Source organism: Pseudoalteromonas sp. ESRF-bin5, from assembly GCF_002632075.1.
Classification (GTDB): domain Bacteria; phylum Pseudomonadota; class Gammaproteobacteria; order Enterobacterales; family Alteromonadaceae; genus Pseudoalteromonas; species Pseudoalteromonas marina.
Window position 1 is genome coordinate 1 of the sequence record NZ_NTLW01000079.1, and the last position, 40,855, is coordinate 40,855.

General features: G+C 40.3%; 38 protein-coding genes and 1 tRNA gene. 26 read left to right on the forward strand and 13 right to left on the reverse strand.

From position 1 onward, the window contains the following. The coding region (locus BCG07_RS03585; RefSeq protein ID WP_286888705.1) for a transposase at window positions 1-182 on the reverse strand (182 nt) is incomplete at its 3' end. 151 nt (window positions 183-333) lie between these two features. On the opposite strand from BCG07_RS03585, the gene BCG07_RS03590 reads away from it, so the two are divergent. The 3 genes from BCG07_RS03590 (at window position 334) to BCG07_RS03600 (ending at window position 2,723) form a co-directional block, all read left to right on the forward strand. Then, window positions 334-1,047, forward strand: a complete 714-nt coding sequence (locus BCG07_RS03590) for a GGDEF domain-containing protein (protein ID WP_286888707.1) — start codon at window positions 334-336, stop codon at window positions 1,045-1,047. A gap of 141 nt (window positions 1,048-1,188) precedes the next feature. Further along, window positions 1,189-2,007 (forward strand): serine O-acetyltransferase, encoded by an 819-nt coding sequence (cysE, locus tag BCG07_RS03595; protein ID WP_006791922.1) that lies wholly within the window; start codon window positions 1,189-1,191, stop codon window positions 2,005-2,007. 35 nt (window positions 2,008-2,042) lie between these two features. After that, window positions 2,043-2,723, forward strand: a complete 681-nt coding sequence (locus tag BCG07_RS03600; protein ID WP_138741224.1) for a hypothetical protein — start codon at window positions 2,043-2,045, stop codon at window positions 2,721-2,723. Here the strand turns inward: BCG07_RS03600 and xseA are convergent. Beyond that, window positions 2,720-4,051 (reverse strand): exodeoxyribonuclease VII large subunit, encoded by a 1,332-nt coding sequence (xseA, locus tag BCG07_RS03605; RefSeq protein ID WP_286888710.1) that lies wholly within the window; start codon window positions 4,049-4,051, stop codon window positions 2,720-2,722. The two genes, BCG07_RS03600 and xseA, sit on opposite strands and share 4 nt — an antisense overlap. 147 nt (window positions 4,052-4,198) lie before the next feature. On the opposite strand from xseA, the gene guaB reads away from it, so the two are divergent. The 5 genes from guaB to rimI all read left to right on the forward strand — a co-directional run bounded on the left by guaB (window position 4,199) and on the right by rimI (window position 8,410). Next, complete coding sequence (gene guaB / locus BCG07_RS03610; protein ID WP_008130378.1) at window positions 4,199-5,668, forward strand: IMP dehydrogenase; 1,470 nt, start codon at window positions 4,199-4,201, stop codon at window positions 5,666-5,668. Window positions 5,669-5,764: 96 nt separating this feature from the next. Beyond that, the gene (gene guaA / locus BCG07_RS03615; protein WP_138741226.1) at window positions 5,765-7,342 is read left to right on the forward strand and encodes a glutamine-hydrolyzing GMP synthase; all 1,578 of its coding nucleotides are present in this window, start codon (window positions 5,765-5,767) and stop codon (window positions 7,340-7,342) included. A 154-nt stretch (window positions 7,343-7,496) separates the two neighbouring features. Beyond that, window positions 7,497-7,573, forward strand: a tRNA-Trp gene (locus BCG07_RS03620). Window positions 7,574-7,638: 65 nt separating this feature from the next. Then, a complete protein-coding gene (locus BCG07_RS03625; RefSeq protein ID WP_203984556.1) occupies window positions 7,639-7,956 on the forward strand; it encodes a hypothetical protein in 318 nt (105 codons plus the stop codon). Next, complete coding sequence (gene rimI / locus BCG07_RS03630; protein WP_203987320.1) at window positions 7,943-8,410, forward strand: ribosomal protein S18-alanine N-acetyltransferase; 468 nt, start codon at window positions 7,943-7,945, stop codon at window positions 8,408-8,410. Before BCG07_RS03625 ends, rimI begins: the two co-directional genes overlap by 14 nt. A 29-nt stretch (window positions 8,411-8,439) precedes the next feature. On the opposite strand, the gene BCG07_RS03635 is transcribed toward rimI, so the two are convergent. After that, the gene (locus BCG07_RS03635) at window positions 8,440-11,100 is read right to left on the reverse strand and encodes a hybrid sensor histidine kinase/response regulator (RefSeq protein WP_138741297.1); all 2,661 of its coding nucleotides are present in this window, start codon (window positions 11,098-11,100) and stop codon (window positions 8,440-8,442) included. A 424-nt stretch (window positions 11,101-11,524) separates the two neighbouring features. Here BCG07_RS03635 and prfC point away from each other — a divergent pair, with 424 nt between their 5' ends. The 4 genes from prfC (at window position 11,525) to BCG07_RS03655 (ending at window position 16,754) form a co-directional block, all read left to right on the forward strand. Then, window positions 11,525-13,114: a peptide chain release factor 3 gene (gene prfC / locus BCG07_RS03640; protein WP_248518530.1), complete on the forward strand. Its 1,590-nt coding sequence runs from the start codon at window positions 11,525-11,527 to the stop codon at window positions 13,112-13,114. A gap of 62 nt (window positions 13,115-13,176) precedes the next feature. Next, on the forward strand, window positions 13,177-14,919 hold the full coding sequence (gene argS / locus BCG07_RS03645; protein ID WP_243532831.1) for an arginine--tRNA ligase: 1,743 nt from the start codon (window positions 13,177-13,179) through the stop codon (window positions 14,917-14,919). A 407-nt stretch (window positions 14,920-15,326) separates the two neighbouring features. After that, a complete protein-coding gene (pdxH, locus tag BCG07_RS03650) occupies window positions 15,327-15,965 on the forward strand; it encodes a pyridoxamine 5'-phosphate oxidase (RefSeq protein WP_008130371.1) in 639 nt (212 codons plus the stop codon). 21 nt (window positions 15,966-15,986) lie between these two features. Next, complete coding sequence (locus BCG07_RS03655) at window positions 15,987-16,754, forward strand: TatD family hydrolase (protein ID WP_243532833.1); 768 nt, start codon at window positions 15,987-15,989, stop codon at window positions 16,752-16,754. On the opposite strand, the gene BCG07_RS03660 is transcribed toward BCG07_RS03655, so the two are convergent. Next, a complete protein-coding gene (locus BCG07_RS03660; RefSeq protein ID WP_039036500.1) occupies window positions 16,721-17,341 on the reverse strand; it encodes an AhpA/YtjB family protein in 621 nt (206 codons plus the stop codon). The two genes, BCG07_RS03655 and BCG07_RS03660, sit on opposite strands and share 34 nt — an antisense overlap. Before the next feature lie 148 nt (window positions 17,342-17,489). On the opposite strand from BCG07_RS03660, the gene serB reads away from it, so the two are divergent. Then, window positions 17,490-18,509, forward strand: a complete 1,020-nt coding sequence (serB, locus tag BCG07_RS03665; RefSeq protein WP_243532835.1) for a phosphoserine phosphatase SerB — start codon at window positions 17,490-17,492, stop codon at window positions 18,507-18,509. Window positions 18,510-18,534: 25 nt separating this feature from the next. Here the strand turns inward: serB and BCG07_RS03670 are convergent, their stop codons facing one another. Then, a complete protein-coding gene (locus BCG07_RS03670) occupies window positions 18,535-21,012 on the reverse strand; it encodes a PilZ domain-containing protein (RefSeq protein WP_286888724.1) in 2,478 nt (825 codons plus the stop codon). Between the two features lie 358 nt (window positions 21,013-21,370). On the opposite strand from BCG07_RS03670, the gene radA reads away from it, so the two are divergent. Both radA and BCG07_RS03680 read left to right on the forward strand, forming a co-directional pair. Next, the gene (gene radA / locus BCG07_RS03675) at window positions 21,371-22,756 is read left to right on the forward strand and encodes a DNA repair protein RadA (protein ID WP_286888726.1); all 1,386 of its coding nucleotides are present in this window, start codon (window positions 21,371-21,373) and stop codon (window positions 22,754-22,756) included. A gap of 75 nt (window positions 22,757-22,831) precedes the next feature. Next, window positions 22,832-23,764 carry an aq_1923 C-terminal domain gene (locus BCG07_RS03680; RefSeq protein ID WP_286888729.1) on the forward strand — a complete coding sequence of 311 codons (933 nt, stop codon included), beginning with the start codon at window positions 22,832-22,834 and terminating at the stop codon, window positions 23,762-23,764. Between the two features lie 76 nt (window positions 23,765-23,840). On the opposite strand, the gene serA is transcribed toward BCG07_RS03680, so the two are convergent. The 5 genes from serA to metK all read right to left on the reverse strand — a co-directional run bounded on the left by serA (window position 23,841) and on the right by metK (window position 28,267). Continuing rightward, window positions 23,841-25,070 (reverse strand): phosphoglycerate dehydrogenase, encoded by a 1,230-nt coding sequence (gene serA / locus BCG07_RS03685; RefSeq protein ID WP_286888731.1) that lies wholly within the window; start codon window positions 25,068-25,070, stop codon window positions 23,841-23,843. Window positions 25,071-25,079: 9 nt separating this feature from the next. Beyond that, window positions 25,080-25,733, reverse strand: a complete 654-nt coding sequence (gene rpiA, locus BCG07_RS03690; RefSeq protein ID WP_058428471.1) for a ribose-5-phosphate isomerase RpiA — start codon at window positions 25,731-25,733, stop codon at window positions 25,080-25,082. 53 nt (window positions 25,734-25,786) lie between these two features. Then, window positions 25,787-26,383, reverse strand: a complete 597-nt coding sequence (locus tag BCG07_RS03695) for a 5-formyltetrahydrofolate cyclo-ligase (RefSeq protein ID WP_243532841.1) — start codon at window positions 26,381-26,383, stop codon at window positions 25,787-25,789. A 20-nt stretch (window positions 26,384-26,403) separates the two neighbouring features. After that, window positions 26,404-26,952 carry a hypothetical protein gene (locus BCG07_RS03700; protein ID WP_243532843.1) on the reverse strand — a complete coding sequence of 183 codons (549 nt, stop codon included), beginning with the start codon at window positions 26,950-26,952 and terminating at the stop codon, window positions 26,404-26,406. 163 nt (window positions 26,953-27,115) lie between these two features. Then, the gene (gene metK, locus BCG07_RS03705) at window positions 27,116-28,267 is read right to left on the reverse strand and encodes a methionine adenosyltransferase (RefSeq protein WP_006791943.1); all 1,152 of its coding nucleotides are present in this window, start codon (window positions 28,265-28,267) and stop codon (window positions 27,116-27,118) included. A 305-nt stretch (window positions 28,268-28,572) separates the two neighbouring features. Between metK and tkt the strand changes: the two genes are divergently transcribed. The 8 genes from tkt (at window position 28,573) to BCG07_RS03745 (ending at window position 37,034) form a co-directional block, all read left to right on the forward strand. After that, window positions 28,573-30,564, forward strand: coding sequence for a transketolase (gene tkt / locus BCG07_RS03710; RefSeq protein WP_286888733.1), 1,992 nt, complete (start codon window positions 28,573-28,575; stop codon window positions 30,562-30,564). Between the two features lie 347 nt (window positions 30,565-30,911). After that, window positions 30,912-31,226 carry a pyrimidine/purine nucleoside phosphorylase gene (gene ppnP / locus BCG07_RS03715; RefSeq protein ID WP_010555829.1) on the forward strand — a complete coding sequence of 105 codons (315 nt, stop codon included), beginning with the start codon at window positions 30,912-30,914 and terminating at the stop codon, window positions 31,224-31,226. 180 nt (window positions 31,227-31,406) lie between these two features. Then, window positions 31,407-31,763, forward strand: coding sequence for a ribosome hibernation-promoting factor, HPF/YfiA family (hpf, locus tag BCG07_RS03720; RefSeq protein WP_006791946.1), 357 nt, complete (start codon window positions 31,407-31,409; stop codon window positions 31,761-31,763). A gap of 142 nt (window positions 31,764-31,905) precedes the next feature. After that, window positions 31,906-33,141 carry an NRAMP family divalent metal transporter gene (locus tag BCG07_RS03725; RefSeq protein WP_286888738.1) on the forward strand — a complete coding sequence of 412 codons (1,236 nt, stop codon included), beginning with the start codon at window positions 31,906-31,908 and terminating at the stop codon, window positions 33,139-33,141. Between the two features lie 71 nt (window positions 33,142-33,212). Then, window positions 33,213-33,668, forward strand: coding sequence for a GNAT family N-acetyltransferase (locus BCG07_RS03730; RefSeq protein ID WP_286888740.1), 456 nt, complete (start codon window positions 33,213-33,215; stop codon window positions 33,666-33,668). A gap of 18 nt (window positions 33,669-33,686) precedes the next feature. Then, complete coding sequence (locus tag BCG07_RS03735) at window positions 33,687-34,097, forward strand: GNAT family N-acetyltransferase (RefSeq protein WP_286888742.1); 411 nt, start codon at window positions 33,687-33,689, stop codon at window positions 34,095-34,097. A gap of 178 nt (window positions 34,098-34,275) precedes the next feature. Further along, window positions 34,276-36,465 (forward strand): putative Ig domain-containing protein, encoded by a 2,190-nt coding sequence (locus BCG07_RS03740; protein WP_286888744.1) that lies wholly within the window; start codon window positions 34,276-34,278, stop codon window positions 36,463-36,465. A gap of 377 nt (window positions 36,466-36,842) precedes the next feature. Beyond that, window positions 36,843-37,034 (forward strand): DUF3185 family protein, encoded by a 192-nt coding sequence (locus BCG07_RS03745; protein ID WP_286888745.1) that lies wholly within the window; start codon window positions 36,843-36,845, stop codon window positions 37,032-37,034. 92 nt (window positions 37,035-37,126) lie between these two features. Here the strand turns inward: BCG07_RS03745 and BCG07_RS03750 are convergent, their stop codons facing one another. Genes BCG07_RS03750 through BCG07_RS03760 form a run of 3 tightly spaced genes read right to left on the reverse strand, consistent with a single transcriptional unit; the run spans window position 37,127 to window position 39,440 of the window. Further along, complete coding sequence (locus BCG07_RS03750) at window positions 37,127-38,314, reverse strand: vWA domain-containing protein (protein WP_286888748.1); 1,188 nt, start codon at window positions 38,312-38,314, stop codon at window positions 37,127-37,129. 1 nt (window position 38,315) lies between these two features. Further along, window positions 38,316-39,164 carry an AAA family ATPase gene (locus tag BCG07_RS03755; protein ID WP_286888750.1) on the reverse strand — a complete coding sequence of 283 codons (849 nt, stop codon included), beginning with the start codon at window positions 39,162-39,164 and terminating at the stop codon, window positions 38,316-38,318. Window positions 39,165-39,215: 51 nt separating this feature from the next. Next, on the reverse strand, window positions 39,216-39,440 hold the full coding sequence (locus tag BCG07_RS03760; protein WP_006791952.1) for a DUF1653 domain-containing protein: 225 nt from the start codon (window positions 39,438-39,440) through the stop codon (window positions 39,216-39,218). Between the two features lie 60 nt (window positions 39,441-39,500). Between BCG07_RS03760 and BCG07_RS03765 the strand changes: the two genes are divergently transcribed. The 3 genes from BCG07_RS03765 to BCG07_RS03775 form a co-directional block, all read left to right on the forward strand. Next, window positions 39,501-39,980 (forward strand): DUF2947 domain-containing protein, encoded by a 480-nt coding sequence (locus BCG07_RS03765; protein ID WP_006791953.1) that lies wholly within the window; start codon window positions 39,501-39,503, stop codon window positions 39,978-39,980. 74 nt (window positions 39,981-40,054) lie between these two features. Beyond that, window positions 40,055-40,687 carry a hypothetical protein gene (locus BCG07_RS03770; protein ID WP_006791954.1) on the forward strand — a complete coding sequence of 211 codons (633 nt, stop codon included), beginning with the start codon at window positions 40,055-40,057 and terminating at the stop codon, window positions 40,685-40,687. A 40-nt stretch (window positions 40,688-40,727) separates the two neighbouring features. Continuing rightward, on the forward strand, window positions 40,728-40,855 hold a 128-nt coding region (locus BCG07_RS03775), incomplete at its 3' end, for an FtsB/FtsL family cell division protein (RefSeq protein ID WP_502694041.1).

Here is a 40,855-nt window from a genome sequence, read left to right on the forward strand (position 1 = left end):
GGTTTAGACGGTTGAGCTTGAGATTTCTTGACCCATGCTCTAAGTGTTTCTGGGGTACATCCCAGTTTATCTGAAATCGATACTAGCGCAGCCCAAAGAGAAGGGTATTCATGCTGTTGTGTGGTAACAAGCCTAATTGCACGTTCACGAAATTCTGATGTATAGCGATTTGATTTTTTCATAGTTCCAGTTTCTCAAGTTATTGAGTCTCTGGCAAACACGGGGCGATTCAGTGAAGAAAATGACTGCTCATGCGGTGCTTGGGAAAAAGAAAATTATTTATTTACCTGTAAAAAAGCCGCAGACAACGGTGACGAAATAGGCGAAAGGGCATTGAAGGGAATTAATGCTGTTATTAATGCAGAGCAAGAAGCGTTTTACTTAGAATACCCATGCCATAGTGATGATGAAAAACGCTGGTTTATGATGCGTGTAGTACCATTTAAGTACAGTACTGATTTTTATTATGTAATTACGCATCAAAATATTACAGAGCGAAAGCTCGCTGAAGAAGAAGTCCAGAAACTGGCCAATATTGATGGGCTAACTGATATATTTAATCGTGGTTATTTTGATAGCTTTTTAGAGCAAGAATGGAATAGGTGCAAGCGTTTAAACATGCCTCTTTCATTGGCATTAATTGATTTAGATGACTTTAAGCTACTTAACGACACTTATGGCCATCAACAAGGTGATGAGTGTTTAAAACAAGTTGCGGCAGTCCTTAAGCAATATACAAAAAGACCCAGTGATATTTGCGCACGTTTTGGCGGAGAGGAGTTTGTACTTGTTTATGGCAACACAAACTCAGAGCAAGCTACAATAATTATTAATGCTATTGTGGAGCAGCTAAAGCAGCTTAATATTTGTAATGAGCTGTCATTACCAAGTAAAACACTTACTGTTAGTGTTGGGCTGGCAAGTGTTATTCCTTGTAACAGTTATAAAATACAAAATATGGTTAAAGAAGCCGATGACTTATTATACAAAGCAAAAACTGCGGGTAAAAATTTAGTATGTGCAGCCGATTTAACCGTGGTTGACTAAATTTTAAATACTTAGTTGTTAAATGTGCTTTGTTATACCTAATAACCAGAACAAATAACTAAGGCGTTAACACCTTGAGCTTTAAATCCGTTAGACTTAGCAAAAGGCTCTTTTTATATCAATTTAAGGCAGTTCAGTATTATGCGTCATGAAATTTGGCAACAGCTTCGAAGTGAAGCAAATGAAGTCGTCACTCGCGAACCACTTTTAGCAAGTCATGTTTATTCATGTATTTTGAACCATGAGTGTTTAGGTTCGGCGTTAAGCTTTATTGTTGCTAACAAGTTGGCCGATGCTGTTGTATCTGCATTTACTATTCGTGAATTATTCGATCAATCATTTGTAAAATGCGATCGCATGCTGTCTTTTGTCGCAGAAGACATTAAAGCTGTAAAAGATAGAGACCCTGCCGCAGAAACCTACCTGACTGTTATTTTAAATTTAAAGGGGTTTCATGCTATTCAGGCTCACCGTTTAGCTAATTGCCTATGGCAACAAAACCGTAAAGAACTGGCGCGTTTTATTCAAAGCCGTACCTCAGAGGTGTTTGGCGTAGATATTCACCCTGCGTGTCAGGTTGGTAAAGGCATAATGTTTGACCACGCAACGGGTATTGTTATTGGTGAAACGGCAGTCATTGAAGATAACGTATCAATACTGCAATCGGTTACGCTTGGCGGTACAGGTAATGAGCAGGGCGATCGTCATCCTAAAATCAGAGCGGGTGTGTTAATTGGCGCAGGTGCAAAAGTGCTGGGTAATATTGAAGTGGGTGAGGGCGCACGTATTGGTGCAGGGTCGGTGGTATTAACTGCTGTGCCACCTCATACAACGGCCGTTGGCGTACCGGCCAAAATTATTGGCAGGCCTGAATGCCCGTGTCCTGCGCAAAGTATGAACCAAAACTTTTTAGCTACACCAGAGCCAGAAAACGAATCGCATACCAGCGCTATGCTGTGACATAGAATAAAGAGTAAAACTTAAAAGGAATTAATATGAACAAAAATAACGTTTTAATCCTTGGAATTGGGTTTATTGCTGGTGTGGGTTTAACTTGGGGATATTTTAGTTTGGCTTCAAGTGACTCAACTCCCGCAAAGGTACAGCATGCTGATACAAAGCAGCAGACCCCTCTTGTTCAGCCAGCTAAAATAAGTGAAGCAACAGCAGAGCTTGTTGTACCAGCTGCTCCTGAGCAAAGTGCTCGCTTAGAGCAAAAAGATATTTCCCCTAAACCAGATCCACAACTCCTTGATGAGCTTCCCCTAGAAGAGCAAGTTACACAGCTTAAGCTGCAATTAGCTCAGCAAAAGTCGGTAATGGAAAGTTTGGTCAAGCAGTTGCGAGCTCCAAATGATGTGCAAGCCGCTTTACAGGCACAGTTTGATGAACAACAACGTGATGAAGAGTGGGCTTATCAAACTGAAACCGCATTACAGGATTTTTTACTTACCGCAGATTTAGCATCGATACCTGATATTGTCAGCGCAGAATGTAAAACATCGGTTTGTAAATTTAAACTTGCAGCGCCAACGGATAACGATTCATTCGATCATACCCAATGGCGAGAGCTAAACGATAAGTTAATGAAGCAAAAGCTTTGGTTGCAATTTAAAAGAACAACCTCTACTTCAAGCGACACCGAACTAACGTTACTAATGGCAACAGAGCTTTAAAGCGCTGTTGACTTTACAGAGCCATCGACCAGCTCTGTAACTAAAACATCACCGGTTTTAATTTGACCCACAGATTTAACCACCTTCCCTTGTTGTGTTTTAGTGATGCTATAACCGCGTGCTAAAACATTAAGCGGGCTTACCGAATCTAGCTTACTTGCTTGTAATGCCAGGCTATTATTGGCTTGTTGTAATTGTTGTTGTATAGCTTGGTTTAATCTTGCTTGTAACTGCGACAGCTGATGAGAAGCTTGCGCTAGCTTTTTGTCGGGAGATTGACGCATTAAACGTGGCGTTAAATTATTAAGCGTGCGCTCTTGTTGGTACAACCGGCTTTGCATAGCTTGTTGTAAGGCAATACTTAACTCATCTAATCGCTGCGCTTTTTGATTTAGCTGATTGCGCGGGTGGCATAGATTTAAACGATGTTGCAATTGGGTTGCGAGTGCACGCTTATCTGCAATACTATGTTTAAATGCATTATTTAAGCGGTTAATAAGCTGGGTTACTTTGCTATGCAACTCTTGCGTGTTAGGACTGACAAGCTCAGCCGCCGCAGAGGGGGTAGGGGCCCGTATATCGGCAACATAATCACTGATTGTGGTGTCTATTTCATGGCCTACGGCACTTATAATAGGTAAATCACTGTTATGAATAGCGCGGGCGAGTTGTTCGTGGTTAAAACACCACATATCTTCAAGTGAACCACCGCCGCGCCCTAAAATAAGTATGTCTACTTCGTTGCGTGCATTGGCTAACTCTATTTGGTTAATCAAATGTATGTGGGCTTCTTTACCTTGCACCATAGCTGGGTAAATAATGACTTCTAATTGCGGTGCCCGGCGTTTAAGTACGGTTAATATATCTTTTATAGCTGCGCCCGTTGCAGAGGTTATTACACCAATACGGTTTATATTTTGCGGCAGTGGTTTTTTGTATGCAGAGCTAAACAGTCCTTCAGCAGCAAGACGCATTTTTAGCGCATCAAACTCTTGCTTGAGTTGGCCTTCGCCTGCCGGTTCCATATGTTCAACAATTAGCTGGTAATCGCCGCGGGGCTCATAAAGTGATACGCGTGCTTTTACTGTTACTTGTGCGCCGTTTTCTGGGCGGTAACTTTGGCTTCGGTTATTACCTCGCCACATAGCCGCTTTAATTTGTGCTTTGTCATCTTTTAACGAAAAATACCAATGCCCAGAAGCTGGCGCAATAAAATTAGAAATTTCACCGGTAAGCACTAATGAAGCAAAGCCTTGCTCTAGTACTGTTCTGATCTCTCTATTAAGGCGCGAGACGGTATAAACCGTTTGCGAAGGCTTTGAAAGCATAAAAAACAACCTAAAACTATTTATGAGGCAAGTTATAAGGGAAGTTTATCATAAATATTTGCGAAATATTATTTACGAATGCCTATAACGCTGTTAAAATTTGGCCGCAATTCCTTATCTTAGATCCACATGTGAGAAGTTGCCAAAATGCTTAGAATTGCTAAAGAAGCTCTTACCTTTGATGACGTACTTTTAGTACCAGGTCATTCTACTGTTTTGCCACACACGGCAAATATTTCAACTCGCTTAACGCGTGGTATCAAACTTAACTTGCCGCTTATTTCAGCATCTATGGATACTGTTACAGAAGCTCGTTTAGCTATTGCCCTTGCGCAAGAAGGTGGTCTTGGTTTTATTCATAAAAACATGACTATTGAAGAACAAGCGAAAAACGTACGTAAAGTTAAAACCTACGAAGCGGGTATTGTGTCTTACCCGGTAACAGTGACTGCTGATTTAACAATTGCAGATGCTATGGACCTTGCTGAAGAAAAAGGGTTCTCAGGCTTTCCAGTTACCGACCCAGAAAACACTTTAGTAGGTATTGTTACAAGCCGCGATATGCGTTTTGAGACAAAACTTGAACAGCCAATTTCGACTGTTATGACTAAAAAAGAAAAGCTAGTTACCGTTAAGGAAGGCGCAGCTCGCGAAGAAATTTTAGGTTTAATGCACGAACACCGCATTGAGAAGATTTTAGTTGTTGATGATGCGTTTAAACTTAAAGGCATGATCACCGTAAAAGATTATCAAAAAGCGCAAGATAAACCACATGCATGTAAAGACGAGTTAGGTCGTTTACGTGTAGGTGCTGCGGTAGGCGTTGGTGCGGGTACTGATGAGCGTATTGCTGCATTAGTTGAAGCGGGTGTTGATGTATTACTTATCGATACTTCTCATGGCCACTCTCAAGGTGTAATTGACCGCGTATCTGCAACTCGTCAGGCTTATCCAGATCTTCAAATTGTAGCGGGTAACGTTGCAACTGCTGAGGGAGCAATAGCGCTAGCTGATGCCGGTGTTGATGCAGTAAAAGTAGGGATCGGCCCTGGTTCTATTTGTACAACCCGTATTGTTACCGGTTGTGGTGTTCCACAAATCACGGCTATTTCAGATGCAGTTGATGGCTTAAAAGGCCGCGACATTCCAGTGATTGCCGATGGTGGTATTCGTTTTTCAGGCGACATTGTGAAAGCGCTTGTTGCGGGTGCATCGTGTGTAATGGTGGGCTCAATGCTCGCAGGCACCGAAGAAGCGCCTGGCGAAGTAGAACTATACCAAGGGCGTTACTACAAATCATACCGTGGTATGGGCAGCTTAGGCGCGATGGACCAAAAAGAAGGTTCATCAGATCGCTACTTCCAAAAATCAAACGAAGCTGACAAGTTAGTACCTGAAGGTATTGAAGGTCGCGTAGCGTATAAAGGGCCAATAGCGACTATTATTCACCAGCAGGTAGGTGGCCTTCGCAGCGCAATGGGCTTAACGGGTTGTGCAACAATTGAAGAGCTAAACACTAAGCCTCAGTTTGTGCGTGTTACATCTGCAGGTATGGGTGAGTCGCATGTTCATGATGTGCAAATTACCAAAGAAGCACCAAATTACCGCTTAGGTTAAACAACGACTTGAAATTACGGGGCTGGCTTTACCAGCCCTCTTTAATAGCCACTAAGCAAATTAGTGGAATTTAGCATCTACTTTACGAGATACTCCATGAGCAAAGATATTCACGATTCACGAATTCTCATTTTAGACTTTGGTTCACAATACACTCAGCTAATTGCTCGCCGTATACGCGAAATTGGTGTTTACTGTGAGCTGTGGGCATGGGATGTGACTGAAGAGCAAATTCGCGAATTTAACCCACAAGGTATTATTCTTTCTGGTGGCCCAGAGTCAACCACACTTGAAAACAGCCCGCGCGCTCCTGAGTATGTGTTTAATGCAGGCGTTCCTGTATTAGGCATTTGTTATGGCATGCAAACAATGGCTACTCAGCTTGGTGGTAGTGTTCACAGCTCTGATAAAAAAGAGTTTGGTTATGCGCAAGTTGAAAAGGTAGGCAACTGTGCATTGTTTGATGCAATTGAAGATCATATTACCGATGGCGGCAATGGCGTTTTAGACGTATGGATGAGCCACGGCGATAAAGTAATGGAAGTACCAGGAAGCTTTAGCACTACAGCTAAAACACCAACGTGTCCGCATGCTGCTATGTCTAACGAAGAAAAACGTTTTTACGGCGTACAGTTTCACCCAGAAGTAACGCACACTCATCAAGGGCAACGTTTATTAGAGCGCTTTGCTATTGATATTTGTGGTTGTGAAAAACTGTGGACTCCAGCAAAAATTATTGATGATGCCATTGAGCGCATTAAAGAAACCGTTGGCGACGACGAAGTTATCTTAGGCTTATCAGGCGGTGTTGATTCATCGGTTGTAGCTATGCTTATTCATCGTGCCATTGGTGATAGATTAACATGTGTATTTGTTGATAACGGTTTACTTCGTTTAAACGAAGGTCAGCAAGTAATGGACATGTTTGGCAACAAGTTTGGTTTAAACATTGTTAAGGTTGATGCTGAAGATCAATTTTTAGCTGACCTTGCCGGTAAGTCAGATCCAGAAGATAAGCGTAAAGCTATTGGCCATACTTTCATTAATGTATTTGATGAGCAAGCTAAAAAACTTAAGAATGCTAAATGGTTAGGTCAAGGTACCATTTACCCAGACGTTATTGAGTCAGCAGCATCTGCTACAGGTAAAGCACACGTTATCAAATCTCACCACAATGTGGGCGGATTACCAGATGACATGAAAATGGGTCTAGTTGAGCCACTTCGTGAGTTATTTAAAGATGAAGTACGTAAAATTGGTTTAGAGCTAGGTTTACCGTACGACATGCTTTACCGCCACCCATTCCCTGGTCCTGGTTTAGGTGTACGTGTACTTGGTGAAATTAAAAAAGAGTATTGTGATTTACTTCGCCGTGCAGATGCTATTTTCATTGAAGAGCTACACAAAGCCGAGCTTTATCATAAAGTAAGCCAAGCGTTTACTGTGTTCTTACCGGTTAAATCGGTAGGAGTTATGGGTGATGCACGTAAATACGATTGGGTTGTGTCACTGCGCTGTGTTGAAACTATCGACTTTATGACTGCGCGTTGGTCACATTTACCGTATGAGTTTTTGGGTGTGGTTTCTAACCGTATTATTAACGAAATTGATGGTATTTCACGCGTTGTTTACGATATTTCTGGTAAGCCACCGGCAACTATTGAGTGGGAATAATTTACCCTGCATTTAGTTATGTAAATTAAAGTGATAAAAAACGGCGAATTAGCATGCTAATTCGCCGTTTTGTTTATTTAAAAAGCAGTTAAACTAAATGTGTGATTTTTCTCTTTACCTTTAGCGAAACTTCTCTATAATTCGTCGTCATTGCAGGGGCGTAGTTCCAATTGGTAGAACAGCGGTCTCCAAAACCGACGGTTGGGAGTTCGAATCTCTCCGCCCCTGCCATTTCTTCTTTACATCGTATTTATTAATTCTTATATTATCTTACTTCCTCATTTCATCGAGTCGTTATGCATTCACGGTACGCAGCTGTTTTTGATATTGAAAATCTCGAATTAAATACTCACTTTCGACCAGTAAATACTGAACCCCTTAGAAATAATGTTGAAAAAGAATTAACGCCTGCTTCATTTGAATCCCTTGAGCTTTCTAGCCAATTACTTGCAGATATTAATCGTGCAGCAGTGCCTGTAGCTATAAATAGCGTGGTGAAAAGCAAGCACATGCAATTAACGGGTGATCAGCTTGAATTGCCATCCCCACAACTAAATGCAACCGATAAACGTGCTTTGTGGGCTTTAATAAGTGAACACCTTGATAAACTTTAAACCTGTAAATAATGATGCCGTAGAAGCGCTTATAGCTATTGAAAACGCGTGTCATAGTCATCCTTGGACTTTAAAAACGATGAGTTCATGTATTGGTGGGCGTTATTTTAATTTAGCGGCTTTTGATAGTGGCATACTCGTTGGTTTTTACATTGGTGAAAAAGCAGGGCCCGATTTTACGCTTATGGATATATGCGTGAAGCCTGAGCACCAAGGTAAGGGGATTGCTAAGCAGCTATTGAGTAAATTTATAGAGCACGGTGAACAGCAAAATGCCGAAAATTTATTTTTAGAAGTTCGAGAGTCAAATACGCGTGCAATTAAACTTTATGAGCAAGCTGGGTTTATAGAGATGTCGGTACGAAAGAATTATTACCCAAGTGATGATGCAACTAAAAACGGTTTTGAAGATGCTATTTTAATGGGTATGGCATTAAGCTTAGGGTTTATGTAATTCTTTTTAGTTGCAGGCAGCCAACTGTTTTATTTTGAGTTAATAGCCTGCTGTATTGCCACTATTACTGAGTTTATAATTTCATCTCTTTGTGATTTATCGTTACTTTTTAGGTTTTCTTCAAGGTTGCCAGCGCTTTTGTAAATGGCATCAAAGTTAAAACATCCTGCGCTGCCTTTAACACTATGCGCAACTGCTTTTAGGCTTTCCCAATCTTGTGCATGGTGAAATGTTTTTATTTGTTCCAAATAACTGGGTAAGTTTGCTAAGTAATTATCAGATATCTGTTGAAACTTTTCACTTTTTAACAAGTCATCCCACTTATTTTGATTATCCTTTTCAAGGTGCAAGTAGCTAACAAGTACGTTTTCGAGGGCATCTTTATCTATTGGTTTTCCAAGCGCTTTGTCGCAGCCAGCTTCTATATAGGTACCAATATCGTGATTCATTACGTTTGCGGTAAGTGCAATAATGGGACCGTCGTAAGCAGCATGTCGTAGCATTTTGGTGGCTTCAAGCCCACCCATGACGGGCATTTGCATATCCATAATAATGAGTTGATAGTCGTTTACTAGCGCCATTTCTACGGCTTGTGCACCATTATTAGCTATGTCAGGCTCAAGCCCCCAAGTTTGCAACAGCAACTTAATTAGTAGCTGATTATCTGGGTTATCTTCAGCAACCAAAATATTTGCGTCAAAGCTGTTAGTCGCAAATGATAATAGAGGGTCTTTTTCAGGGGTTAATTGTGCATGATCGACAAGCAGCTCAAGCTCGGGTGTTTTGCCTTTTAAGTGGCAAGCAGCACTAATTGAAAATTCACTTCCTTCGCCCACTTCGCTTTCTAGTTTTATGTCGCCACCCAATAAATTTGCCAGATTTTTGGATATACATAATCCTAACCCAGTACCACCAAAGCGACGTGTAGTTGTCGCATCTGCTTGTTCAAACGGTTTAAATACACGAGAAATTTGATGCTCAGACATACCAATACCGGTGTCGGTTATTACAAACTCAATGAGGTTGCTTTTAGCATGATAATGCACACAAATAGAGACATGCCCTTGCTCTGTAAATTTAACGGCGTTGTTGGCCACATTAATTAAAATTTGTTTTAAGCGTGTTACATCAGTGTATATAGTTTGCGGTATTGGTAAGTCAAAAATAATATTAAGTTCTAAACGCTTTTCTTGCGCCAGTGGCGTTATGATTGACTCAATATCATGGATTAACTGCACAACGTTCACAGAGGCTTGCTCTACAGCTAATTTTTCAGCTTCAATTTTAGATAAATCCAAAATATTGTTAATGAGTTCAAGTAAGTGCTTTGAGTTTCGTAAAATAGTACTTAAATGTTGTTTGTCGTTTACTATTTTATCGTTATGTAGCAACTGCTCTGTAAAGCCCATAATAGCGGTGAGAGGGGTTCGTATTTCATGACTCATGTTTGCTAAAAAACGACTTTTAAGTTGGTTAGCTTGCTCTGCTTGAGTAATAGCGAGTTCAAGTTGGCTATTCATAGACTCAAGCGCTTGAGTTCGGCTTTCCACCTTGTCTTCTAGGTGATGTTTGTATTCTTCGAGTTGTTGTTGATAGTGCCTAATTTGATTAACCATGTGGTTAAAGTCGTTAAACAGTATGCCTACTTCGTCATCGGTATGAGCGGGTAAGCTTACTGCTAAGTCACCGTCACCTACTCGGTGACTGGCTGCACCTAATAGCTCTATTGGATTTAACAATAGGTTACGTACAACAACAAATATCAAGATAGGTAACGAGATCACTGAAATAATAACAATCAGACCCGTAATTAAGCTAATGGCTTTGCCCGACTGATGAAGTACCGCTTTGGGAATTGTTGATACGTAATAATAGCCGCCGCTCATTTGTACGGCAAAAATCATACGTTCGATTTTATCAATGCTCGATAACTCAATGGTAGAAAGTGAGCCTATGTCGGCCAAATCGCGAACCTTATTAAGTTCATATTCGCTAATGTACTGGCCTCGTAAATTATAATTAGAGCTAAATAGTATTTTACCGTCTTTGGTCAACAATAAATTGAGCGTATTGTTATAAGGCGCTTCTAAAATACTGGTATTTAAAATTGAAGGCTCAACATTTACAACAATAAACCCCAGTTGTTGTGGACGTTTTAGGTAATAACCCACGCTGTCTATTCGTTGCACAAAATACAGGCTGGTTGTGCCGTCGGGTTTTTGAACCATAAACTGCTGTTGGCTCAAATTGCTTTGTATAACCTGATTAAAAAAGGGGTAGTTTTTAGGCGCTATGGTTAAATTATTTGAATGATAGGCGTCACTTTTACCACTAGCCGACACTAGATTTATACTAATAATGTCAGGGTAGGCTTCGCTGTAACTGGCAAATACATCCATTAGAGCGCCAAGCCTGCGCGTATAATTTCCGTCTAAAAGTGCGTCATTGGCCAAAAAGTCGTTAAGTACCGGAGAGCGAGAAAGTAGCTTAGTGGTAGAGTGGAATGAGTCTATGTAGTTAAACGCTTTTTGTTGTTGCTGCTCAACAAAGCGGCTCATGATTAGATCGGCTTGTTTTTGCGTAGAGTTAGTTACATTAGTTAACGTAAACCCACCTAAAAATAGCAGGGGCAATATAACAAGCGGGGTTATATACCATAATAATCTAATGCTTAACTTACTGGTTTTCATTAACTAACTAATATCCTTGACGCAATCTTTTTATAGTATGCGTTACAAGTTTATTAAACAAGCCTGCGCTTAACTCATCGCTAAAATATAAACTTTAGTTAGAGGTAACTTCCCCTTTATGCGTAGGTTTTAATTACTTAATTAAGTAAAAGTTTTTATTTTGCTTGAGTCAAATTACAAACTAAACGGCCTGAGTTTAAATATTGATAAAAAAGATCAGTTAATAACTAACCATTGATTGTTTAAAGGGTCAAGATCAGCGAAAATAGTCTTTAATTACGATTAACATAACGGATCGCAAACTAGGAGCTAATTTACTCTTGGTTTTGGTGTGTTGAGGTTTCGGGGTTTAGCAGTTTTAGCCTTTAAACGTCTGCACACTTTATGGTGATATTATCCGTATTCAAACTATAAGAACTTTTTAATGGCAGACCAAAATCTCCTTAGCGAAATAAATAAACGACGTACTTTTGCAATTATATCTCACCCGGATGCAGGTAAAACCACCATCACCGAAAAAGTACTTTTGTTCGGACAAGCGATTCAAAAAGCCGGAACGGTAAAAGGCCGTGGCTCTAATCAGCATGCAAAGTCTGACTGGATGGAAATGGAAAAAGAGCGTGGTATATCGGTTACTACCTCTGTAATGCAGTTTCCGTATAACAATGCGCTGGTTAATTTACTTGATACCCCTGGACACGAAGACTTCTCAGAAGATACGTACCGTACTCTTACCGCAGTAGATTCGTGTTTAATGGTTATTGATGCCGCAAAAGGTGTAGAAGAACGTACCCGTAAGCTAATGGAAGTTACGCGCCTACGTACCACGCCTATTGTGACCTTCATGAATAAGTGTGACCGTGATATTCGTGACCCAATGGAGCTGCTTGATGAAGTAGAAACAGAGCTAAATATTGCCTGTGCGCCTATTACTTGGCCAATTGGTTGTGGTAAAGAGTTTAAAGGTGTTTATCACATTCATAATGACGAAGCGGTTTTATACAAAACAGGCCAAGGTCATACAATTCAGGAAGTTCGCACTGTTAAAGGCCTTGATAACCCAGAGCTAGATACCGCCATTGGTGAAGAACTCGCTGAGCAACTACGTGAAGAGCTAGAGCTTGTTATAGGTGCTTCAAACGAGTTTGACCTTGAACTATTTTTAGCGGGTGAGCTTTCGCCAGTGTACTTTGGTACCGCCCTTGGTAACTTTGGTGTAGACCATGTACTTGATGGTTTAACACAGTGGGCGCCAACGCCGCTACCGCGTGAAACAGAAGACCGCCAAGTAATCGCAACGGAAGAGAACTTTACTGGTTTTGTATTTAAAATACAGGCTAACATGGATCCAAAACACCGTGACCGTATTGCCTTTATGCGTATTGTGTCGGGTAAATACAGTCAAGGCATGAAGATGAATCATGTACGCCTTGGTAAACAGGTGAGTATTTCAGATGCAGTAACCTTTATGGCGGGCGATCGCGAGCGTGCAGCAGATGCATTCGCGGGCGATATTATTGGTTTACATAACCACGGTACTATTCAAATTGGTGATACCTTTACACAAGGCGAAAAGCTTAAATTTAGCGGTATTCCAAACTTTGCGCCTGAGCTATTTCGTCGTATTCGTTTGCGCGATCCGCTTAAACAAAAGCAGCTATTAAAAGGTTTAGTACAGCTTTCTGAAGAAGGTGCAGTACAAGTATTTAGACCGCTCATTAATAACGACTTAATTGTAGGCGCGGTAGGTGTACTTCAGTTTGACGTAGTTGTAGCGCGCTTAAAAGCTGAGTACAACGTAGATGCAATTTACGAAGGCGTAAACGTAAATACAGCACGTTGGGTAAGCTCAACTGACGTTAAAAAGTTTGAAGAGTTTAAACGTAAGTGCGAAAGCAACTTAGCACTTGATGGTGGCGATAACCTAACTTACATAGCACCGAGCCGTGTAAACCTTAATTTATCGACAGAGCGTTACCCAGAAGTAACCTTTAACCATACTCGCGAAAACTAGAATCGACTGACTAAAGTAAACTGAAAGCCTGCTATGGCGGGCTTACAAAGGTAAATAATATAATGAACATTCGTACCATTTTAGTGGAAAAAGCCATTGCCGCCATGACCGCAGCAGGCCTACCAGAAGACACAAACCCAGCGGTTACACAAAGCACACGCCCACAATTTGGTGACTACCAAATTAATGGTGCAATGGGCGCCGCTAAAAAAATGAAAAGCAACCCACGTGAGCTTGCGCAAAAAATTATTGATAACCTAGATGTAACCGACATTGCTGAAAAAACAGAAATTGCCGGCCCAGGTTTTATTAATATTCATTTAAAGCCTGAGTTTTTAGCCAACAGTGTAAAAGCAGCAAACAGCGATACAAAACTGGCTGTAAACGAGCACGCAAATCCGCAAACTGTTGTTGTAGATTACTCATCACCTAACCTTGCAAAAGAAATGCACGTAGGCCATTTACGTTCAACCATTATTGGTGATGCCATTGTACGTGCGCTTGAATTTAGAGGCGATAAAGTCATTCGTCAAAACCACATGGGCGATTGGGGCACACAATTTGGTATGCTAATTGCGCATTTAGAAGATCAAATTAGCCAAGGCGTAGACTTAGAGTCGGTAGCGCTTGCTGATTTAGAAACGTTTTACCGCGATGCTAAAAAACGTTTTGACGATGAAGAAGGCTTTGCCGATAAAGCCCGTGATTACGTTGTTAAACTACAAGGCGGCGACGCGCACTGTGAAAAGCTATGGAAGCTATTTATAGCGACCTCTGTTAAACACTCTGAAGAAGTTTACAAACGTCTAAACGTAACGCTTACTCAAGCTGATATTATGGCTGAAAGTGCTTATAATAGTGAGCTTAACGACATTATTAGCCTATTAAAAGATAAAAACATAGCTGTAGAGTCGCAAGGTGCACAAGTAGTATTTTTAGATGAGCTTGCAAATAAAGACGGTGAGCCATCGGCGTTTATTGTGCAAAAATCTGGCGGCGGCTTTTTGTATGCAACCACCGATTTAGCCGCGTGTGATTACCGCTCAAATAAATTGGGTGCTGAGCGTATTTTAATATTTGTTGATGCGCGCCAAAGCCTGCACTTCAATCAAGTAGAGCTTACAGCACGAAAAGCTGGCCTTTTACGCGATGAAACAAGCTACGAGTTTTGCCCGTTTGGCACCATGATGGGCGCCGATGGTAAACCATTTAAAACCCGTACTGGTGGTACTGTTAAGCTTGCCGACTTGCTTGAAGAGTCAATTAGCCGTGCAGCAACAAAACTAGCTGAGCGTGAATCTGATTTATCGGATCATGAACGTAGCGAAATTGCCCGTAAAGTAGGTATTGGCGCCGTTAAATATGCTGATCTTTCTAAACATCGTACCAGCGATTACATATTCAACTGGGACAGCATGTTAAGCTTTGAAGGCGCGACAGCACCTTACTTACAATATGCTTATACCCGTGTACGCAGTATTTTCCGTAAATCAGGTGTCGATGCCGCTACGCTAAATGCTGATGTAGCCATAGCCGAGCCGCAAGAAAAAGCACTCGCGCTTAAACTACTGCAGCTTGAAGAAGTGCTTGATTTAATGATCTCAGAGGCTACTCCACACGTATTATGTGGGTACTTGTACGAGCTTGCTAGCCTATACATGACGTTCTACGAAGCCTGCCCAGTACTCAAAGAAGGCGTAGAGCCAAGCGTACGTGACAGCCGTTTAGTGTTGTGTAATTTAGTGGCAGATACGCTAAAAACAGGATTGGATTTGTTAGGCATTGAAGTCATGGAGCAAATGTAATCACCGTCGTATTTTAACCTAATACTGCGTTATCCACCCCGACTTACCCTAATCACATACAAATCGTATGCTCATAGGGATAAGTAGGGGTGAATGCCTTGTCTTAGGCTAAACTACTTAGGTGAACCTTCTGCTGCGTGTAGTTCGCTTTAGCTGCGTTGGTAAAACTATTTATCCTAAGTCACATACAAACCGTATGCTCCTTGGCATAAATAGTTTTACCGCCTTGCTAGCACTTCTACACTTGCAGATGGTAGGTTTGACCGTAGGTTGGGTTGAGTGAAACGAAACCCAACATTAACCAAGCACTAACCCAAAATATAAAATTGTTCTTATTACTGATTACTATTGATTGCCTGACCTTAACTTACCCACATACGCTTTAATAAACAGAGAAGGATTTGTTTATGAAACTCGAAGACATCCGCCGTGAATACCTGCAAGACGCGCTAAGCGAAGATAACTTGCAAGATGATCCATTCAAACAATTTGAAACGTGGCTTGAGCATGCTGTGGGCAGTAATATCCCAGACCCAACGGCCATGGTGGTCGCTACGGTTGATGAAACCGGGCAACCTTCACAGCGTATTGTATTGTTAAAACATTTAGATGATAACGGGTTTGTATTTTTTACTAATACCGGCTCACGCAAAGCGCAAGAGCTAAAAGGCAATAACAAAATATCGCTGCACTTTCCGTGGCACCATATGGAGCGCCAAGTGATTGTATACGGCGAGGCAAAACCATTACCTACATCAGCCGTGGCAAAATACTTTTTATCGCGTCCTAAAGAAAGCCAATTAGCAGCATGGGCGTCGCAACAAAGTAGGCCAGTGTCGTCGCGAAAAGTACTTATGGAAACCTTTGCTAATATGAAAAGCAAGTTTGCTAAAGGTGAAATTCCACTGCCTGATTTTTGGGGCGGTTACTGTGTTGTGCCTGCTAAAATTGAGTTTTGGCAGGGTGGTGCACACCGCTTACATGACCGTTTTATGTACCAGCGCCAAGCAGATAACAGCTGGCAAGTTACACGCTTAAACCCTTAATAAATTGATGATTGAGTAACCGTGCAATTTATTGACTCTCATTGCCATCTCGACTTTAGCGAGTTTGATTCAATTCGTGAATCGCTCATAAACGAGTGTATAGCAAAGGGAGTCAATCAGTTTGTTGTACCGGGTATTACGCTCGCCCAATCGCATACTCTTATCAAACTCAAAGCTACTTTTCCAAGTATAAAAATAGCTGCAGGGTTACATCCATATTTTTTAGATCAACATAAAGAATCGCACATAGAAGCACTTTTTGAGTTCGGGGTTGCAAATAAGCATCATTTAATAGCTATAGGTGAGTGTGGGCTTGATAGAAGTATCGAAGACCTTGCAAAACAAACGAGTTTGTTTGAGCAGCAAATAACGATTGCTAATGAGCTAAATTTGCCGCTTATTGTCCATCATCGGCAAAGTCATGATTTAATTTCGCAATCTTTTAAACGCTGTAAGCCAAAATATGGTGGAGTGATACATGCGTTTTCTGGCTCACTACAGCAAGCACAGTATTATATTAAACAGGGTTTTAAATTAGGCGTGGGTGGGGTTATAACTTACGAGCGCGCAGCTAAAACTCGTAATGTAATTACTCAAATTGAACCTCAGCACTTAGTGCTCGAAACCGATTCGCCCTCAATGCCACTAAATGGTCATCAAGGTGAGATTAATACGCCGCTTCATATCCCTAATGTGTTCAACGCTCTGTGTAGTTTAAAACAAAGTAGCGATAAAGAGGTGCTAGCTAAAATGCTCTACGACTCTTGCTCTGAGGTTTTTCGTATATAGCGGTTTACTTGCCAACGCTTTAAGCCACGGCCCAATTGCCATGTAAAAATACATGCAATAACTAGCATTAATAAAACCTGACGACCCAAATCATGAAAATGGCTGTGGCTATCTGAAATAGCAGCTCGTGTTAAATAGGTTACCGAAACAAACCCTAGAGGGCGATCATCATCGCTTACAACGGGTTCAACAAATGGTGTTTTAAGTTTACTTATTCCTGGAGTCGATTCTGGAAGTTGACCTAAAATATGGTGTGACTGCCAATTATCACTGCTGGCGACTAAAATCCCCTGATGATCATAAATGGTAGCCGACAGTACAAATTCGTCTTTAGCTATGTCGTTACAAATAGTGTTTAACTGAGGTTTGTTTTTTTCTATCAGTGGTGTTTTAACGTTTAAAGCCATAAATTGAGTTAAGCTTTGTGCTGTGTTGTCGGCGCTATCATATAATAACTGATGGCTTTGAAAGCTACTATTTACACCTACCCAACTAAGCAATACAAAACAGCCAGCAGCTAATAATAACCGTAAAAGTCGTTTCTTTTGTGATGCCGATATTGGATTTTTAAGATGGTTATTTTTCATAGTCACCGTATATGCTACTGACAGAATTTTGATTTGATGTTACAACTACTACTATAACCTTAAATTAACCCCGATGGCGAATTTAGCATTCATATTACCGCTTCAATTCGTTTTATATCAGTGGAATAAAAATAAACACGGAGATCCCATGTCGCAAATCAGCATGGCACAGCTTACTTCTCAGCAATCATTGTCAATGTTAACGCTCAACCAATGGTTTGCTCATAACAACGGGATTTTTACACTATTTGATGGTGTTCCAAATACACAAGAAGGGTTGTTTAGTATTGCATTTGCAGGTGACTTTAATGCGACAAGTATAGATACTTTTATTCAGTTTTTAGCTCATCATGGGCAAACGGTCACAGCATTATGCCAATACCAGCCTGATTTGGGCTTATCTCCAGCACTTTGTTTTTATACTCAAAATACAACGCAATCTATTAATCCATTAACGCTTAAAGCGTTTTCAGAAACACTAGAGTGCCAACTAGTACAAATTAATACACCGCCTAACCTTTACGAGTCGGGCTTGTTAGTAATGGATATGGATTCAACAGCGATTACTATTGAATGTATTGATGAAATAGCACGCTTAGCAAATGTGTACGATGATGTGGCATCTGTAACAGCCCTCGCAATGGCAGGTAAACTCGATTTTAGTGAAAGCTTAAATCAGCGCGTAGGTAAGCTTAAAGGCATTGAAAAAAACCTTATTGAAGAGTTAAAAAATACCCTGCCACTTATGCCGGGCATAAAAGCCTTGTGCCAAGTACTAAAGCATCACAATTGGTATTTAGCAATTGCATCGGGCGGTTTTGTACCTTTTGCAGAGCGTGTTAAGGAGCTAATAAATTTAGATGAAGTACATGCAAATGTGCTTGAATTTAAAGATGATAAATTAACTGGTAAGGTACTTGGTACGATTGTGGATGCACAGCAAAAAGCGGTTATTTTAGAGTCTTTGCAAGCTAAGCTCGGACTTGAAAAAATACAAACAGTGGCGATTGGCGATGGTGCAAATGATCTCGTTATGATGGCAAAGGCTGGGCTTGGGGTTGCTGTTCATGGTAAACCAAAAGTAGTTGAGCAAGCGCAAGCAGCTATTTGTAAAGGCTCGTTATTACAGTTACTTTATATGCTCGCTATTCCGTTAAACAAAAAATAACGATGGCATATTAGCGTTAAACCGCTTAGCGAGAGCGGTTTAACCAAAGCAGTTTACGACGGCCCATTTGGTCAACCTTTTGTTGATCTAACTCAAAATGACTTAAAGCTTCTTCTGTAATATCAACCACATCACCCACACCTGTTACCGACCATAAAGCTTCTTCCAACTCTTTAGCTTTATGTAATGCGTATTGACTCACATAGCTAAGCTCGCTGGATAGGTAATCTGTATCTGGGCGACCAGTACGTGAAATATATAGTCGCATAACAAATATAATTTGAGACTTAATCCCCTTGCTAATTTGTTCATTAAAGCTGCTGTAATCTTCACCTAATATACACTGGCTTTGAATAGCTTCGGTGACTTTATCTTGTCGGGGGTCAAAATTGATTGCCAGTGTAAACGCAAGTGGCGGATCTTGTCTGCTGAGATCTTTTATATTTGGAGTGATCACATTTAAAATTTGCTCGTTAGTTATTATACTCGACACGTCCGTTTTATTGCTCAGTAAACCAAAGTTTTGTAAAAGTACATGCAGCGGGCTTGAATATAAACCATAACCAATTGCACCCACTTTAAAATGTGCCGCTTCTTTGTGTAAATACAGCGGAAACTGGCAAACGCTTTTTGTTACCATGTTTCTAAGTGCTGTAGAAAGCCCTTCAATTTTAGGAGCCTCTTCACTTACCTTTAATTTGTCTTTGTTATTTTCAATCAATTGTGTGAAAAAACTAACGCCAGCATGGGGTAAGTCAGCCACTCTATTGGCTTTTAAGTTAACAGTGGTCAGTGACTTACTGATAGCCATAACCTCGTACTTGAGTTCGTTTAATGCATGCTTTTTAGTTATTTTTTGTAAATCAGGGAATGTTAAAAAGACAATGTCGCCTTTTTTAAAGCTAACAGGCTGATCGCACTCTAGTTGTAGTCCCATGGCTGAAAAATCGCGTGTATGTCCACTCAATACCGTATCATTTATATGTAATTTAACGTCGGTTTTATATAAATAGCGTTTATGCGAGCGTAAATTTACATACTCAAGCGCAACAATGTCTAAATAGGGAGCCGTTTTATGTTTGGCATGCCCAAAAAGTTTAAGCTGATTGACCAAAGCTTTATCGTAAGTTATTTGTTTATAACGCGATTGCTCAACGCTATTACCTATACTAGTTAGTACAACAATATATTTTACGTCTTTAACTAATCCTTCAACGCGAGGCGAAGGAGGTTTGTTAAGTTTTTCAATCTTACTACCAGCAGAATTTGGCAGTGAAAGTGGTATGTAAGCATCATCAGGATGACTCGGCATTATTTGAATTTTAAAGCATTGCCAGCTTTCTTTTTGACTACCAAACCCTAAAAATAAATCACGTAGTTTGGCATTATTGTTTAATTCAGTGCGGGTTGCTGAATAGTAATAAATCTTTCCAGAGGACACATGTGTAAAGGTGTACAGGTAATCTTCTTTAACTGCTGTTGGTTGTGTTAATAACCCACTGACCCGTTTATGGTTAAGCACGTTGTATAAGCAAGGTACACTTCTTTCATCGGTAAAGTAGCGCTGAATAAAAATATTATTTTCGGTTGTTAGGCTTAAACTAGGATAATACTGATCGTCTTTTTTACTTAAAAACACATACAATGAAGTAACACGAGGTATGTAATATTGCTCATAACCTTTTGATACAACCGCATCGAGTGTGTTATCTAAATTAACTTTGTAGCGGCGTTTATTTCCGTGAATAAAGCTTTCTAAAAAGTTATCAAAGGCTTCATTATTTTCAACGTAAGTTCGCTTTAAACGAATATGATTAAATTCACGTGAGATATTCTCAACGGCAACTACTTCATATTGAATGCCATTTTTTAAACCCAGTTCAAAGTCTTGCTCTAGACCCACCAAACGCATTGCTATTAGTTGGCCTTTTCTGATTATGTTTCGCTTTGCCAGCTTTATTTTACAGCCGCTCAAGGAAATATCAGAGGTACTTGCTTTAATATTTTTCTTATCGTTATATTCAATAGAAACTTTTATTGAATAATTCATTCTTTCTTCTGCACGGCTTTCGTAAGATGCAAATTTAATAACATTGGTATTTAGTAAATCTTCTTGCTCTTGCTTATTCCCTTTTTCGGCGGCTTCTTTTTGCATTACGCGGTGATTATTTTCCGTATTCATAACCGCTTCGTAAACAGCAAGTGTGTATTTACCATGCTGTTTTAATGCGCTTTCAAACACTTCAATGGCCGTTTCATCCATAAAGTGCTGTTTACCATTATGTTCGTAAGGTTTTACTTGTCCTGTAACTAAACCGCGTAGATCAATAAAGCGCTCGACAGGCTGAGAAAGGCGCGACATTTCCATTTTAATTAAAAACTGTTCAGGCTTCGTAAGCTCTGCTGTTTTTGATTTAAAAATTAGGTCAAACTTGGCGTTGCCTAAATATTGTTTTAGCTCATTAACGAGGGACTCGTGTTTGAGCATGATGTCATCAGCCATTTATAAAACCATCACCGTCTCTTTGAAAAAGTAGGTATACTATTAAATCCATTTATTAGAAATTCAATAAACGTGAACCGTGCTATGTTATTAATATAGGTACGGTTTTGGAGCAACTACCATTTAGTTTTTGTTATTATGTGTTATGTGCCATTTTATTGGCAAGTTACTTTTATTCAATTTTAAAGCAAAAACTGTGCCCTAAGATATATAAAGGTAAAACAGTTAATTAGGTAATGATTGTGGCTTAAGAAATTTGCACAGGCAAGCTATGTTGCTATGTAAATAGATGAAATGGCAAAATAACAACAAAACAGTACGCATTTTTAAATTCAATGATTAATAAATAAGGTTATTAATGGCTAAAGCGGCAAAAGTAGAGTTTGTTTGTACAGAGTGTGGCATGAACTATCAACGTTGGCAGGGGCAATGTCGTTGCGGTGCGTGGAATACATTAGCTGAATTTAAACCTTCAGCAGGGCAAAGTAAAAAAGCAACTGCACGCTCAAGTGTTGGCGGTTATGCCGGAGGTATTGGTGGTGGTTCTAAAAAAATTAATGACATAGCGACCGTTGAAGCCGAAAAACGACTCACAGAAATAGGCGAGCTTGACCGTGTTTTAAGTGGTGGTGTTACTACGGGTTCTGTAAATATTATTTCGGGCGATCCTGGTGCGGGTAAAACAACGCTTTTATCTGACTTGGTGGCAAGAATGTCAAAGCGTATGCCGTCTCTTTACTGTACCGCTGAGGAATCTTTGTCGCAGTTTAAAAATCGTGTTAACCGCTTAAAGTTAGACTATAACGCCGATGAGCTTTATTTGCTTTCAGAAACCAGCGTTGAGACCATTATTGAAGAGCTTGATAAAAATAAAATAAAATTTGCAGTCATCGACTCCATTCAAGCCGTTGTTACAGACACTGCAAATGGCAGTCCAGGCTCTCCTTCGCAAGTTAAAAGTGCAGCTCAAGCATTAACTCAATATTGTAAGCAGAATGACGTGACCATGTTTATTATTGCTCACGTGAATAAAAATAACGAAATTGCAGGCCCGCAAACCTTGGTGCACATTGTTGATGCGCTATTACACATAGACACCAATGATGGACAAATTCGTACCTTACGTGCCAATAAAAACCGCTTTGGTGACATTGATACTGTGGGTATTTTTAAAATGTGTGAGCGTGGAATGTTAAGCGTAGACAACCCGAGTGAGATATTTTTATCGGGCTCGACGACTGAATCCCCGGGGTCGTCTATTACCTGTATCCGTAAAGGTAATCGGAATCTATTGCTTGAAATACAATGTTTAACAACAGAAACCGAGGCTGAATTTCCACAGCGTGTTTGTGTCGGTTTAAATATGAACCGCATAAAAATGCTTACAGGTATTTTACGTAAACATACAAAAACAAAAATATTTCACGATACCTTTTTTAATATTGTGGGTGGTTTAAAAATTGATGAATCAGAAACCTGTATAGATTTAGCCCTTGTTACTGCGTTACTAAGTAGCTTGAACGAGTTTGTTGTGCCTCGAACCACTTGTATTATGGGGGAGTTGAGTTTAAACGGTGATGTGCGACCAATAGACAGCGGCGTACCACGAGTTAAAGAAGCTGCACAGCATGGTTTTACAGAAATATTTATCCCGTTTCGTAACTACCATAAATCAATGGAAGGCCTAGGCGCTAAAATAACTCCAGTAAAAACGGTACATGAGTTATTGAGCCTGATTAATTAACGCTTACAGCGACTGGTATGCAATGTTACTCTTGGGTTAATACAATTTTTATAAAAAATAGAATAAGGAAATAATATGAAAAAATTAATTATAGCCGCAGCGATTATTGCCGCAGGTGTTGGCGGCGTTAGCTACGCTAACTATGTTGCAACCCAAGAGGTTCGTGCTGAAGTAGACAAGCAGCTGGCCATGGTGAGTGAGCAAACGGGTGCAACATTTAAATATGCTGGCTTATCTGCAAGTGTTATTTCAAAAAGTGTTGAAATTACAAGTATGGAAGTAATAAGCCCTGAGGGCGAGAGTGTGGCCAACGTTCAAAGTATTGAAGTTAAAGGTTACGAAACCGATAAAATTTCGCCGCATACATCGCTTGATGTAAAAAATCTGACGCTCAGTAAAGACTTTATTGCCACACTGCCTGCTGACACAAATGCCATATTAGCGTCAGCAAGTTACAACCTGCATTCATCTTTAGATTATAATGAAGAGTCGGGTGAAAGCGATATGGTTGTAAAGCTCGATGCTCAAGATGTGATCAGTTTTAATATGGACATAGGGCTAGCTAATTCTAAACCGCTTATGGATACGTCGCTTGCGATGAGCAAAGAACAAAAGCAAGCGGGTGATACCCCTCTAACTTATGAGCAGCAACTGCAACAGCAAACACGTATGATGCAAGCAATGAGCAAGCTTGAACCCCGTAACGCAAGCTTTGTTATAAATAACCAAGGTAAACTTAAAGAGTTATTAGAAAGTGAGCTTTCAAAGCAAGGTATGACTATTGAGCAAATGCAAGCAATGTTAGCCCAGCAGTTAGAGCAAGCGCCTGTAACTGAAGAAATAGCGAATGCGTTAACCAGCTTTGCCAGCGGTTTAAATTCGTTAACTGTTTCAGCAAAATTGCCTGAAGGCCAAACTATGATGGAAGTTAACCAGCAATTAATGATGCTAGCTGGTAAGCCAGAAGAACTGGTTAAGTTTATAAATTTAGAAGTTAAAGGCGAGTAATCACGATAAGTCGTTAAATCATAATTTAAAAAGCCGCACTTGTTTAATCAAATGCGGCTTTTATTATAGATAATGTTTAGTGAAGAATACGCGCTCTAATTGTTCCTTCAACTGCACTTAGCTCTTTAAGCGCTACTTCAGAGTGGTCGGTATCAACGTCAATAACCACATAACCAATTGCTTCATCAGTTTGTAAGTACTGAGCCGCTATATTGATACCGTGCTGCGCAAACGCTTGGTTAATTTGCGTTAACACACCTGGGCGGTTGTGGTGAACATGCAATAAGCGACTACGGTTAGCAAGCTCTGGCAGTGATACCTCAGGGAAGTTAACGGCGGTAATTGTAGAGCCGTTATCTGAGTATTTAGCCAATTTACCTGTCACTTCAATACCAATATTTTCTTGAGCTTCTTGAGTTGAACCACCAATATGCGGCGTTAAAATAACGTTATCGAAGTCGCGTAGTGGCGATACAAACTCTTCATCGTTAGATTTAGGTTCAACAGGGAACACGTCAATTGCTGCACCACTTAGCTTTTTCTCGCTAAGTGATTCTGCAAGGGCATCAATATCAACAACGGTGCCGCGAGAGGCGTTAATTAAAATAGCGCCTTGTTTCATTACCGCAAGCTCTGCCGAACCGATTAAGTTTTTGGTTTGTGGTGTTTCTGGCACATGCAAACTAATTACATCAGATCGCTGAAGTAGTTGAGTCAAGTTATGCACTTGTTTTGCATTACCCAGTGTTAGCTTATCCTCAATATCGTAAAACTCGACGTTCATACCAATATTTTCAGCCATAATACCTAGCTGAGTACCAATGTGGCCGTAGCCAATAATACCCAACGTTTTACCACGTGCTTCAAATGAACCCGTTGCTGTTTTTAGCCACTCACCACGGTGAGCCGCAGCATTTCGCTCAGGTATACCGCGAAGTAAAAGCAGTATTTCACCAAGTACTAGCTCTGCAACAGAGCGTGTATTTGAAAATGGCGCATTAAATACAGCAATACCACGCTGGCGAGCGTTACTTAAGTCAACTTGGTTTGTGCCAATACAAAAACAACCAATGGCAATCAGCTTCTCTGCAGCATCTAAAACAGCTTCGTTAATATGAGTACGAGAACGCAGACCTACAAAGTGAGCGTCTTTAATACGTTCTTTAAGCTCGTCTTCAGGTAGCGATGTTTTAACGTAGTCTATATTGCTGTAACCATTTCGTTTTAGCGTTTCAACTGCGCTTTGGTGCACACCTTCAAGCAAGAGAATTTTAATTTTGTCTTTTGCTAACGATACCTTACTCATAACCTCATCCTATTTAATTTGAGGCCCATTTTTAGTGCCGATAATTACTTTATCAGCACCACGCATCGCAAATAGGCCATTGGTAACTACGCCAACAATTTGATTTATATCTGTCTCAAGTTGCTTAGCATTGGTAATATTTAAATTATATACGTCTAAAATAACGTTACCGTTATCGGTAACCACACCTTGGCGGTAGACTGGGTCGCCGCCTAACTTTAATAACTCACGTGCTACGTAGCTGCGCGCCATTGGAATAACTTCAACGGGAAGCGGAAATTCCCCCAATGTGTCCACTAGTTTGGTGTCATCAACAATACACACAAACTGCTTAGCAACTGCAGCCACAATTTTTTCACGGGTAAGTGCAGCACCACCGCCTTTAATCATTTCGTTTTGAGCGTTAATTTCATCCGCGCCGTCGATGTAAACATCGAGTGCATCGATATCGTTTAGCTCAAACACTTCAATACCGAGCTCTTTTAAACGCGCTGTAGAAGCTTCAGAGCTTGATACTGCACCTACTAAAGTGTCTTTAACTGTACCAAGGGCATCAATAAAGTGATTAACGGTTGAGCCTGTGCCTACACCTACTATCGTGTTTTCTTTTACAAACTCGAGTGCAGCCCATGCTGCTGCTTTTTTTAATTCGTCTTGTGTCATTATTTTGTGCTCATGTATGTCAAACGTGTGCTGCAAGTATGCGAATAATCACATCACCAGCAGTAATTTTTGTTGGGTGTTATTATGGTTTTAAGCGGTACGTCCCAAGACTCTATTGGCAATACATCAACTTTTTGGCACTCATGTGCAAGGCCTATAAGTCGTGTTTTTTGCCAGTTTTCATCGTGTAAACGAGCCAGTGTTCTATCGTAAAACCCACCTCCCATTCCTAAGCGATTACCTTGATTATCGAATGCAACTAATGGCATAAGTAAGTAGTCCAGCTCGGGTAAAGGGCATATTTGACTGCAATTTAGCTTAGGTTCAAAGATACCATAGCGATTTGCCTTCATGGGTGAGTTTTTCTCATAGCGCTGAAACAGCAAAGTGGCGCCATTAAATGGGTGTATTACTGGTAGGTAAATAACGTGATTTAAGTTCCATAATTCTTTAATTAACAAGGAGGTATCAAGCTCTCCGTCGTTACTTAAATAAATGGCGATATGTTGATTTTTAGCTGTTTTTTTTGTTTTTAAGTATTGAATAAAATTCATACTTAAAGATTGAGATGCTAAATTTTGCTGTTCATTAGACAAATTATTACGTAATTCGCGAATAGATTTTCTTATTTGGGCGCGTGAATCGCTCATTTTTCAAACTTACCAACTAATTAAAAAGCAAATAAAGCAGGAAACGCCAAGTACACCGCAAGTATAATAAGCAACGTAACAACCGTAGCTATTAACGAATAAAGCAATGCATTACTGCGTTTTTTAGGCTGAGTTATTAGTTCCTCGTCCAGTAATAGCTCTTCGTCTTGCCATTCGTCTTCATCTACTTCAGGGGTTTTTGTTTGGTTTTCAGGTAAGCGCTGCTCAAGGTCTTCGAGTTTTTCTTCTAGCCTGATTAAACTGCTGGTTATGTAGTCTAATGCGTCAAAAATACGCTCATCTCGCTGGCTATCACTTACCGTTTGAGTGGTTTTTTCAGTATTTGTCGATACAGCTTGAAGCTTACTTTTAATACCCATTCCAACAAGTAGCTTAGCTTGTTTTAATGCTTTGTTTTTATCGCTAGGCGCAAATAAAGGCTTACCTTTAAAAAATAAGGCTACTTTTTCTTCTGAGATTTTTAGTTTTGCCGCCAGTGTTGTACACGCTGTTTTTGAGTCAACGTTATCAGCGAGTCCAGCAAACATAACGCGAAAGTTATCGGTCATTTAAATATCCCTAAAGCTTTATAATTAAATGAGTATATACCTAAAGTATAAAAAAGTTCGAGGACCAATTAATAGTTATTTTTTAAACTATGAATTAGCGTTGCGTTACATAATTGCTAGCTATAAAAAAGGCCCTTAAAAGGGCCGTTTTTTTGCTTTAGTCTTAAAGACCCGCTGCTGCGCGAAGTGCGTCAGCTTTATCTGTGCGTTCCCATGGGAATTCGTCACGGCCAAAGTGGCCGTAAGCTGCAGTAGGAAGGTAGATAGGGCGCTCTAAATCAAGCATTTGAATTAAGCCGTAAGGGCGTAGGTCAAAATGTTCACGAATTAATTCGATTAAACGTGCTTCTTCTAATTTACCAGTACCAAACGTTTCAACACTAATAGAAGTTGGCTCTGCAACACCTATTGCGTAAGATACTTGTAATTCACACTTATCAGCAAGGCCAGCAGCCACTACGTTTTTAGCCACGTAACGTGCAGCGTATGCAGCTGAGCGGTCAACTTTTGATGGATCTTTACCAGAGAAAGCACCACCACCGTGACGTGCCATACCGCCGTATGTATCAACAATGATTTTACGACCTGTTAAACCACAGTCACCCATTGGACCACCAATTACAAATCGGCCTGTTGGGTTAATAAAAAACTTAGTTGCGCTTGTGATTAGTTCAGCAGGAAGTACTGGCTTGATGATGGTTTCCATCACAGCTTCTACTAAATCGTTTTGAGAGATGTCTTCGCTGTGCTGAGTTGACAGAACAACCGCATCAATACCTACTGGCTTACCGTTTTCGTATGCAAAAGTAACTTGAGATTTTGCATCTGGACGTAACCAGTTAAGCTCGCCGCTTTTACGTACTTGTGCTTGACGTTGAACTAAACGGTGAGAATACGTGATAGGTGCAGGCATTAACACTTCAGTTTCGTTACATGCGTAACCAAACATTAAACCTTGGTCGCCAGCGCCTTGTTCTTCTGGGCTAGTACGGTCAACACCTTGGTTAATGTCTGGAGACTGTTTACCAATGGTGTTCAAAATTGCACACGAGTCAGCATCAAAACCCATATCTGAGTGAGTGTAGCCAATTTCACGTACTGTTTTACGCGTAATCTCTTCTATATCAACCCATGCGCTAGTAGTGATTTCACCACCAACCATAACCATACCTGTTTTCACGTATGTTTCGCACGCAACGCGGGCATGAGAGTCTTGCTCTAGGATAGCATCAAGAACCGCATCAGAGATTTGGTCGGCGATTTTATCCGGATGACCTTCAGAAACAGATTCAGAAGTAAATAAATGTTTTGCCATTGTAATTATGCTCACAAATATTGCGCTTCACAAACGTCGGTATTAGCGCTAAAAAATTAAGGGGCGTATTTTATCTAAAACGAAACACCTTGCATAGTGTTTTTACGCCTAGACGTCTAAATTAAATTAGTTATGACATTATGGTCTTAAAAAATATTCATAATACCTCATTTTTATAGGGTTTTTAATTGCACACAGCCCCCACAATAAGTAAGAATGGTCGCAATAAAAGTGCTCTTGTAACTTGAGTACATAAACGAACACATAAATACCCGCGCAAATACATATATAAGGTAGGAGAATTCATGCCATCTCGCAAAGAACTTGCAAATGCTATTCGCGTCTTGTCAATGGACGCAGTACAAAAGGCCAAATCTGGTCACCCTGGAGCCCCTATGGGCATGGCTGATATCGCAGAAGTATTATGGCGCGATTATCTAAAACATAATCCATCAAATCCAGAGTGGGCAGACCGAGATCGATTTATACTGTCAAACGGCCACGGTTCAATGCTTATCTATTCTTTATTGCACTTAAGTGGTTATGATTTACCGTTGGACGAAATTAAAAACTTCCGTCAAATGCACTCTAAAACACCAGGCCACCCAGAATACAGTTATGCGCCAGGTATCGAGACCACTACGGGCCCACTAGGCCAAGGGATCACAAATGCAGTAGGCATGGCAATTGCTGAAAAAGCGCTTGCGGCACAATTTAACCGTGAAGGTCACGACATTGTTGATCATCATACCTATGCATTCATGGGCGACGGTTGTTTAATGGAAGGCATTTCGCATGAAGCCTGTTCGCTTGCCGGCACATTAGGCCTTGGCAAGCTGGTTGCTTTTTGGGATGACAACGGCATTTCTATTGATGGTGAAGTTGAAGGTTGGTTTAGCGATGACACACCAGCACGTTTTAAAGCGTACGGCTGGCACGTAATTAGTGACGTTGATGGCCACGACAGCGATGCAGTAAGTGCTGCAATTAGCGAAGCAAAAAGCGTGACTGATAAACCAACCCTCATTTGTTGTAAAACAATTATTGGTTACGGTTCACCTAATAAATCGGGTAGCCACGACTGTCACGGTGCACCACTTGGCGATGACGAAATTAAAGCATCGCGTGAGTTTTTAGGTTGGACGGGCGATGCATTTGAAATCCCTGAAGACATTTACGCACAGTGGGATGGAAAAGCTAAAGGCCAAGAACTTGAATCAAGCTGGGACGAAAAGTTTGCAGCCTATGCAAAAGCATTCCCAGAGCTTGCAGCTGAGTACAAACGCCGTACAAATTCAGATTTACCTGCCGATTGGGCTGAAAAGTCACAAGCGTATATTGAGCAGTTACAAGCAAACCCGGCAAATCCAGCATCTCGTAAAGCGTCACAAAATGCATTAAATGCATTTGGTCCATTATTACCAGAATTTATGGGTGGCTCTGCCGATTTAGCAGGTTCAAACTTAACAATTTGGGAAGGCTCTAAAGGCCTAACAGCGGACGATGCAAGTGGTAACTACGTTTACTACGGTGTGCGTGAGTTTGGTATGTCGGCAATTATGAACGGTATTGCACTTCATAAAGGCTTTATTCCTTACGGTGCAACGTTCTTAATGTTTATGGAATACGCACGCAACGCGGTTCGTATGGCTGCATTAATGAAGCAACCAAGCATTTTTGTATACACGCACGATTCAATTGGTTTAGGTGAAGATGGTCCAACTCACCAACCAGTAGAGCAAATTGCCAGCATGCGTTTAACGCCTAACCTTTATAACTGGCGCCCGTGTGACCAAGTTGAGTCAGCAATTGCATGGCAACAAGCTATTGAACGTAAAGACGGTCCTACATCGTTAATATTCACACGCCAAGGTCTTGAGCAACAGGCGCGTGATGCACAACAGTTAAGCGACGTCAAAAAGGGTGGTTACATCCTTAGCTGTGACGGCAACCCAGAGCTAATTATTATTGCAACCGGTTCTGAGGTGCAATTAGCACAAGATTCAGCTACTGAATTACGCAGCCAAGGTAAAAAGGTACGTGTTGTATCTATGCCATGTACTGATGCATTCGAAGATCAATCGCCTGAGTACAAAGAAAGCGTATTACCAGCAAGCGTTTCACGTCGCGTAGCGGTAGAGGCAGGTATTGCTGATTATTGGTACAAGTATGTAGGCCTAAATGGCGCCGTAGTCGGTATGACCACCTTTGGTGAGTCTGCACCAGCTAACGAGTTGTTTGAGCACTTTGGCTTTACGGTTGAAAACATTGTAAGTAAAGCAAACGCACTTTTTTAATCGTTTTTGATTAAATAAGTTAAGTAATTTAAAAACCCGCCAATGTGCGGGTTTTTTTATGCCCATATATGAAACAACTTCATCTTATACCAATCCGCTTAATTAAGTGATCTATTTTGAGGATAGGTAAACGTGTTGATAGCTAGGCAAAAAATTCGTTATTTAGTTGTTCTAAATGAGGATTTTTTAACGCAGATAGCGACACTTTTAGCCCCTAAAAATGATTAAGTATTATTGCGAATTGGTATTAAGCGTTACTGCTTTTCTTGCAAGAAAGTAAGCTATCAGGCAAGGTAGTGAGATAAAATTTATAAATAAAGATCTTTAAATTAATAGCAGGAGCTAAAATGTCTCAGTTTGAAAATGTAAGCGTAGTTAAAAAGGCCAACGTGTATTTTGACGGAAAAGTGTCAAGCCGTACGGTTGTATTTAGCGATGGAACTACCAAAACATTAGGCTTTATGCAGCCGGGTGAATTTGTATTCGATACCAGTAAAAAAGAACTCATGGAGCTGTTAGGTGGCCAGTGGGATATTTTATTACCAGGGGCAAGCGAGTGGAAAACGTTTTCTGCGGGCGAGTCGTTTAATGTAGACGCTAACGTAAGCTTTAAAGTAAAAGTAAGTGATTTTGCCGACTACTGTTGCTCGTACACAGATTAATAGCTAGCACAGTTAGACGTCTGAAAGCCCATGGTTTATGGGCTTTGCATAAACTTTGCGCAACACATGATTTAAATCACCAAAAACCGCAAATAAACCTCAAATATCTCTCTTTTTTCCTTGTGTTAATCTAAATAGCCCCCAATACTATTTATGAGGTAACAAATAAAAGGATACCCTATGAAAATTAATCTTTCTGGTCACCATGTTGAAGTTACTGACTCTATTAGAGAGCACATCAACGAAAAATTTTCTAAAATTGAGAGCCACTTTCCATCACTTATTTCTCTCGATATGATCTTGTCTAAAGAGCATCATAAAATCCAAGCCGAAATTAGCACTAATTACGAAGGTGCGCGAATATCAGTAAAAGGGGAAAACGAAGTAATGTACCCAGCTATTGCAAGCGCAGCTAAAAAACTCGATGCAGCACTAAAACATCGAAAAGGGCAAATAAAAGCAAATTTACACGAAAAGCCTGTAAGTACAACGCCAGAAATAGCGCACGAAATCATCCAAGAGATGGAACTAAAATAATTTTTAGTCCCAAAGCACTATAAAAAAGAGCCTTACGGCTCTTTTTTATTGCCTTTAATTTAGGTAAGTTATGCAGCCTTCGGTGTTATTAATTGTGAAAATTAATAACCAGAGTGAATAACATACACAATTTGAGAAATTAATGCAGCAAATACACACTTCTTGGAAATCTCACGTAGGCGCACTAGGCCCTGGTATTTTAATGGCAACTGCAGCAATTGGCGGGTCTCACTTAGTTGCATCTACTCAGGCTGGCGCGCTATTTGGCTGGCAACTATTTTGGTTAATACTGGCTGTTAACGTATTAAAATATCCGTTTTTTCGCTTTGGTATGGAATATACCTTAGCCACTAAAAACAGTTTAGTAGAAGGCTATAAAAACAAAGGCCCGGTGTATTTTTATAGTTTTATAGGCCTAAACATACTCGCTGCTGTTGTTAATACCGCAGGCGTATTACTACTTACCGCCAGCTTACTGCATTACGCACTGCCTGTAGTGATAGAGGTAACCCTGCTATGTTGGATATTGCTCGGTGTTTGCTTAGCAATATTATTGTTAGGTCACTTTAAAGCGCTTGATAGCGTTGCTAAAGGCATTATGGGGCTCTTAACGCTCGCTACTGTTATTGCGCTAGTTATCGCATTTAGTAACGGCCCAATGGCGCCAGCTGACTATATTGGCCCGTCACCTTACGAACTTGCTATGCTCAGCTTTATGGTCGCTTTAATGGGCTGGATGCCAGCACCCATAGAAATATCAGCCCTTAGTTCGCTATGGCTCAAAGAAAAACAAACTCAGCAAACGGTCACTAAAAGCCAAGGCTTATTCGATTTTAACGTAGGCTATTGGCTAACAGCCTGCTTAGCATTGGTATTTTTTAGCTTAGGTGTGCTGGTGCAATACGGGCAAAGCAGCAGTATTGAGCTTGGCGGTGTTGCCTTTGCTAAACAGCTTATTGATATGTACGCACTGACTATTGGTGAGTGGGCAAGGCCGCTGGTATCAGCTATTGCTTTTTTATGTATGTTTGGCACTACACTCACCGTGCTTGACGGCTACGCACGTACACTTAACGAGTCACATAAATTGCTTGGTTTTGGGCAATCAAAACACAGCCTAAATATTTGGTTAATACTGCAAGCACTTGCAGGCATGGCCGTTATTTTATTTTTTAAATCAGCTCTTGGCTCCATGCTTACCTTTGCCATGACACTTGCTTTTGTAACCACCCCCGTTTTTGCATGGCTTAACTTTAGCCTAGTGCGCTCAGAGCCCGCCATTAAACATAGCGCACTATTGCGCAGCTTAACGTGGTTAGGCTTAGTGTACTTAGTTGGTTTTGCTGTTGTGTTTGTGGTGTGGAAGTTAGCAGCCTAAATATAGCCACTTACTTTAGGGCTTCAATTAAAGCCCTAAAATATAAAATTTTAGGATTAAACGAGGCATAAATGGATATTAGAACAGGCGAGCTTTCAAACCTTCACGTTATAAAGCTACTACAAGCGCATCATAACGATATGCTAAAATACTCCCCCATTGAGAGCGTACATGCACTTGATGTAACTAAACTCACTCAGCCCGATATAACTTTTTATAGTTTATGGATTGATAATAACTTAGCGGGTGTTGGCGCATTAAAAGTGCTCAATGCCACGCATGGCGAAATTAAATCAATGCGCACCTCAAGCAACTATTTACGCCAAGGCATAGCCGCTAAGTTACTCACGCATATTATTGAGCAAGCAACACTGCGAGGGTATAAAAAACTTAGCTTAGAAACCGGCACTGCTAAGGCGTTTTTACCTGCGCAAAAGCTTTACACTCAGTTTGGTTTTAAAGAGTGCGAACCGTTTGCTGATTATGAGTTAGATCCGTATAGCTTGTTTATGAGTAAAGGGCTTTAAAAGTGAGTAGGGGATATTATGGGTTATAAAGTTGAACTTAAAGCCCCTGCACTGGATGAATTTACCAATTTACGTACACAAGTAAAGTGGAGAAACCCCGACGATGAAGTACTAAAAGCAAGCATCGAAAACTCACAGTTTTGGGTTGCCGTGTACGACATTGATAAGTTGATAGGCACTGGCAGAGTGATTGGTGATGGCGCAATGTATTTTTATATTCAAGATATAATTGTTGCGCCAAGCTATCAAAAACAAGGCATTGGCCATTTAGTAATGACCCACATTGAAAACTACTTAAGCAACACCTGTTCTAATGGCGCTACAGTAGGTTTATTAAGTGCTCACGGTAAAGAAAGCTTTTATACACATTATGGTTATGTAAAACGTGATGGCGATAGTTTAGGGTTTGGAATGTGTAAGTTTTTTTAAATAGTATAAAAAATTTCGTAGATAGAGAAATCACCTTTAACCTTTTCTTTCAATGCTTTTAAGTTGCTAAACTTATTTACAAAGATCTCATTTTTCCATATCTACTTGTTAAATAAAGGTTGTTTTAATGTTTTTTTATGATTAATATCTTTGCCGTTGATAAATATAAGGAAATATAATGGAACATCAATTTAAACTCAAATCCCTACTTGTTTTACCTCTTGTAACTATTTTAACCGCATGTGGCTCTTCAGATTCAAATGAGAAAGCGACTAATAATGAAGTTGCTATTGTAAATAATGCGCCTCTAATAACATCTGAAGCGGTAACCTCTGCTATCGAAGACAATACTTATACTTATTTAGTTGAAGTTCAAGATGATGGAGATGATTTGACGTTTACACTCAGTTCATTCCCAGAGGGTATGTCTATATCTGAAACAGGCTTAATTGAATGGCTTCCTACCGAAGGAGTATTAAGCTCAGGTGAAGTAGTTGTTGCCGTTAATGACGGGGAAAATGATAATGTAATTCAATCATTTGAAGTAGTCGTTACTCCGGTTAATGATACCCCTGTATTATCCCTCATACCAAATCAAACAGTTAAAAGTGGGGATGATTTTAGTTTTCAATTAGTTTTGACTGATCCTGACGATAATATAGAAAATGGTGACTTCTCGTTTTCAGTTTCCCCTGAAATTGAAGGAATGGAAATAGATCAAAACGGTCTAATTACTTATCAAGCCAGAGCTTCAGAGACAACTGAGTATAACTTAACAGTTGAAGTGAGAGATGGACAAGAAGATGGAGTATTACCTGTAAGAGCTTCATTCATACTTGATGAGCAATTCTTTCAAGGTATTTCAGCGGTTATAAAAAATTACTACACTGAAGATGTAATTCCAAATGCAGATGCTTTTTTGACGAATGGTAATGAAATCCTAGCTGATTCGGTCTCTGATGAAAATGGGATTGTTACATTTTCTATCCAAGATATATACATTACTGAACGCATGTCTATTATCAGTGACGCTTCTGGCTTTGCTGAGATGGCTATAGGCTTAAATGAAGAGCAAATAGACTTGTCTAATAATATCTTATTACAACCTGTTCAGGCTGAGATATCGTTTGATCCAACTATCGAGAATAATCTTTCAGTTGAGGATTTTGTACTTGTAGAGTTACCTGCTAACAGCTTGCAGCGAGCGGATGGGACTTTAGCTACAGGACTCGTCAATGCAGAGCTCACAATTATAAACCCTGCTATTGATATTAACCTTATGCCCGGTGAAATGATTACTAAAGATGTTAATGGAGAGATTAAACCTATTGAGTCTTTTGGAGCGATAACGGTTACTTTTGAAGATGCTGATGGCGTTGAACTTAATTTGACTGAAAATATGCAAGCCAAAATAAATATTCCAGCTGTTGGTGAGCTAGATGGAACGGTTCCTTTATATTACTTTGACAATAACTCTGGCCTTTGGATAGAAGAGGGGCAGGTTGAGTTAGTATCTGGACCACAAGGAAATTACTATTCCGGAATGGTTTCCCATTTTACTACATGGAATGCTGATCGGATATATGAAACTATTTTTATAAATGGTTGTATTGAAGACAAGGATCAAAATCGACTTGAAGGTGTACAAATTAATTCAGAAGGCAGGGACTATATAGGTTCGTCATCAGCGGTTACTGATGAAAATGGCGACTTTTCAATACCTGCAAAGATGAATAGTACTGTTCTTATTTCATCTTCGGCTGGTATTCAAAGTCGAACATTTTCTATTGATACTTTTAATACTGATATTACTCTAAGTGAGTGTGTTGTTTTAAATGAAGCATTTACTAAGATAAAGTTAAATTGGGGATTAATGCCAACTGATTTGGATTCTCATTTATGGGGGCCTTCAAGTACGAACGGCGAACAGTTCCATATTTATTTTGGAAATGAGCAAGTAATAGTAAACGACGTAGTTATGTTTTTAGACGTTGACGATGTCACTAGTTATGGCCCTGAGGTGATCTCTATACCAGAGTTTGCTTTACCAGGAACATACTCTTACAAAGTACATAATTATTCTGGTACTCCAGAAATTGACTCTGATACTACTAAGGTTGAGTTATTAATTGACGACCGTAGGTATGTGTTTACTCCACCTGGTGAAGGTGCAGATGAAATGTGGCATGTTTTTGATTTAATTGTAAGTGAAGTAGGGAATGTGCAAGTCAATAAGGTAGATATATTTGAACCTTATTACTTTTATTCGAGTAACTCTTTAGTTCCAAACTCTAATATTGAGCCAAAAATTAAGTATTATGAAAGCATTTATAATAAACTGATAACTGGTAAGTATTACGCTAAGTAATATATTTACGAGCCTCTTTTATTAAGGGGCTCGCTTCTAAATATTTAACTCATATAGCCCTTTATTTTCAATAAACTCCTCGACTGCGCAATTGAAACCGTAAACTAACATTGATTGTTATAACTCTGTTTATTATACCTGACTACACTTGCGATGATTAAAATGTAGAGTTATTCAGAGGGTACTGTTGGTTAGCAATCTGTATATATTGGATGTAAATAATAACTTCAAAGGTTGTATTTTTACACTTAAAAAATAGTTATGACTTTCTATATTATCTGTTCAAGTTACGTTAACTACCTAAGGTGTGCGTTAACTATATAGCGGTGTTGGTACTTAACTGATTCAGGTAAATAGTAGTAATATTTGGAGAAAAAATGAATAATAAAATTTTAGGAATAGTACTTGTAGTAGTTGGCGCAGCATTAGCTACGTGGGGCTACAATGTTTACGATGCAGCTGCGTCGCAAATCAGCAGAACATTAAGCGGCGATACGCCAATGGAAGCGTTGGCTGGTATGGTCGGTGGCGCTATTTGTGTTCTAGTCGGTATTTCACGGTTAAAGTAAATTAGTCATATTAGATTTCTCAACAAAATCCCCCCCATTTTATTGAGAATATATCTTTATAATTTAAGAATGCATTTTATTAATACTCAGTATTAACTCAGATCTTTTATCGCTCTACTTATCCCATCCAAGCTCAGCGCGTACATGCGATTGTTCATTAGCTCTTTTATAAAGCCAATTGATTGATAGTACGGCCAGTGTTCAACGGGTTGTGGGTTGAGCCAGGCGACTTTATCAAAGTGGTTTGTTATACGCTGTAACCATGCACTGCCGGGCTCTTCGTTGTAATGTTCTACCGAGCCGCCAGGGTAGGCTATTTCGTATGGGCCCATAGTGGCATCACCCACAAATATGACTTTGTAGTCGCTGGTAAATTTATTAATCAGCGTCATGGTGTCTATTACGTTTGAATGGCGGCGTTGGTTATCCTGCCAAACGTGTTCGTATAAACAGTTATGAAAGTAGTAAAACTCTAAGTGTTTAAACTCGCTGTGGGCAGCACTAAACAGCTCTTCGCAGGTGTGAATGTAATCATCCATTGAGCCACCAATATCAAACAGCATTAACACTTTAACTGCGTTGTGGCGCTCTGGTGCCATTTTTACATCCAGCATGCCGCCTTGTTTAGCGGTCGCGCGAATGGTCTCGTTTAAATCAAGGGTGTCGCTTGCGCCAGTGCGGGCAAATTTACGTAGTTTTTTAAGGGCGAGTTTAATGGTGCGCGAGCCAATTTCACGATCAGAGTCTAAGTTACGGTATTCGCGTTTATCCCACACTTTGACAGCGCGGCGGTTGCGGTTGCCGTCTTGACCTATGCGCACGCCCTCGGGGTTATAACCATACGCGCCAAAGGGTGATGTACCACCCGTGCCAACCCATTTACTCCCGCCAGCATGGCGTTTTTGTTGTTCTTCTAGGCGCTCTTTGAGGGTTTTCATTAGCTCATCAAGGCCACCCATGGCGTTGAGTTGTGCTTTTTCTTCATCGCTTAAATGCTTTTCAAACTCTTTGCGCAGCCAGTCATTGGGTAAGTCATGTTGCTGCTTTAAGCTTTCGAGTAAGTCGAGGTCGGCAACGCCGCTAAAGTAATCAGCAAAGGCTTTATCAAAACGGTCAAAGTGGGTTTCGTCTTTAACCATAATGGTACGGGCTAAATAGTAAAAACCGTCAATGTCGGCAAATACCGCCCCTTTTTTTAGTGCATTGATTAAATCAAGCAGCTCACGCATGCTGACCGGTAAGCGGTATTCACGCAATTTGAAGAAAAACGCAATCAACATATTAACGGCGGCTCATAAAGGCAAGTTTTTCGATTAGGCTGATGTCTTGCTCGTTCTTTAAAAGCGCACCAAACATTGGCATTAGGCCACCTTTTTGACTTTTGTCGTGCAAGGTTTTCGCATCGATATCCTCAGCCATTAAAAGTTTAAGCCAATCGAGTAGTTCGCTGGTAGATGGTTTTTTCTTAATGCCGTTGACTTCACGTAAGTTAAAAAACACTTCTAATGCTTGGCGTACTAAATCTTGTTTTACATCGGGGTGATGGACATCAACAATCTGCTGCATTTCGTCGCTCGATGGAAAATCAATATAATGGAAAAAGCAGCGGCGCAAAAATGCATCTGGCAGTTCTTTTTCGTTATTTGAGGTGATGATCACAATAGGGCGCTGTTTAGCAACAACGCGCTCGCCAGTTTCATAAACATGAAACTCCATTTTATCCAGCTCAAGCAATAGGTCGTTTGGGAATTCGATGTCGGCTTTGTCTATTTCATCAATCAATAATACTGGGCGTTTATTATTCTGCTCGCCGTAGGTAAAGGCTTGCCAGAGCTTACCTTTAACAATGTAATTGCCTATGTCGTGCACACGCTCATCACCAAGCTGGCTATCACGCAGGCGTGATACCGCGTCATATTCGTATAAGCCTTGCTGTGCTTTGGTGGTCGATTTGATATGCCATTGTATAAGTGTGGTATCTAAACTTTTAGCCAGCTCTTCGGCCAGCATCGTTTTGCCTGTACCAGGTTCACCTTTAATAAGTAATGGTTTTTCAAGCATAATAGCAGCATTTACAGCCTGTTTTAGCGAGCTGCTTGCGATGTAATTGTCAGTAGAATTAAATTGCACGGTGTACCCTTGTCTGGTCTGAGCAGTTTGAATGGGGTTATAATGCCACAGTTAATCTGCAGGTCCAAGGTAGGCAAAACGAGGTATAGTTTTGCCCTCTTTTTCAACGGTTTCTAAAAACATACTAAGTGGTCGTGCCCAAATACCGAACTCACCATATAAGGCTTGATATATCACCAATTGTTCGTCTGTTTCGCTATGTGTTGCCTGATATAAAACTTTGTACTGCGGGCCTTTGTAGTGTTGATATAAACCCAGTTTTAGTGCTGTAGTCATGCTTCAATCTCTTGTATAATTTGTGTTTGCACTTTTAATGCTAACTAATTTGCCAATATTATGAACTATATTTCGTTAGATGATTACAGAAAAGCGTGGGTTTTTCGCCATAAAGACATTCCGGTATCAAGTGATGACGCAGCTAAAATAAAACCAATGAGCGACGAGCGCGCTGCTGTGCTTTGGAGCACAATGGTAAGCCGGGAGTTTGACCACCCCGACTTTTTTGATGACAGTATGTGGTGCGGTCAAGATAAAAGTTTTAGTGATGAAGTTAACTGGGAAGCAGCTTGGGAAAATGGCGATGCTTTACCACCTCAAGAAATTTTAGAGTTTTTAGGGTGGGAAGCAAATACCACGGTATATTTTTGTATGGCGCGCGATAATGTTATTGAAACAACGTTTGACGTATTTAAACGTAATTGGCAAAACTTTATGTTTTTAGCCGATGGCAGTTTACTAGTTGGTAAAAAGCGCAACAGTGTTGTGCAATTTTTAGAGTCGGGTAAAGCTAAGTTAGGTGAAAAACCAAGCGCTTAATTTATTATGTGTGCTTAAAAACTATTCAGTACTATGTTATAAAACAGTTATCTGAATGTTTTTGAGTAAAGCAATTGGTCGCGAAAAATCAGTCACTTGGTGAACAGCAGCAAGTTGAAATTTGGCAAACTGATGCGCAAAAGGCGCTTTATGCGCAGTTGTGCAATGCATTTTATCAGCGAGAAGTTCAGCGGTTAGTCGCCGAACCTAATGCCGATAAGCTGCGTAGGCAGTTAAAAAGTTTGCCTTATTACATTGAACGAGCTGCATCGCTTGTAGTAAACGGGCATTCGCCTTTTACGCTTGATGCACAAAATGGCTCGTGGCTCGAAAAACAAAAAGCAACGCCGCCCGATGTAAATAAACAAGCCAATGAACTTTTTTTTCAAGCGCATGCCAAAGTGGGACTAATTGTTCCGGTGATAGTAAACCAGTATGACAAATTACACCTTAGGATAGACAGTATTGATCAGGTGTCTGAAAACAAGTTGCATTGCAACGAGCTAGGGTGGTTTGATTTTTTAGGCAACGGCCTAGAGCAGCAATATGCACAACTTTTAAAGCCAAGTAAGTTGAGTTTAGCTGCAGCATGCTGTGGGCATCAGTGGCAGTTTTCAAAGCGTTGCACACCACGTGTATTATCACTACGTGAAATGCTACTGGCAGGGAACATTAATTGGCGCAATATAAAACGCCCATTAGCTTAGTTAAGTTAAAACTTTTAAATTATTAAATAAGGAGTGTTAAATGCGTGTTTTTCAAGTGTGCTTACTGTGCTTAGCACTGTTTGTTCAATACAGGTTATGGTTTGGTCAAAATGGTGTGCAAGATTACTCGCGCTTAAAAGGGGCGGTGGCAACCCACCAAGACACTAA

Bases quoted from the DNA above. Each gene is read 5' to 3' on its own strand.
- argS (WP_243532831.1), top strand. From the start codon at position 13,177: ATGAACATTCGTACCATTTTAGTGGAAAAAGCCATTGCCGCCATGACC.
- BCG07_RS03635 (WP_138741297.1), bottom strand. From the start codon at position 11,100: ATGAAAACCAGTAAGTTAAGCATTAGATTATTATGGTATATAACCCCG.
- BCG07_RS03670 (WP_286888724.1), bottom strand. From the start codon at position 21,012: ATGGCTGATGACATCATGCTCAAACACGAGTCCCTCGTTAATGAGCTA.
- rpiA (WP_058428471.1), bottom strand. From the start codon at position 25,733: ATGACACAAGACGAATTAAAAAAAGCAGCAGCATGGGCTGCACTCGAG.
- BCG07_RS03760 (WP_006791952.1), bottom strand. From the start codon at position 39,440: ATGACTACAGCACTAAAACTGGGTTTATATCAACACTACAAAGGCCCG.
- prfC (WP_248518530.1), top strand. From the start codon at position 11,525: ATGGCAGACCAAAATCTCCTTAGCGAAATAAATAAACGACGTACTTTT.
- ppnP (WP_010555829.1), top strand. From the start codon at position 30,912: ATGTCTCAGTTTGAAAATGTAAGCGTAGTTAAAAAGGCCAACGTGTAT.
- BCG07_RS03740 (WP_286888744.1), top strand. From the start codon at position 34,276: ATGGAACATCAATTTAAACTCAAATCCCTACTTGTTTTACCTCTTGTA.
- BCG07_RS03730 (WP_286888740.1), top strand. From the start codon at position 33,213: ATGGATATTAGAACAGGCGAGCTTTCAAACCTTCACGTTATAAAGCTA.
- metK (WP_006791943.1), bottom strand. From the start codon at position 28,267: ATGGCAAAACATTTATTTACTTCTGAATCTGTTTCTGAAGGTCATCCG.
- BCG07_RS03625 (WP_203984556.1), top strand. From the start codon at position 7,639: ATGCATTCACGGTACGCAGCTGTTTTTGATATTGAAAATCTCGAATTA.
- BCG07_RS03745 (WP_286888745.1), top strand. From the start codon at position 36,843: ATGAATAATAAAATTTTAGGAATAGTACTTGTAGTAGTTGGCGCAGCA.
- BCG07_RS03660 (WP_039036500.1), bottom strand. From the start codon at position 17,341: ATGAAAAATAACCATCTTAAAAATCCAATATCGGCATCACAAAAGAAA.
- BCG07_RS03765 (WP_006791953.1), top strand. From the start codon at position 39,501: ATGAACTATATTTCGTTAGATGATTACAGAAAAGCGTGGGTTTTTCGC.
- BCG07_RS03600 (WP_138741224.1), top strand. From the start codon at position 2,043: ATGAACAAAAATAACGTTTTAATCCTTGGAATTGGGTTTATTGCTGGT.
- BCG07_RS03700 (WP_243532843.1), bottom strand. From the start codon at position 26,952: ATGACCGATAACTTTCGCGTTATGTTTGCTGGACTCGCTGATAACGTT.
- xseA (WP_286888710.1), bottom strand. From the start codon at position 4,051: ATGCTTTCAAAGCCTTCGCAAACGGTTTATACCGTCTCGCGCCTTAAT.
- guaB (WP_008130378.1), top strand. From the start codon at position 4,199: ATGCTTAGAATTGCTAAAGAAGCTCTTACCTTTGATGACGTACTTTTA.
- serA (WP_286888731.1), bottom strand. From the start codon at position 25,070: ATGAGTAAGGTATCGTTAGCAAAAGACAAAATTAAAATTCTCTTGCTT.
- serB (WP_243532835.1), top strand. From the start codon at position 17,490: ATGTCGCAAATCAGCATGGCACAGCTTACTTCTCAGCAATCATTGTCA.
- radA (WP_286888726.1), top strand. From the start codon at position 21,371: ATGGCTAAAGCGGCAAAAGTAGAGTTTGTTTGTACAGAGTGTGGCATG.
- BCG07_RS03695 (WP_243532841.1), bottom strand. From the start codon at position 26,383: ATGAGCGATTCACGCGCCCAAATAAGAAAATCTATTCGCGAATTACGT.
- tkt (WP_286888733.1), top strand. From the start codon at position 28,573: ATGCCATCTCGCAAAGAACTTGCAAATGCTATTCGCGTCTTGTCAATG.
- BCG07_RS03735 (WP_286888742.1), top strand. From the start codon at position 33,687: ATGGGTTATAAAGTTGAACTTAAAGCCCCTGCACTGGATGAATTTACC.
- guaA (WP_138741226.1), top strand. From the start codon at position 5,765: ATGAGCAAAGATATTCACGATTCACGAATTCTCATTTTAGACTTTGGT.
- BCG07_RS03680 (WP_286888729.1), top strand. From the start codon at position 22,832: ATGAAAAAATTAATTATAGCCGCAGCGATTATTGCCGCAGGTGTTGGC.
- BCG07_RS03725 (WP_286888738.1), top strand. From the start codon at position 31,906: ATGCAGCAAATACACACTTCTTGGAAATCTCACGTAGGCGCACTAGGC.
- hpf (WP_006791946.1), top strand. From the start codon at position 31,407: ATGAAAATTAATCTTTCTGGTCACCATGTTGAAGTTACTGACTCTATT.
- pdxH (WP_008130371.1), top strand. From the start codon at position 15,327: ATGAAACTCGAAGACATCCGCCGTGAATACCTGCAAGACGCGCTAAGC.
- BCG07_RS03750 (WP_286888748.1), bottom strand. From the start codon at position 38,314: ATGTTGATTGCGTTTTTCTTCAAATTGCGTGAATACCGCTTACCGGTC.
- cysE (WP_006791922.1), top strand. From the start codon at position 1,189: ATGCGTCATGAAATTTGGCAACAGCTTCGAAGTGAAGCAAATGAAGTC.